The sequence below is a fragment of the Tepidimicrobium xylanilyticum genome, assembly GCF_900106765.1.
Classification (GTDB): domain Bacteria; phylum Bacillota; class Clostridia; order Tissierellales; family Tepidimicrobiaceae; genus Tepidimicrobium; species Tepidimicrobium xylanilyticum.
Genome location: NZ_FNNG01000008.1, coordinates 57,672 through 115,342, shown reverse-complemented (window position 1 = coordinate 115,342; position 57,671 = coordinate 57,672). Strand labels below are relative to the sequence as shown.

The 57,671-nt window shown below is 33.3% G+C and carries 41 protein-coding genes, 1 other RNA gene and 1 pseudogene (2 of these 43 cut by a window edge); 12 read left to right on the top strand and 31 right to left on the bottom strand.

What is annotated here, in order from left to right:
* Positions 1–474, top strand: partial view of a histidinol-phosphatase HisJ family protein gene (locus tag BLV68_RS09750; RefSeq protein ID WP_093753298.1) — the 3' portion only. It extends 327 nt beyond the left edge of the window; 474 of the gene's 801 nt are visible here — the last part of the coding sequence; the start codon falls outside the window, past its left edge; it ends in the stop codon at positions 472–474.
* On the opposite strand, the gene BLV68_RS09745 is transcribed toward BLV68_RS09750, so the two are convergent.
* The 4 genes from BLV68_RS09745 to BLV68_RS09730 form a co-directional block, all read right to left on the bottom strand.
* Positions 471–713 carry a hypothetical protein gene (locus BLV68_RS09745; protein ID WP_093753296.1) on the bottom strand — a complete coding sequence of 81 codons (243 nt, stop codon included), beginning with the start codon at positions 711–713 and terminating at the stop codon, positions 471–473. The genes BLV68_RS09750 and BLV68_RS09745 overlap by 4 nt on opposite strands.
* Before the next feature lie 94 nt (positions 714–807).
* Positions 808–984: non-coding RNA, 6S RNA (gene ssrS / locus BLV68_RS09740), on the bottom strand.
* A gap of 61 nt (positions 985–1,045) precedes the next feature.
* A complete protein-coding gene (locus BLV68_RS09735; RefSeq protein ID WP_093753294.1) occupies positions 1,046–2,800 on the bottom strand; it encodes an ATP-dependent metallopeptidase FtsH/Yme1/Tma family protein in 1,755 nt (584 codons plus the stop codon).
* Between the two features lie 128 nt (positions 2,801–2,928).
* A complete protein-coding gene (locus BLV68_RS09730; protein WP_093753292.1) occupies positions 2,929–3,219 on the bottom strand; it encodes a hypothetical protein in 291 nt (96 codons plus the stop codon).
* Positions 3,220–3,351: 132 nt separating this feature from the next.
* Here BLV68_RS09730 and BLV68_RS09725 point away from each other — a divergent pair, with 132 nt between their 5' ends.
* Positions 3,352–3,957: a hypothetical protein gene (locus BLV68_RS09725; protein ID WP_093753290.1), complete on the top strand. Its 606-nt coding sequence runs from the start codon at positions 3,352–3,354 to the stop codon at positions 3,955–3,957.
* A 28-nt stretch (positions 3,958–3,985) separates the two neighbouring features.
* Here the strand turns inward: BLV68_RS09725 and BLV68_RS09720 are convergent, their stop codons facing one another.
* Entirely contained in the window at positions 3,986–4,888 is a 903-nt protein-coding gene (locus BLV68_RS09720; protein WP_093753288.1) for an RluA family pseudouridine synthase, read from the bottom strand.
* A gap of 103 nt (positions 4,889–4,991) precedes the next feature.
* Between BLV68_RS09720 and BLV68_RS09715 the strand changes: the two genes are divergently transcribed.
* Complete coding sequence (locus tag BLV68_RS09715) at positions 4,992–5,801, top strand: NAD(+)/NADH kinase (protein WP_200773744.1); 810 nt, start codon at positions 4,992–4,994, stop codon at positions 5,799–5,801.
* A 30-nt stretch (positions 5,802–5,831) separates the two neighbouring features.
* Here the strand turns inward: BLV68_RS09715 and BLV68_RS09710 are convergent, their stop codons facing one another.
* From BLV68_RS09710 to BLV68_RS09700, 3 genes are read right to left on the bottom strand one after another with little or no spacing between them, the layout of a single operon-like run.
* A complete protein-coding gene (locus BLV68_RS09710) occupies positions 5,832–7,235 on the bottom strand; it encodes a peptidoglycan D,D-transpeptidase FtsI family protein (protein ID WP_093753284.1) in 1,404 nt (467 codons plus the stop codon).
* Positions 7,228–8,466, bottom strand: a complete 1,239-nt coding sequence (locus BLV68_RS09705; RefSeq protein ID WP_093753282.1) for an FtsW/RodA/SpoVE family cell cycle protein — start codon at positions 8,464–8,466, stop codon at positions 7,228–7,230. The genes BLV68_RS09710 and BLV68_RS09705 overlap by 8 nt, the downstream gene beginning before the upstream one ends.
* A 9-nt stretch (positions 8,467–8,475) precedes the next feature.
* Positions 8,476–8,907, bottom strand: a complete 432-nt coding sequence (locus BLV68_RS09700; protein ID WP_093753280.1) for an FHA domain-containing protein — start codon at positions 8,905–8,907, stop codon at positions 8,476–8,478.
* Positions 8,908–9,057: 150 nt separating this feature from the next.
* Here BLV68_RS09700 and BLV68_RS09695 point away from each other — a divergent pair, with 150 nt between their 5' ends.
* The 6 genes from BLV68_RS09695 (at position 9,058) to BLV68_RS09670 (ending at position 18,226) form a co-directional block, all read left to right on the top strand.
* On the top strand, positions 9,058–9,450 hold the full coding sequence (locus BLV68_RS09695) for a PspC domain-containing protein (RefSeq protein WP_159428672.1): 393 nt from the start codon (positions 9,058–9,060) through the stop codon (positions 9,448–9,450).
* 80 nt (positions 9,451–9,530) lie between these two features.
* A complete protein-coding gene (gene sdaAB, locus BLV68_RS09690) occupies positions 9,531–10,202 on the top strand; it encodes an L-serine ammonia-lyase, iron-sulfur-dependent subunit beta (RefSeq protein WP_093753274.1) in 672 nt (223 codons plus the stop codon).
* Between the two features lie 2 nt (positions 10,203–10,204).
* Positions 10,205–11,071 carry an L-serine ammonia-lyase, iron-sulfur-dependent, subunit alpha gene (sdaAA, locus tag BLV68_RS09685; protein WP_093753272.1) on the top strand — a complete coding sequence of 289 codons (867 nt, stop codon included), beginning with the start codon at positions 10,205–10,207 and terminating at the stop codon, positions 11,069–11,071.
* Positions 11,068–15,906, top strand: a complete 4,839-nt coding sequence (locus tag BLV68_RS09680) for a cytidyltransferase (protein WP_093753270.1) — start codon at positions 11,068–11,070, stop codon at positions 15,904–15,906. Before sdaAA ends, BLV68_RS09680 begins: the two co-directional genes overlap by 4 nt.
* A 23-nt stretch (positions 15,907–15,929) precedes the next feature.
* Positions 15,930–17,180, top strand: coding sequence for a lactate dehydrogenase (locus BLV68_RS09675; protein WP_093753268.1), 1,251 nt, complete (start codon positions 15,930–15,932; stop codon positions 17,178–17,180).
* The gene (locus BLV68_RS09670) at positions 17,177–18,226 is read left to right on the top strand and encodes a flavodoxin family protein (RefSeq protein WP_093753266.1); all 1,050 of its coding nucleotides are present in this window, start codon (positions 17,177–17,179) and stop codon (positions 18,224–18,226) included. Before BLV68_RS09675 ends, BLV68_RS09670 begins: the two co-directional genes overlap by 4 nt.
* Positions 18,227–18,256: 30 nt before the next feature.
* Here BLV68_RS09670 and BLV68_RS09665 read toward each other — a convergent pair whose 3' ends face one another.
* The 9 genes and pseudogenes from BLV68_RS09665 to BLV68_RS09620 all read right to left on the bottom strand — a co-directional run bounded on the left by BLV68_RS09665 (position 18,257) and on the right by BLV68_RS09620 (position 29,908).
* Positions 18,257–19,003 (bottom strand): nucleoside phosphorylase, encoded by a 747-nt coding sequence (locus BLV68_RS09665; RefSeq protein WP_093753342.1) that lies wholly within the window; start codon positions 19,001–19,003, stop codon positions 18,257–18,259.
* A 14-nt stretch (positions 19,004–19,017) separates the two neighbouring features.
* On the bottom strand, positions 19,018–20,310 hold the full coding sequence (locus BLV68_RS09660; RefSeq protein WP_093753264.1) for a dihydrolipoyl dehydrogenase family protein: 1,293 nt from the start codon (positions 20,308–20,310) through the stop codon (positions 19,018–19,020).
* Positions 20,303–21,235 (bottom strand): ABC transporter permease, encoded by a 933-nt coding sequence (locus BLV68_RS09655; protein WP_093753262.1) that lies wholly within the window; start codon positions 21,233–21,235, stop codon positions 20,303–20,305. Before BLV68_RS09655 ends, BLV68_RS09660 begins: the two co-directional genes overlap by 8 nt.
* On the bottom strand, positions 21,228–22,301 hold the full coding sequence (locus tag BLV68_RS09650; RefSeq protein WP_093753260.1) for an ABC transporter permease: 1,074 nt from the start codon (positions 22,299–22,301) through the stop codon (positions 21,228–21,230). The genes BLV68_RS09655 and BLV68_RS09650 overlap by 8 nt, the downstream gene beginning before the upstream one ends.
* A gap of 18 nt (positions 22,302–22,319) precedes the next feature.
* Entirely contained in the window at positions 22,320–23,843 is a 1,524-nt protein-coding gene (locus tag BLV68_RS09645) for an ABC transporter ATP-binding protein (protein WP_093753258.1), read from the bottom strand.
* A gap of 52 nt (positions 23,844–23,895) precedes the next feature.
* Positions 23,896–24,936: a BMP family lipoprotein gene (locus tag BLV68_RS09640; protein WP_093753256.1), complete on the bottom strand. Its 1,041-nt coding sequence runs from the start codon at positions 24,934–24,936 to the stop codon at positions 23,896–23,898.
* A gap of 83 nt (positions 24,937–25,019) precedes the next feature.
* Complete coding sequence (locus BLV68_RS09635; protein ID WP_093753254.1) at positions 25,020–25,703, bottom strand: Crp/Fnr family transcriptional regulator; 684 nt, start codon at positions 25,701–25,703, stop codon at positions 25,020–25,022.
* Positions 25,704–26,026: 323 nt separating this feature from the next.
* Positions 26,027–28,308 (bottom strand): annotated as a pseudogene (locus BLV68_RS16415) (bifunctional dihydroorotate dehydrogenase B NAD binding subunit/NADPH-dependent glutamate synthase).
* A gap of 238 nt (positions 28,309–28,546) precedes the next feature.
* Positions 28,547–29,908, bottom strand: a complete 1,362-nt coding sequence (locus tag BLV68_RS09620) for an MATE family efflux transporter (RefSeq protein WP_093753248.1) — start codon at positions 29,906–29,908, stop codon at positions 28,547–28,549.
* Between the two features lie 226 nt (positions 29,909–30,134).
* On the opposite strand from BLV68_RS09620, the gene BLV68_RS09615 reads away from it, so the two are divergent.
* Together BLV68_RS09615 and BLV68_RS09610 are read left to right on the top strand one after the other, a co-directional pair.
* Positions 30,135–30,635 carry a hemerythrin domain-containing protein gene (locus BLV68_RS09615; RefSeq protein ID WP_159428671.1) on the top strand — a complete coding sequence of 167 codons (501 nt, stop codon included), beginning with the start codon at positions 30,135–30,137 and terminating at the stop codon, positions 30,633–30,635.
* A 158-nt stretch (positions 30,636–30,793) separates the two neighbouring features.
* Complete coding sequence (locus tag BLV68_RS09610; RefSeq protein WP_093753244.1) at positions 30,794–31,402, top strand: superoxide dismutase; 609 nt, start codon at positions 30,794–30,796, stop codon at positions 31,400–31,402.
* Between the two features lie 68 nt (positions 31,403–31,470).
* On the opposite strand, the gene BLV68_RS09605 is transcribed toward BLV68_RS09610, so the two are convergent.
* The 9 genes from BLV68_RS09605 to pepT all read right to left on the bottom strand — a co-directional run bounded on the left by BLV68_RS09605 (position 31,471) and on the right by pepT (position 49,913).
* Entirely contained in the window at positions 31,471–39,471 is an 8,001-nt protein-coding gene (locus BLV68_RS09605) for a GH36-type glycosyl hydrolase domain-containing protein (RefSeq protein ID WP_093753242.1), read from the bottom strand.
* A gap of 34 nt (positions 39,472–39,505) precedes the next feature.
* A complete protein-coding gene (locus tag BLV68_RS09600) occupies positions 39,506–41,938 on the bottom strand; it encodes a sugar phosphate nucleotidyltransferase (protein ID WP_143035270.1) in 2,433 nt (810 codons plus the stop codon).
* A 131-nt stretch (positions 41,939–42,069) separates the two neighbouring features.
* Positions 42,070–43,122, bottom strand: a complete 1,053-nt coding sequence (locus BLV68_RS09595; protein WP_093753238.1) for a M42 family metallopeptidase — start codon at positions 43,120–43,122, stop codon at positions 42,070–42,072.
* Positions 43,123–43,139: 17 nt separating this feature from the next.
* Positions 43,140–44,090, bottom strand: a complete 951-nt coding sequence (locus tag BLV68_RS09590; RefSeq protein WP_093753236.1) for an ABC transporter ATP-binding protein — start codon at positions 44,088–44,090, stop codon at positions 43,140–43,142.
* Positions 44,091–45,071, bottom strand: coding sequence for an ABC transporter ATP-binding protein (locus tag BLV68_RS09585; protein WP_093753234.1), 981 nt, complete (start codon positions 45,069–45,071; stop codon positions 44,091–44,093).
* Positions 45,072–45,086: 15 nt separating this feature from the next.
* A complete protein-coding gene (gene nikC / locus BLV68_RS09580; RefSeq protein ID WP_200773741.1) occupies positions 45,087–45,914 on the bottom strand; it encodes a nickel transporter permease in 828 nt (275 codons plus the stop codon).
* Between the two features lie 85 nt (positions 45,915–45,999).
* Positions 46,000–46,929, bottom strand: a complete 930-nt coding sequence (gene nikB, locus BLV68_RS09575) for a nickel ABC transporter permease (RefSeq protein ID WP_093753230.1) — start codon at positions 46,927–46,929, stop codon at positions 46,000–46,002.
* 68 nt (positions 46,930–46,997) lie between these two features.
* Complete coding sequence (locus BLV68_RS09570; protein WP_093753228.1) at positions 46,998–48,539, bottom strand: ABC transporter substrate-binding protein; 1,542 nt, start codon at positions 48,537–48,539, stop codon at positions 46,998–47,000.
* Positions 48,540–48,683: 144 nt separating this feature from the next.
* Positions 48,684–49,913 (bottom strand): peptidase T, encoded by a 1,230-nt coding sequence (gene pepT / locus BLV68_RS09565; RefSeq protein WP_093753226.1) that lies wholly within the window; start codon positions 49,911–49,913, stop codon positions 48,684–48,686.
* Between the two features lie 323 nt (positions 49,914–50,236).
* Between pepT and BLV68_RS09560 the strand changes: the two genes are divergently transcribed.
* Complete coding sequence (locus BLV68_RS09560; RefSeq protein WP_093753224.1) at positions 50,237–51,529, top strand: helix-turn-helix domain-containing protein; 1,293 nt, start codon at positions 50,237–50,239, stop codon at positions 51,527–51,529.
* Positions 51,530–51,601: 72 nt separating this feature from the next.
* Here BLV68_RS09560 and BLV68_RS09555 read toward each other — a convergent pair whose 3' ends face one another.
* The 5 genes from BLV68_RS09555 to allC all read right to left on the bottom strand — a co-directional run.
* A complete protein-coding gene (locus BLV68_RS09555; protein WP_093753222.1) occupies positions 51,602–53,293 on the bottom strand; it encodes a phospho-sugar mutase in 1,692 nt (563 codons plus the stop codon).
* Positions 53,294–53,304: 11 nt separating this feature from the next.
* On the bottom strand, positions 53,305–54,495 hold the full coding sequence (locus tag BLV68_RS09550; RefSeq protein WP_093753220.1) for a M20 metallopeptidase family protein: 1,191 nt from the start codon (positions 54,493–54,495) through the stop codon (positions 53,305–53,307).
* Positions 54,496–54,590: 95 nt separating this feature from the next.
* The gene (locus tag BLV68_RS09545; RefSeq protein ID WP_093753218.1) at positions 54,591–55,736 is read right to left on the bottom strand and encodes a pyridoxal-phosphate-dependent aminotransferase family protein; all 1,146 of its coding nucleotides are present in this window, start codon (positions 55,734–55,736) and stop codon (positions 54,591–54,593) included.
* Positions 55,737–55,882: 146 nt separating this feature from the next.
* The gene (locus BLV68_RS09540; protein ID WP_093753216.1) at positions 55,883–57,148 is read right to left on the bottom strand and encodes a dicarboxylate/amino acid:cation symporter; all 1,266 of its coding nucleotides are present in this window, start codon (positions 57,146–57,148) and stop codon (positions 55,883–55,885) included.
* Between the two features lie 90 nt (positions 57,149–57,238).
* On the bottom strand, positions 57,239–57,671 hold the 3' portion of the coding sequence (gene allC, locus BLV68_RS09535) for an allantoate deiminase (protein WP_093753214.1). 809 nt of this gene lie beyond the right edge of the window; 433 of the gene's 1,242 nt are visible here — the last part of the coding sequence; its start codon lies off the right edge, out of view; it ends in the stop codon at positions 57,239–57,241.

Below are 57,671 nucleotides of genomic sequence, written 5' to 3'. Positions count from 1 at the left end.
GATAGATTGGATATTCATATGAGTAATTTTACCCATAACAAAGAGCCTATTGAAGCCTTAAAAACCTATTATGATCATCTATATCAATGTGTTAATTATTTCGATAATTACGATGTAGTTGGACACATTGATTACATTGACAGATATTTTGAAGATCCTTCTAAGATACCTGATTTCAAAGAATATTATGATCCTGTGAAAAGAGTTTTAGAATTGATAATATATAAGGGAAAAGGCATTGAAGTAAATACATCTGGAATCAAATATGGCTTAAATCACTATCACCCAAAAGTGGAAATATTGAAACTGTATAAAGAATTGGGAGGTGAAATTATCACCATTGGATCTGATGCCCATTATCCAGAATATATTGGATTTGAATACAAGAAAGCTGAAAAACTATTAAGAAATTTAGATTTTAAATATATCCATATTTTCAAGGAAAGAAAAAAATATCCAATACATATATGCTAAAGTTTTTTTCGCTCAATGGAATAGTTTTCTTCGAATCCACAATCTAAACATTGGTAAGTATGGATGCACCTTTCCCTTTCCACTCCATCAATCCTGTGAGTTATATCGTCTAGTAAATAAGGACTATAATCATCCATAATATTTACTAAAGGTCCTTTATCAACCATTTTTGAATTACACTGGGTACAGCTAAATTCTATATTATATAGTCCATTGCATAGGGGACAAACTAAGTCCACATAAATTCCTCCTAACCATTTGAATTTAATTATATTATTGGCAAAATAGTTTTAAATATACGAAAAGTCCCTTAGGACAATTGTCCTAAGGGACTTTGATTCCGCGGTGCCGTCTTTCCAAGTAATTCACACCCGCCTCTCACAAGGTGGGTGCCCTGCCAACAGCTTCAAGCTTCCTTCTAAAGAAGGCTTGCTCTAGACTGCTGAACCCGAACTCCCTTATCTACTACGTCGGTTGAATTATTTGGACTAACGCACACCGTAGAATTATTATCTTGTATTTATATTATAACTGCTAGACCCATATTCTGCAAGTAACTAACAAAATTAAATTATGGCAAATCAACCAATATTTCATTTAATTCTTCTTCATCTAAGGATTCTTTCATTACTAGTTTGTCTGCTATCATGTTCAAATATACCCTGTTTTTATTTAACAATTCTACCGTTTCTCTATATAAATTTCCCAACATATCTCTGGCTCTTTCAATTAAAGAAATGTCATTATTTAAATTGCTATTTAAAATTACATCATAGCTTAACAAACCCAACTGTTCATCCATTCCATAGGATCCAATCATCGCCAATATCATTTTTGTTGCCTTTTGTAGGTCAGAGGAAGCTCCTGTAGTTACATAATCCTTTCCAAATATAATCTCCTCAGCTGCTCTCCCCCCCAAAGCAATCATTATATTGTCTACAATATCCTTTTTCGTTTGATACATCTTATCCGATGGAATGTTTAGGCTAAATCCCCCCACACCCTTTGTACTTGGTATGATGCTGACCTTTGTAACTCGATGGGAGTCGGAGATTAATTTAGCTACCAAAGCATGTCCAGCTTCATGGTATGCAGTAATCCTCTTATCCTCTACTGAAATGCTAGCTCTATCCTTCTTTTCCTCTCCAACTAATACCTTAAAATATGCCTTATTTATATGGTTCATGGTAATTCGTTTATCTCTATCCTTTGCAGCTATCATGGCCGATTCATTCATTAAATTTTCTAGTTTTGCACCACTAAAATAGACTGTCTCTAAAGCAACTTTTCTTAAATCTACATCTTCTGATAAAGGTTTATTTCTGCTGTGAAGCTCTAAAATTTTTAATCTAGCATTAACATCTGGCAATCCCACTTCTATTTGTCTATCGAATCTACCAGGTCGTAGTAAAGCCTCATCTAGGGTATCAATTCTATTAGTAGCTGCTAACACGATTATACCTTCATTCCCTTTAAATCCTGACATTTCAGTTAACAGAGCATTTAATGTTCTATCTCCTTCCTCACTACTACTTTGGGAATTGACTCCCTTTCTTTTCTTGCCTAGAGCATCTATTTCGTCAATAAAGATAACCGATTTACCCTTTTCCTTCGCTATTTTAAATAATTGTCTAATCCTACTTGCTCCCAAACCAGCATAGACTTGTACAAAGTCAGACCCGGATACTGCATAAAAAGGAACCTTGGCCTCATTAGCTAAAGCTTTTGCTAATAGTGTTTTCCCAGTTCCGGGCGGCCCATATAATAGTACTCCTCTAGGTAGTCTGGCTCCGTAATTAAGGTATTTTTCAGGTTCCCTAATAAAGTCCACCAGTTCCTTTAAAGACTCTTTAGCTTCCTCGTTGCCAGCCACATCATCGAAAGTCACATTATCTTCAGGAGAGGTTTCTGCATCAATATTGGACATGGTAGCCATTTCTTTTTCTGCTTGCTTGGAACTATTTTTTATTAGAAATGCTACTCCTCCTATTGCAGTAACGATTAGGAGAAAGCTAATTCCCTGATTTAGTGGTCCACTCCCCTCTTCTATTACCTTTACATCTCTTAGTAGTAAATATTCCTTAAAATCTTCCCTCCTCGGATTATCGGTAATAAATTTACTTCCGTCTTTCAATATTCCTGTTAATTTATCTGAACTATCAAGTTTTACTTCTTCCACTAAATTAACTTCGACAAGATCGATAAACTGATTATAGGCTATTTTTCTATGTTCGGAACTACTATTTATATAAAAATATATACTTGCAATTAAAATAATGGATATGGCCAAAGCTAATAATAGTTTTATTCTCCCCTTTTCTTTCATTAAATTTCCTCCTCGGTTTACATAATACTATAAAAATTATACCACCATAACCCCCCTTTGTCCATTTCATATATTTGGTAACAAAATAGGACTCCTTCTGAATCAACAGAGGAATCCTACTTACTTATCTATTTATGATCTTTTTTTAAAGCTAACAATATTTTGTCCAATTTTTCCAATTGTTCTTCATTTAATAATTGTCTTATACTATCCAATTTTTCAAATATAGCCTCGTACTCCTCAGGACTCATTTTAGCCTCCATCTCCTCATTAACCCTTATTATTTCAACAAATATATCCTCTTCCGATCTATTGGCATAGGTGTTTGCAAGACTTTCAATTAGCTCTATTTGCTCTTCTGTTGGTTGAAAATCTTTCAAATCATCCAAAGCCTTCTTTATTTTTTCATCTTTTTTCACTCTATTACCTCCTTAATAGTTCTAGTCTAATTTATGAGCTAGCAATTCAATATATTACAATTAAATATGGTAACCTTTTACATGTTTGAACATAAAATATATATAGATTATTAATTTTAGGAGGATTTTTATATGTATAATATGCTTTTATTAATGCTATTACTTAGCTCCTACTCCAAAAAAGAAAAGAAAGGTCAAAATAAAAGAGAGTCCTTTAAAAAAATGGAATTAAACATTCCCTATACATTAGAAAAGATAGAACTTTTCAAAAAAATTGGCCCTTACTTCCCTAGTGAATATGTGCCATTAATAAATAGAGCTTTAATGATTACTGAAAAATTTATTAAATTATATCAGACAATGGAATTCCTCATCCAATCAGAAAGCAATTATATTCTACATTCTATCCCAGTTGAGAACAATCAGCAGAGATTAAGTTACATAGCCGATACAATTAAAAAAGAACTTTCAAATGAGGAAATAAATAGAATAGGGGTTGCAGCCGAAACGATTTTAACATTGGATAAATTCAACAAACTGCTTACAATTTTCAATTCGATCATGTCAAATCCAGAAATTTTAAATACCCCTGCTAATATGATGGATTTTCTAAAACCTTTAATGGAGGGAAGGAATGAGAAGGAAAAGAAACAAATAGAAGATATGACTAAAATGATAGAAATAATGAAAACTTTAAACCTATCTAAAAAAACAAACGAAAAAGAGAAATTGGAATAAGTTACATATAAAACTAAAGAATACTGTATTAACTACTTTTTAAAACATCAATTAGATTTTTAATATCCTGTGGCATAGAGGCTTTTAGTTCAATCTCCTCTTTACTTCTAGGAAGTTTTGCCTTTATATAATATGAATGCAAAGCTTGCCTTTTTATGTATTCACTAGTTTTATAGTATAAGGTATCACCGATAATAGGATGACCTATGTGGTTTAGATGGACTCGTATCTGATGACTTCTACCAGTAAGTATTTGCACATCTAAAAGGCTAGCATCCTTATATCTCTCTATTACTTTATACTTAGTTATGGCCTGCTTACCTTTACTAGTTACTATTCTCTTGATGCTTTTTTCTTCTTCCCTGCCTATGGGTAAATCTATAGTCCCTTCATCCTTTTTTACAAGCCCAGAAACAACTACTAAATACCTCTTCTCTACCTGATTATTCTCAAATTGTAAAGCCATTTGTTGATGGGCAAAAGGTGATTTTGCTATCAATAATATCCCAGACGTGTCCATATCCAATCTATTAATAAACCTAATCTTTCTATTAATGCCCTTAGTCATAAAATAGTGACTTATCCCATTAGAAATCGTATTGGTCTGATGTCCCTTTGTAGGATGTACTACTAAAAAGGGCTGTTTGTTTATGACCAATAAATCTAGATCCTCATATATAATTTCTAAAGGGATAGGTTCTGGTGATATATTGTTTTCTTCCTCTTCCAATCTTATAGATACAATATCTCCTTCTTTTAACAGGTAATCCTTCATTCTAAACTCTCCATTAACACATATATTCTTTCCTTTATATAGCTTTCTAAAATACCTGCCAGAAATTTCTTTATTAAATAAAAATTCTTCTAAGGATATGCCTTCTTTTTCCACATTATATACTATTATATCTTCATTATTTTCAAATAACTTCATATTGCCCTCCAAATATTTCATCTTTTATTGTATAATATATACAGTTTATTATACCAAAAAAATTGCAAATTTAAAGTTATATTGTTTGGAGGGAAATTATTTGATTCTAGATAATAAGAGAATTATAAATGTTATTTACAATTATAATTCTCATTCAAAACAAACCTATAATATATTAGTTGATAAACTGAAAAAAAAAGGATTTGTTATCCCTAAAAAATATGATGATAAAGCTGAACTAAATATCTGCATTGGTGGCGATGGTGCTTTCTTAAGAGCCGTACACAAATATCAGTTTCCAAGTATACCGTTCATAGGAATTAATACAGGTCATTTGGGCTTCTTCCAAGAAATACTGCCTGAAAATATAGATGAATTCATAGAAAAATATATGAATAAGGATTATGTCATAGAAGAAATCTATTTAGTAAAATCCAATATATGCACTCAAAACAATTGTTTTGAACTATATGGAGTCAATGAAATAGTTATTAAAGGAATCCAATCCAAAGTAGTCCATTTGGAAATTTATATAGATGGAAACCATCTGGAAAAATTCTGTGGAGATGGTGTTATTATTTCCACTCCTGTTGGAAGCACAGCTTATAATTTTTCCTCAGGAGGGAGTATAATATATCCTTCTTTAAAGACTTTACAAATTACACCTTTATCTCCCATCAGCTCAAGGGCTTACCGTTCCTTATCTAATAGTACAGTGGTACCAGGGGAAATTCCAATTACAGTAAGGCCCGAATATAGATACGAAAATTCCATTCTAATAGTAGTAGATGGTTTTGAAATCAAATATGATAACATAACTGAAATAACCTTTACCGTTCCCCCTAAAACCATATCTAGATTAAACTTTGATAAAAATATGTATTGGAATAATCTAAAAAGCAAATTTCTATAAAAAAATCCTCTTCCAAAGAAGAGGATTTTTTTATCTAATAGTATTTAGAGCCTCTAATATGATTTTTCTAGCTATAGGTGCCGCAGCTTTTCCTCCTGTACTACCTGCTTCCTCTAAAACTATTGCCACTGTAACTTTAGGATCCTCTGCAGGGGCAAACCCAACAAACCAAGCATGGGTTTTCCCAGAAGGATTTTCAGCAGTACCAGTCTTCCCTGCTACCCTCACATTTTTTATACTAGCATTTGTAGAAGTCCCCCTTTTTACGCTTTCTACCATCATATTCTTTACTTCGTTAGCAGTAAATACATCAGTAGCTTTTGAAATAACTTGAGGCTGATTATCTTTTACTACCTTGCCTTCAGGAGAAATAATTTCCTTGACTAAAATGGGTTTAACAATTTCTCCTTTATTTGCAATGCCTGAAGCTACTAAAGCCATATTGAGAGGAGTCATTAAGATTTTCCCCTGTCCAATGCTTGCAGCTGCAATATCTGTTTTCCCTAAATTATCCTTATAAGGAAAGGTGGATTTAGCTGTAGATAGGTCAAAGTCAATTTTTTTATTTATTAGAAACCTTTCAGCTATCTCCCCTAATCTATCTTTCCCAATTAATATTCCCTTCTCTGCAAAATAAGTATTACATGATTTAACTAAAGCATCCTCTAAACTTAATTTCCCATGAGCTTTTCCATTATAGTCCTTTAAAATATAACCATCTATCTTGGTGCTACCTGAACACTCATATTCTCTATTTAAATCACTTTTTTCAATGGCTGCTACAGCTGTTACTATTTTGAAAGTGGAACCAGGTGTATATAGCCCTGAAGTTGCCCTATTCAATAGGGGACTATTTTCATCTTCTACAATAGCCTTCCAATCCTCTTTGAGGGTAGAAGAATTAAAATCTGGTAAACTTACCATAGCATATATTTCCCCTGTACTTGGATTCATAGCTACTATAGAACCCTTATGTCCCTTTAAAAGATTCCTACTATATTCCTGCAAATGATGGTCTATGGTAAGTTTAAGGGTATTGCCCTCTGAATTGGGAATGACTATGTTCTTAAGCTCATTCAAAGGAGTAGAATCGCTAATATTTAATAGGGCATTATTGTACTCCAATTCTAATCCAGCTTTTCCATATTCCCTATAGCTGTATCCAATTATGTGGCTATACAGATTACCATAATTATAGAATCTTTTATAGGTATCACCAACTTTTTCACTGTAGGCTAAAATCTTTCCATTTCTGTCTATGATGGAACCTCTCAATATCTTTTCTTCATTTATCCATAGCCTTTTATTATAACTATTCATTTTTATGGATTCAGCTTTAAATATTTGAAAAAAACTTAAATATGCCACTAGACTTACAAATAAGGTACAAACACCTGCCAACACAATGATTATCCTTTTAAGTTCTTTATCCATCTTTTGCCTCCTCAAAATCCAATTCTTCCGATGCTACCTGAAGGATTCCCAAAGCAATAAAACTGGATAACATGGAACTTCCTCCATAACTAACAAAGGGAATTGTAATTCCAGTAAGGGGAATCATCTTTAAAGCTCCCCCAAAGATTATAAAGGACTGAATCCCAAACAATATGCTTATTCCCAATGCAATTATTCTATAGAATTTATTTCGCTGGTTCATCCCAATTTTAAACCCCCGATAGACTAATATTAAGAATAGCATTATAATACCTATTCCTGTAAATATCCCCATTTCCTCGCATATAGCTGAAAAAATGAAATCCGTATGAACTTCAGGAATAAAATCTGGGTGACCTAATCCAATTCCAGTACCAAAAAAGCCGCCTTCTGCAATAGCAAATAGAGATTGAGTTATTTGATAACCTTTATTATCTATATATTTCCAAGGATTTAACCAGGTTTCAAATCGGGTTCTTACATGTGGAAACATCATATAGCCTAATATACCACTTACAATTGAAATCAAAAGATTAATTAATATTAATTTTCTATCCTCCTCATAGATAAACTGAAGTGCTATGAAGAGAGAATATAATATCAATACAGTGCCTAAGTCCCTTTGTAAGAATAAAAATAAGATAAATACATATATAATCCCCATTAAATAATAAGAACCATATTTTCTTTCCTTAAAATGCTCGTATCTAGCATAATAGGAGCCAATCAAAAAGATAGTCAACAGTTTAATAATTTCAGAAGGTTGGAAGCTTAAGCCTCCAATTGAAATCCAATTGATAGCTCCTCTAATTCTAGTCCCTAACAGTAGAGTAATTATAAACAATATAATAGAGGCAATTCCGTAAAATAAAGTCCATTCTTCCCAGTCATTAATATTCTTAAAAACTAAATAGGTTACAAAGAATATGAAGATCCCCATGCCTATCCAAAGGATTTGTTTTATGCCAAGTAAGGGATCTATTCTATAAATCATTATAACTCCAATACTTAAAAGCATAGTAACAATTAAAAAGATATAATTATCTCCCGTAGATATTCGCAATAATAAAAAATTGGATACATATACAATAAGTATAAGCCCTAATCCATATATGAATGTAAATCTATTCAAATTATCCTTGTTATAAATAAAAAGAAGAAATAAAGCCATTAATTCAAATAACATTAATAAATTACGTGGATATTTATAACTAACCCTTTTATTAAACATTTTATATCCCTACTCTCTACCTACATATAGGAATTCTATTTGACCAACTCTTATCCTATCACCATTCTTAAGCTTTACTACATCGAGGATCCTATCTCCATTTAAATAGGTCCCATTTGCACTGCCTAAATCCACTAGATAATGCCCCCCTTCATCCTCCACAATTTTTAAATGTTTTTTCGAGATATAAGGGTCCTTTATTACAATATCATTATCCTTCCCCCGCCCTAGAAATACTTCTTGATTCAGTGGATAATACTCCTTTACCTTGAAGGGCAAAGTATCCTTCCTATTTATAAGTTTTAGATAACTTGCATTATCTAGGACCTTTGTATCTATTCCCTTAATGTCCAAATATATAAGCCTTATTATGCTCAGTATAAATAAATATATAATTGCTATGAAAATATATTTAAATATTAAAGAAATTATGGTAAACATTTTCAGCCTCCAATTCAATCCTATTCTTTTAATAATGTTATCACAAAGAACCTTTATTGTGAATAAATTTATCCATTAGCCATATTTAATTTTTACCTATTTTCTGTTAAAATAATACTTAGTACCATGCTTAAAATAAGGAGGAAGCATATGAATAAAAAATTAAAACGCTCCCGCAACGATAGAGTACTGGCTGGAGTCTGTGGTGGAATTGGTGAATATTTCAATGTAGACCCTGTAATAGTACGTATTTTTTGGGTTTTAATTACTTTTATGCCTGGAGGACCTGGCTTTTTAGCCTATATAGTATGTGTCTTAATAATTCCTGAAGACGATGGAGTCATATACCAGGATAATTCTTCAGAGATAAGCGGAAAAAACACTCCCCTCTTTATTGGAATTGCCTTGATAATCGTAGGGAGTTATATGTTAGCAAAACTAATACTACCTAGCCACATATTCAAATTCTTCAACATCTTTAAATACTGGCCTGTTTTACTTATAATCGCTGGTCTTTATATAATATATCAAAACAGAAAATAACATTAGGAGGGTAACCCTCCTTTTTTATTCCTTTTATTATGATATAATGTTAAAATAATATTTAAGAAAGGAGAGTTAAGATGAAAAACTATGGCATATTTGATATATTAGGGCCAATTATGATTGGACCTTCAAGTTCCCATACTGCTGGAGCTGCAAGGCTTGGAAAAATAGGAAGAGAAATTGCAGGAAACAACTTTTATAAGGTTACCTTTTACCTACATGGTTCATTTGCCAAAACCTACAGAGGACATGGTACCGATAGAGCCTTAGTAGCAGGTATTCTTGGTATGGATCCCTCTGATGAAAGAATCAGAGACTCCTTAAATATGTCCAAAGACAAGGGGATTGATATAGAATTTATAGAAGCTGATTTAGGCTATGTTCATCCAAATACGGTAAAAATGGTTTTTTATTTTAAAGATAAAGAAAACTATTATATTACTGGTTCATCCATTGGAGGAGGTAATATACTCATAATAGATATAAACGGAAATAAGGTAGAATTTACTGGAGATTATCCTACTATATTGCTAAAATATCAGGACCAAAAAGGTACAATTAGTAGAATAAGTGCAATACTTGCAAATGAAGATATAAATATCGCTACTATGAAGGTAACTCGAGAAGGCAACATTGCAACTATGGTAATAGAATTAGATGATCCAATAAAAGATCAGGTAATAGATAGAATAAAAAAATTAGGAGAAATTCAATATATTAAGGGTATTAATTCCATTAGGAGGGCTTAAATATGTTCAATACTGGAAAAGAATTGCTCAAATTATGTAAAGAAAAGAATAAAAGAATATCGGAAATAGTTATGGAGAAAGAAATGGATTATAATAAAATGACGTATGATGAACTAATGGATAAAATGAAATTGGTGCTAGACACTATGTTAAAATCTGCTAAAAGTGGACTAGATAAAGAAATTATCTCCGTTTCAAAACTTTCAGGAGGCAATGCTAAAAAACTGGAAGACTATAGAAATAAGGGGAAAACCATCTGTGGGGATTTAATAAGCTCTGCCATGGCAAAAGCCCTATCAACTTCCGAAGTTAATGCTTCAATGGGAAAGATTGTCGCTGCTCCAACTGCAGGCGCCTCAGGTATACTTCCTAGTGCTATCATTACAGTGAAAGAGAAATTTAATTTAACGGAAGAAGATATGATTCGTGGATTGTTTACGGCTGGGGGAATTGGCGAAATAATAGCAAAAAACGCTACCATTTCTGGAGCTGAAGGAGGCTGTCAAGCAGAATGTGGGGCTGCCAGTGCTATGGCTGCTGCGGCAGTAGTGGAAATGTTAGGAGAAGATGTGGAAACTTCTTTAAATGCAGCATCCTTTGCCTTAATTCATATAATGGGATTAGTATGTGATCCAGTAGCTGGTTTAGTAGAGTTTCCCTGTGCCTTTCGGAATGCTTCTGGGGTGATCAATGCTTTAATCTCAGCTGACTTAGCAATAGCAGGAATTAAGTCTTTGGTACCTTTTGATGAAGTAGTTGAAGCCATGTACAAGGTAGGTAAAGCTATGCCCGAATCCTTAAAGGAAACTGCATTAGGAGGAGTAGCTGCAACCCCAACGGGAGAGGAGTATAAAAGGAGGGTTTTATGATTAAAGCCTATAATGAATTTTACAGTTTTATTTTAGAAGAATTAGAAAAGGATTATATAAAATACCACCAAGAGGATTTCCTTATCTTTATTGAAAATAATGAGTTTAAAAGCAGATTAAGCAATACGATTTCAAAAAATAGGTATGATGCCTTATCTTTGATCAAACTTTTGCATGGACTCTATATTAAGCATAAGAAATTCAACGAACTAGAATGGCTTTATTATATTTATGATTATGTATTAAACTTCTCCTTCCCGGAAAAAGTCCGGAGGAATTTTGATGAAAACCTTACTCCTTTAGTCTCTTTTTTCCTAAACCTTTTAAGAAAACTTTGCCATCTGGAAATGAAGTATAGCAGAAATAGCTTTTTATATAGATATCCTATAAGCTTTTTGAATCCTGAAGAAGAAAGGGAAAGCAAATTTCTAGAAGAATATCTTATTTTCAAAGAAGCTTTTTTTAGCAAATGGATATATGAATTGATGAAACTAGACCTTTCCTTAACTAATCATAATACATTAGATCATGTAGTTGGAGTTAATCATCTTAGCCTTAATATAGGTAGACAACTTAAAAACTTAGGCCTACCTATTGATTTAGGCATTATAGTTGGTGCAGGATTAGGCCATGATATAGGTAAATACGGTGTGGAAGATAAAGACAAGGATAGGGTTCCTTATCTTCATTATTACTATACTGAAAAATGGTTTAACAGTTTAAATATAGAAAAAACTGGTCATATTGCCACTAATCATTCTACTTGGGACCTAGAATTAGAAAACCTTCCTCTAGAATCCTTAGTATTAATCTATGCAGATTTCAGAGTAAAGAATAAAAAAGATGAAGATACCTATAAGATGCATATCTATACATTAGACAAAGCCTATAGCGTTATACTTAATAAATTGGACAATTTAGATTCAAAAAAAGAGAGAAGATACGAAAAGGTATATAAAAAATTAAAGGATTTTGAAGATTATATGATAAGTTTAGGGGTTGATACCAGTATAACTAGTAAAATCATAGAAAAAAAAGATGCCATGCCCTATGCCCTGATGAAGGATGAGGAAATAGTTAACAATATAAAATATTTCGCCATAGAACATAATATATTCCTAATGGCTAAGCTGTTAGATGATACTAGTTTCGACAATATACTGGAAATGGCTAGATCCGAATATAGCTGGAGAAAGCTTCGTCAATATCTACAGATATTTAAGGAATATTCAACTTATTTAACTCAAAGACAAAAAATTGTTACATTGCACTTCTTAACAGACCTACTATTCCATAAAGAGGAAGATATTCGCAAGGAGGCTGCTGAATTAATTGGGCTTCTAATCAGTCAATATGATGAGGAATACAGAAAGGAAACTCCCAAATCCATAAATGTTTATAATCAGGAAACTACTAGTTATCAGGTATTATCAGATTTGTTAAATTATATTCTTTATCCAGATCATAAGGTAGAAGAATCCCATATAGATTGGCAATACAATTTAAAGACGATTATAAAATCCCTTTTTAATAATGCAAGGGAGGACAACTACGTTAAATATTCTAAATTATTATTGATTTATTATGATAATTATAAACTGCTGACCTCAACAAGCCAACTATATCTAGCCCAAACTTTGAAATACATTCCCCTCGATTACTTACAAGATGAGCATTTAAAAAGACTTCATAAATATATTATTGCACAATTAAACTCAGGCAGTTTAGAAGTTAGGCTAACTATTTTAGATATAATTGACGAAATTCTCGATGAACTAGTGAAAAAGGATGGTTTTATAGTTCTATTGAATAATTGGTTGAAAAAAAATTTGCTCCTCTCACCTTATCCTTCAGAAAACTATTTAAAATATAAATTAGGTAAAAAACTTAATCTGGAATCCCACATACTGAATATTTTAGAAACCAACTATAAGAGTGTAGAAGAAAATACCTCTGATATATTCTTAAAAAATCTAAAGACTGCAACGGAATGGATGAATAAAAAGGTAAATATAGATATTCTCTATGACCAGGTCAAAAAAACACCAAAAACTTTTGGACTTTATACTGGAATGCATTTTTGCAACTTATTAAAAGTTAGTGCTAAAGAAAAAGTACGTAATTATGCTGGACATACTCTACTTCATATATATAAGTTTTTATCTCAAGAAGAACGAAATGATATTGCAGTTGAACTTTTAAGGGCTTTAGAAATGGAAAATTACCAATTTACCAAATATATACCTAATTATTTGGGTCGTTTGCTGTTATATCTTCAACCAACTGAATTGGATGAGGTGATAGATGATTTAGAGGAAAAAATTAGACAATCTAGTATCCAGATAGTATTCCTATTATTAAAAACTATAGGAGTTTGTATAGAGAACTACCCAGAATATGCTAAAAGATTCAATGAAGAAAGACGCTTAAATAAAAAAAGACTGGATAGATTACTAGGACTATTATTAAATGGAATGGCCTCATTTAACAATGAAATCAAAACTGAAGCCTTTAGAATTATAGGAAGTCATATTTTCAATTCGAATAAATTGCTATTAGAAGAAAAGTGTGAGATTTTTACCATGATTTCTAAAAAGATACTGACACTACTCCCTAAAAGAGAAGATGACGAATTCGTTTTTCTCAGCAATTCATCGTCTTTAAACAGCATATATAGATTTATATTAGACTATGAATTAAACCATGATAGTATTAAGTTGGAAAATCATAAAAGGATTGCCTTTTTCCCTGGCAGCTTCGATCCCTTCTCCCTAAGTCATAAAAAAATCGTTTCAGAAATTAAAAGGGAAGGCTTCGAGGTCTATTTAGCTGTAGACGAATTTTCATGGTCTAAAAGGACCCAGCCTCATAAGTTTAGAAGAGATATTATCAATATAACCATCGCCCATGAAAGGGATGTGTATTTATTCCCTAGTGAAACACCTATCAATATAAGTAATGATAAGGATTTGACTAAGTTGAAATCTCTATTTGAAAATAAGGATCTATATATTGTAGTAGGTACAGATGTTTTAGTTAATGCTTCCGCTTACAAAAAAAATGGATTAATAAACGAATTCAACCATATAGTTTTCGATCGAAAGAGTTTACAATCTACAGAAGATGAAGAGACCATCGTAGAAGAAAGAATTAATGGAATAAAGGGTAAAGTATTAAAGCTTTCCCTTCCTCCCCAATATGAAGATATTAGCTCATCTCAAATTAGACAATTAATAGATTTAAATAGAGATATTTCTAATCTAATAGACCCATTAGCCCAAAGATACATTTATAGGTATGGGCTCTATTTGAACGAACCTCAGTATAAATATCTAGTTCAAACTAAGACTATGGAAACTGAAATAATAGAAACAATAGATGATAAATTAATTGAATATATAGGTGGTGAGGTTGCTCAGGTAATAAATATTGAAAGCATCTATGAATTAAAGAATAAATTGAGTCCAACTATAGTATTAGTTAAAGAAACTAAAGATGGGTCTATATTAGGATTTTCAACCCTCTACTGGGTTAAAAATAGCATGTTGTATGATGAATTTAAAAACACCAATATTACAGAGTATCTTAGGCAGCATGCTAAGGGTAGGATGGTATTAATATCTGGTATTTATACTAAGGACAATAGCTATAAAAGTGCTGAAATAATTATTAATGAAACATTAAGCTATTGTATCAATTCAGACTATAATTATGCCATTTTTAAGAACTGTTTAACTCAATATAATTTGAAATTCATACTCGAAAACCTTAAGGATCAAGGGTTTATTGAAACTCCCTTTAAATACAATAACTGTCAGATTTTTATGGTGGATATGAATAATCCTATAACTCTAAACCAGGATTTAGAAAATTTATTAAAACCACCCTTTGAAGGCAATCAAGAAATATGCAAGGTTATCGAGAAGACTAGGAAAAAATTAAAGAAAGCTGTTTCCAACTTATATCCAGGAGAGTTGTTGATTTCCTACAATAGGGATATGATTTATAGCAAATTAATCGAAAAAATTTGCAAAACTAATGAAGTACCCATTGTCCAAAAAAGAAATAAAGTTTTAGGTCCAAATATCTGTGTGCCCTTTGGTTCCATACTAAACGGAACAGTACTACCTAATACCATTACTAAAACCATGCATACTGAAAAGATATTTAATACAGGTATAACTGATTTTACCATTCAATCTTACCCTAATTATTTAAGCCTAAGAGAACAGACAAAAGTGATAAAATCCTTCGATAGACCAGTGATTTTAGTAGATGACTTACTCCATAAAGGCTATAGGTTAAATGTAATTGTGCCTTTGTTGAAGGAAGCTAATATTAGCATAAAGAAGATAATAGTTGGAATTCTAACGGGTAGAGGCCAAGAGGTAGGAAAGGTAAAAGATATACCTGTAGACTGTGCCTATTTCGTTCCCAATTTAAAACTTTGGTTTAATGAAAGCGATTTATATCCTTTTATAGGTGGAGATATGGTAGAAAAAGAAGGATTTCAGGATTATCTAATACCTAGCGTTAATTTAATACTTCCTTACGTTTCACCCAGTTTCATTAAAAATACTCCAACTATAAATATCTATAATTTATCTGAAACTTGTCTAAAAAACGCAACAGAAATTTTTAAAACTATTGAAAGAGTATATCAGGATATTCACGAAAAAAATTTAATAGTAAAAAATTTAGGAGAAATACTAGTCTCTCCTAGAAAGCCAGATATATACCCCAGTACTGAACATATTCGTACTTTAAAACCTTCCGCTTGTTTAGAAGCGGATTTAGAACATCTTAAAAGGATAGAAAATTTAGTTTACAAATAAGCATTATAAGGGGGTAAATGGATATGATCAATTATTACAAACATAATGGCAAATACTTATTCTCCTTTTTAGAATACGATGAGTTTGAGAGGATTTCGGAAAAAGAGATTATAACATATGAAGGAAGTCTCTATTTTCTAAATAGATTAAACCCATTTGAATCCAGAAGAAGTTTCTTAATAAGTCATCCATCCTTGTTATTCTTAAAAAAAGAGGGGGTTGATTTACTCCTTTTGGATAATAAGGACTATTCCAATTCAATTCCCTCTTGGTTAATAGATAAGATAAATAAAGGATTAGTTATTTCAATTAATACCCAGTATCCTAATTGGAAAATGGAGTTAGAGAAAGGAAACAAATCGAAGTGGAAGATAAACTTATTAGCTTTAGGGGATGTAGGTAGCACTCTTTTGATCGGTTTAAGGTTATTGGGTAAGGATTGTATTAAAGAAATAGGAATCTATGATAGAAATTTCAACAGGCTAAAACGATGGGAATACGAAATTAACCAAATAGTAAAAGCCTTCGATGAAGAATCCTTCCCGGCAGTTTTTCCATTGAATAAAGATCAGCTGTTCGACTGCGATATGTTCGTTTTCTGTGCCTCTAAAGGGGTACCTCCTGTAGGCAGCCAAGTGGAGGATGTAAGAATGGTTCAATTTGAATCTAATTCTGAAATAATAAAGGAATATGCAACATTAGCAAGAAATGAAGGATTTAAAGGAATATTTGCTGTTGTGTCAGACCCAGTAGACCTATTATGTAAAGTAGCTTTTTTAGAGAGCAATAAGGATGAAGAAGGTAAATATGATTTTAAAGGGTTAGCTTCAGATCAAATCATAGGCTATGGGCTTGGAGTTATGAATAGCAGAGCAAGTTTTTATGCCAAAAAATCTAAAAAAACAATCCATTTTTTAAAAGAAGGTAGAGTATTCGGTCCCCATGGAAAAGGATTAATCGTAGCAGATAGTATAGAAAACTATGATGAAGATATTTCTGAATACTTAACCAATAAAACTATAAATGCCAATAAGGAGATTAGAAAGTTGGGATTTAAACCCTATGTCGCTCCCAGTCTTTCTTCAGGTGCTCTATCCATAATTTCTACTATTAAAGGAGATTGGTTTTATGGGGCTACCTATATGGGTAGAGCATATATGGGTACCAAGTGTAGGCTTAGAAATAACAAGATAGAAATTGAACAGCTTAATCTTCCTTCCAAATTATTCGAAAAGATAGAAAAGACCTATGAAAGGTTAGTGAGTATAATATGAAGAAATATTATTTGATATTACCTGAAAAGCCTTCTTCCCTTTTAGAAAAGATGATTGAAAAAACTACCAAAGATATCGATTATAGTATTTTGACAGATTATGAGACCTTACCAGACTTAAAAAATGCAAGGCTTATATTTGCTATAGAATTACCTATAACCGGAGTCAGTAATAACCTAAATATTTTTTTCCAAAAATTGTTCCAAAGGGGATACGATTCTTTGCTTGGTTCCGAAGGAATTGTATTAATACACAGCAGATACCAGCACTTTACAAAGACTGAAGCCCAATCCATAATATTTAAATCCAATTTATTAGGTTGCAGATTCCCCGGTAGACCTATGGTAGAAGCTACAGGAAATTTGGACAATTTCATCCCATTAATAAAAGTGTATAATCTATCTTTAGAAGAAGTCTGTTTATTCTTATGTGAAGAATTGGGGAAAAGGTTTATTCAAGATGAAATAAAGAGAATAGAAAATCCTAAAATTCTTGTACTCCATTCTAGTAATAGAAAATATTCTAACACATTAACCCTATGGGATATAGTGAAAGAAAATTTAAATGGAATGGACATAACAGAAGTCAACATTCAAAATGGTACAATTGTAGACTGCATAGGTTGTCCTTATAAAACCTGTAAGCACTATGGAGAACAGGCTAAGTGTTTCTATGGAGGAGTTGTGGTAACAGAAGTTTACCCTGCCATATTGGAAACCGATTGCCTCGTATTCATTTGTCCTAATTATAATGATATGATTACTGCCAATCTTGTGGCAGTGATAAACCGATTAACAGCACTATTTAGAAAGGTTAAATTTTATGATAAAACCCTTTTTTCTATAATCGTTTCTGGTCATTCTGGCGGAGATGCTCTAGCTAAACAATTGATAAGCAGTTTAAATATAAATAAAACCTTTAGATTACCACCCTATTTTGCCTTAATGGCAGTGGCTAATGACAAAGGAGCAATTAATAAAGTCCCAAATATAGAGGAAATAGCGAAAAAATTCGCACTCAATATTAAACATGAAATAAAAAGATAAAAATTCCTTGAAGACTCAACTTAGAAAAAATTAGCCTTTAAGGCTAATTTTTTCTAATCTAAATATTGACTCTAATGCTAGCATTATTTCACGTTTCTCTCCTTCTATAGTGCTAGCTTCTTTATTTACATAACCTTCAATTCCACTTTTTACATCATCATCAAACTCTACTACAGTATTCAATATGCTTGCTGCCTTAACTGCCCTTAACTGAGCTAAGGTAAAAACTATAGCTGTTTCCATATCTGAAGATAGTATATTTTTCTTATTCCAATAATCCACTATCTCCTTTTCATTGTCAATATAAAAAGAATCATGGCTTCTTGTAAGTCCACTATGATATGGAAAACTTAACTCCTTACAAGTATCTATAATCACTTTTGTCAACTCTAAATCTGCAACAGCAGGATAGCTTGCCTCAACATACATTCTTGAAGTTCCATCTTCTCTAACAGCTGCAGTCGATATGACTAAATCCCCAAGTTTAATATAAGGCTGTACAGCACCTCCACTGCCTATTCTAATGAAGTATTTTCCACCGCAAGCTATTAGCTCCTCCATACATATAGCAGCAGAAGGAGCTCCTATACCCGTTGATGTAGCAGTTATATCTACTCCCTTATAGCTTCCTCTAATAGTTCTAAACTCTCTATTATAAGCTAACTCCTCATAAGAATCTAAAAAATTAGCAAGTCTCAAAATCCTACCAGGATCTCCTGCAAGTATAATATATTTAGATACATCTCCTGGTCTTAATAATATATGTGGTTGTTGCATGCTATCACCTTCCATCATTGAATATTCAGTACTGCTTCCAGAATTCCTTCCATCAAGGTAGGATGGATAATTAAATTCCTTTTTATATCATCTATTGTAAGGTTTCTATTAAATAAAGGGCTGAGCAGACCTATGTATTCTGACACCAAGTTCCCTACCATCCATATTCCCAATATATTCTTCCTTTCGTCTACGATTACCTTGATAAAACCTTCTTCTATACCCCTTGCCCAGCCTCTCCAGGTTTCCTTTAAATTACAGTATCCAACTTTATACTTAACTCCCTTTAATTCCTCTTCTTGTTTGCCTATACCTGCTATTTCAGGCAAGGTAAATACCGCTCTAGGAAGGTATTCGTACTTTATACTTATATCTCTTTTACTCAGTATATATTCTGCTACCTGTAGCCCTTGATTTATGGCTACATTTCCTAATCCTATAATTCCATTTATGTCTCCAATTGCAAAAATATTATCTTCTTTAGTATTAAAATTCTTATCTACAAGAACCTTGTCTTTATCTAAACCTATATTTAGCTTTTCAATACCTTTTGGAAAATTAGGTTTCCTAAAAAAGGTAACCAATGTCTTCTCACCATTTATTACAGAACCATCTTCCAAAACCACTTTCACTTTCCCCTCTTCAATATAGGCCTTATTTGCTGCTCTTCCCTTTATTATCTTAACTCCTTTTTCTAATAGTTTTTTTTCTATAGGTTCTACTAAATCATCATCATAACCCAACAAAAGTTTATCTTCTTTTTCAACAAGTACTACCTCTATCCCTAGTTCTCTATAAAGAAATGCAAATTCTATTCCTTCCACATTTCCACCAAGTATAATTATACTCTTAGGAATGTTCTTTAAAGTTATGGCTTCCTTATGAGTAATTATCATCTCTCCATCAATGGTTATACCGTCAATACTAGCTGGTTCCGTTCCCGTAGCAATTATTATATATTCGCCTTTCAAGACCTTTTCCCCTACTATTACATTATGAGAATCTATAAATTCACCTTCACCATAATAGACATCCGCACCTAAAAATGAAATATTCTTTTCAATCATTCTACTCAGTTCAACCAAATCATCTTCCCAACCATCAAGTAGTTTATCAACATCTCCTGAATTCTCTTTAAAATAATCAAGTACTCTTTTAACAGGCAAAGCTCCCCATCTAAGTGCCACACCACCTAAACAATCCCTTTCTATTAGTGCTATAGTCTTACCACCTTTAATTAGAGCCTTAGCAGCATAAATACCTGCTACTCCTCCACCTAGTATAATTACATCATATTCCCTATTCATTGTATGACTCTCCTTCTAAAACCTTTTTCTTTTTCCTAAGATGGTTTTTAGCTACTATAAATAGTACTATTATGGTTCCTAAATAAGGTATCATCTGTGTAAACTGAGATGGTATACCTACTACCTGTAGTCTTATACCTAAAGCATCAAAGAATCCAAACATAAACGCTGCAATTAAAGTTTTTACAGGATGTGCTCTTCCAAATATAATAGCTGCCATAGCTATAAACCCTCTATTGGCACTCATATTCTCTGTAAATAAAGTCAAATATCCTAGGGATAAGTGAACTCCTGCAAATCCACAGAAAATTCCACAAAGTATAGAACTTAAGTACTTCATCTTTCTTGGATTAATCCCCGCAGTTTCTAAAGCTTCAGGAAATTCTCCTGATGCCCTTAACCATATTCCGTGAGGCGTTTTATATAAATACATATATACCAATACAACTAGTATCCAACTTACGTACACAAAGACAGTATGGTTGTTAAATATGGTATCTAAAATTGGAATACCTCCTAGAAAACTTAAATTGGATCTAGGAAGTGGTACTATATCTGGTGAAGAAAATGCTCCTTTAACTCCAAATATACTTCTAAGTAAAAATACTGTTAAACCTCCTGCAAGCATATTTATAGCAATGCCTATTATGAATTCATCAGATTTCAAATCTATTACAAAATAGGCAAATAAAAGGCCTATAAGCACTCCAACACCTACTGCTAAAAGAACTCCAGCTAAAGATGAGCCAAAAAAGTAGCTACCGACAACTCCAAAAAAGGCTCCAAGTAAAATCATACCCTCCATACCAATATTCAATATCCCCGCATGTTGGGTCAACAAACCTCCTAATGACGCCAATATTAAGGGAGTAGCTGTCCTTATCGTATGTTGGAGCAATGTAAGATTTATTATTTCCTTAAACATTCTCCTCACCTGCCTTTTTTCTTTTTCCTCTATTTGCAAAATAACTTTGAATCTTAGCTTTAAATCCAGCTTCTCCTGCTATAAATAGTATGATTATAGATTGTATAACAGAAATTAGTTCTGATGGAATTCCCGTTGCATTTTCCATAGAAATAGAACCAGTTTTCAAAGCTCCAAAGAATATGGACATCAAAACTACTCCAATAGGATTGTTCTTAATTATCAGAGCAATTAACATACCATCCCAAGCATACCCTGGTGATATATGCTGTAAGAATCTATAGTGAACACCTAATACTTCAAAGGCTCCTGCTATTCCACATAGGGCGCCAGATACTACCATGGCAAATATCATTCTTTTCTTTACATTGATTCCACCATATTTGGAAAAATTCACATTCTGCCCTACCATTTTAATTTCATATCCTATGGATGTTCTCTCTAAAAGATAGTACATTATGATTCCAATTACAATAACATGAAAGATACTAGTATTCAATGTTGATAGTCTAACTAATCGAGATAATTGATAAGTGTCTGCTATAACCTCAGTAGCACCTAGCTTACCTACTTCTGAAGCAAAGGGATAGTTTACTAAATACCCAGTTAATAGAACCGCAACCGTATTTAGCATTATGGTTACAATCACTTCATCTATATTATATTTAACCTTCAATATGGCAGGAAGTAACGCATAAATTCCTCCAGTTATAGCACTAATTAAAATAGCAAAAGGTATGCCTATTATACTTGGTAAATTCACAAAGGTAATACCTACAAGGGCTGCACCAAAAGCTCCCAAATATAGCTGTCCTTCTCCTCCAATGTTAAAAATACCACTTCTAAAAGATATACTTGTAGCAAAACCTGTCAGAATTAAAGGCACCGTTTTAGCTAAAGTCGTTGCTATATTATACTTTGAACCAAAAGCACCATTGATCAGTGATATATAGCCTACTATAGGATGTCTGCCATTAGCCATCATTATAAATGCTCCAATTACGAGAGAAGCTAATATTGATAGAAATAATGAAATTAGATACTCTGTATTTTTCTTATTCTTCATATCATATACCTCCTTACCCTAGAGCCTTCTTTTCCCAGTCATATATAAGCCTATTTCATTCTTCGTTATTTCATCCCTTAAAAATTCCCCTGTAATCTCACCCTCATAAAGGGTAATTATCCTGTCAGATAATCTGAAAATCTCATCTAAATCTGCAGAAACTAACAGTATTGCAGCACCTTCATTTCTCTTATTAATAATTTCCTTATGAATGAACTCGATAGCACCTATATCCACTCCTCTGGTAGGTTGAGCTATTATAAGTATTTCAGAATCAAAAGAGAATTCCCTTGCAATAACCATCTTTTGCATATTCCCACCAGAAAGATTATCTGCTATCACATCTTGGGATGGAGTCCTTATGTCGTATTCTTTGATTAACCTATCTGCCCTCTCCCTGATTTTTTTCCTATTTAAGTGGATTCCCTTTATAGCATAGGGTTCCTTCCTGTGAAAACCTAAAATCATATTTTCAGTTAGAGTAGCTTCCCTTGAAAGACCTGTTGATAATCTATCTTCAGGTATATGGGATATACCAAGTTCTCTTATTTCCAGCGGCTGCTTATTTATAGCTTCAACTCCGTTTACCAAAATTGAACCTTCTTCAGCCAACCTTAAACCCGTCAATACTTCTAATAACTCTGATTGGCCATTGCCCTCTACTCCAGCTATACCTAAAATCTCTCCAGAATGAAGATTAAAGCTTACACCTTTTAAGGCTATAAGTCCTCTGTTGTCCCTAGCTTTAATATTTTTAACCTTTAGTACTTCCTTCTTAGATATGTTTTTTCTCATTAGGTCTTCAAACAAAACTTCCCTACCTACCATCATTTCTGCTAATATCTGCTCATTAGCATTTTTGGTTTCTAAAGTTCCTACCATCCTTCCTTGTCTCATGACACTTACCCTATTAGAGAGATCTAATACCTCTTGAAGCTTATGAGTTATTATGATTACAGTTTTACCTAGTTTGTCTACCAAACTTCTAATAACTTTAAACAACTCCTCTGTCTCCTGGGGAGTCAAAACTGCTGTTGGCTCATCTAATATGATTATATCTGCACCCTTGTTCAATACCTTTAAAATCTCAATACGCTGTTGAATCCCAACAGAAAGGGATTCTACCTTTGCATGGGGATCAACTTTGAGTCCATATTCCTCTGATAGTTTTTCAGCTATTTTAACTGCTTTATGATAATCTGTAAAAACCTTATTTTTTCTAGGCTCAACTCCTAATACTATATTTTCTGCCACCGTAAAGGAAGGCACCAACATGAAATGCTGATGAACCATGCCTATACCTAGATTTATAGCATCCAATGGAGTTTTTATTTTTACAGGTTCTCCATTAATATATATTTCACCATAAGTTGGCTGATATAGTCCATACAATATCTTCATCAATGTTGATTTTCCAGCTCCGTTTTCTCCAACAATTGCATGAATCTCGCCCTTTTCTATATCAAGGCTTACATTGTCATTTGCTAGTACTCCTGGAAACTGTTTAGAAATATTTCTCAACTCTATTAGCTTTTCAGCCACTTCTATCACCTCTTTCAAACCGAAAATTATGGAAAAATAGAGAAGTAGAAATCTACTTCTCTTCTTCCTTTGCAGTTGGTACTTCTATTTCTCCTTTTATAATCTTTGCTTTTATTTCCTCTATTTTTGCCTTCATCTCTTCTGTTGCAAATTGAGGCATATCCTCAGTGCCAAATCCTAGCCCTACACCATCCTTGTCTAGTCCATAGAATATGACTTTACCTTTTTCTATTTGGTCATTTTGGATAGCAATTATAGTATCGTATATGGATTGTCCTACTTTTTTAATCATGCTTGCAACTATGTGGTCAGGATTTATATAGCGTTGATCGGCATCTACACCTATAGCATATTTCCCTAATTCTTCAGCAGCTTCAAATACTCCCTCACCGGTTTTACCAGCTGCATGGAATACTATATCTGCTCCACCTGCATAAAGAGCTGTTGCAGCTTCCTTACCCTTAGCTGGGTCTTCAAAGTCTCCTGCATATATTACCCTTACATCTATTTCTGGATCTATATACTTAGCTCCTGCTTCATATCCAACATAGAAATTCCTTATAACTGGTATATCGAGCCCGCCAACCATACCTATTATTTTTTCTTCATCAATACCTTCTATAGATGTCTCAGTAGTTAGCATTGCAGCCAAAGCACCAGCTAAGAATGAGCCTTCATTTTCCATATAGCTGATAGTTATTAGATTATCAATTCCTTCAATTGCATTGTCTACATAGATATAATGTACATCTGGAAACTCAGATGGTATTTTTTGTGACAAGTCAAAGAATTCATGCCCTACTATCGCTACTATATCCGCATATTCTGATGCTTGTACTAATTGATCGCTATAAAGTGATGGGTCATTTCTACATTCATATACCTTATACTCTATACCTAACTCTTCTTTAGCCATTTCTACCCCTTCATAAGCTGAATCATAGAAGGAACGATCTCCTAGCCCACCAGCTAACACTAAGCCAACCTTTAGATTTGACCCTTCATCAACTGGTGTTTCTTCACTGGTACATCCAGTTAAAAGTACTGCAAAGACAAAAACTAAAGCCAAAATCAGCGCAATTCCTCTTTTCATATTTGTTTCCCCCTTACATTTTATTATTTAATATTCTGCATAAAACAGATTTTTATATAAAGTTTAAAACATTATAAACTAAGCTATTCTTCTCTACTCATCCTCTCCTCTTCTTTTAATCCTTCAATATCTGTAATTAATATAGAGTTATTTGAAACTTCTATAAGCTCTTTTTCTTTTAAATACTGCAAAACCCTATTAATACTTCTTGAAGTTACAGCAAACTGCTCACTTAACTGCTCTTTATTTATTTTCACTTCTAAAGAATAACCTTTATCATTGGAATCTACTTCATATAATAGATAATTACAGATTCTATATTTTAGAGAATACAAGGTATTTTCCCCTGCTAATTTTGACAATTTATAAAAGCTATCACATAAGGTTTTTGTAATATATAAGGAGAAATGTAGGTCGGAACTTATCCATTGTAAAAAATAATCTCGCTTTATCCTTATTGTTTTAGTATCAGTTAAAGCTTCTACGCAGCATATATAAGGCTTCCTATCAAATATTTCTAGTTCTCCAAAATAATTGCCCTTTTTATATATGGATTGTGAGTACTTTCTACCATTTTCTGCAGTTCTACATATATTCACATAACCATCAATTATTATATAAAAATAATCATAGATTACATCCTGATGACAGATTACCTCTCCCTTTTTATAATCCTTTCTTTCCCATCTCTTCAGGATATCATAAGGACAATTCATTAACATATCCTTTATAGAAGCATCGGACTCAATAATCTCTATAATATCCATTAGTTGTCCTCCTCTTTATTATACTCGAATAAAACGATTTCATTAAGGACATTCGTCTTAATAATAAATTATTTTACCAGATAATATGCAATTTAAATTCAAAATTTAAGAAATATGTCCCACTGCTCACTATGATTATTATATACATTTCAATTTCTATAATTATATCACATAATAAACAACTTTCACTATCCTAATACCACAAATCCATCAGAAAGGGACTTTCGAATAATAATGATATTTAATTATTTTGCAAAAAAACAGCATGGTCATTCAACCATGCTGTTTTTGCTGACTATATGCCAACAGTTAAAACTGTTTCTTTAAGCCTCAGCTTTTTCACCATACTTTTCTTTTATATATTTATCGATGCCTTTAGCTGCTTTTTTACCTGCTCCCATTGCAAGTATTACAGTTGCAGAGCCAGTTACAACATCACCACCAGCGAAAACTCCCTCTCTTGAGGTTTGTCCATTTTCATCAACTACAATACATTTTTTATTATTTATATCTAATCCAGATGTAGTTGCAGGAATAAGTGGATTTGGTGATGTACCTAAAGCCATTATGACAGTATCGACTTCAATTTCGAATTCGGATCCTATAATAGGTACTGGTCTTCTTCTACCCGATTCATCAGGTTCGCCTAGTTCCATCCTTTGACATCTGATGCTTTTTACCCATCCATCTTCATTTCCAATAATTTCAATAGGATTAGTTAAGAACTCAAATTTAATTCCTTCTTCTTTAGCATGGTGAACTTCTTCTACCCTAGCTGGTAATTCTTTTTCTGTTCTTCTATAAACTATCCAAACTTCTGCACCAAGTCTAAGTGCAGTTCTTGCAGCATCCATAGCAACATTTCCACCACCAATAACCGCTACTCTGCTGCCAACCTTAATTGGAGTATCATAATCTTCTCTAAAAGCTTTCATTAGATTATTTCTAGTTAGGAATTCATTAGCAGAAAATACTCCATTTAGATTTTCTCCAGCTATTCCCATAAACTTAGGGAGTCCTGCTCCTGAACCTATAAAGACAGCATGGAATCCCTCTTCGTTTAAAAGGGAATCAATGGTAACAGTTCTACCCACTATTACATTAGTCTCGATTTTTACTCCTAATTTCTTTAAATTCTCAATTTCTGGTTTTACTACCGTTTCTTTTGGAAGTCTAAATTCTGGAATCCCATATACTAATACTCCACCTGGCTCATGTAAAGCCTCAAATATGGTTACATCGTAGCCTTCCTTTGCCAAATCTCCAGCACATGTAATTCCTGCAGGCCCTGAACCTACAACTGCTACTTTAAATCCATTCTTTTCCTTAGTCTTTGCTAGATTGATGTTATGCTGCCTTGCCCAATCAGCGGCAAATCTTTCAAGTTTTCCTATGGAGACTGGTTCTCCCTTGATTCCTAGAACACATACTTTCTCACATTGTTCTTCCTGAGGACAAACCCTTCCACAAACTGCAGGCAAAGCTGTTTGTTCTGCAAGTACATGAGCAGCCTCTTCAAATTCACCTTCTGCAATATGTTTAATAAATCTGGGTATATGGATATTTACTGGACAATTGCCTACACAAGGATGATGTTTGCAATTCAAACATCTTTTTGCTTCAGCCATCGCTTCTTCTTCCGTATATCCTAAACAAACTTCATCAAAGTTTGTAATTCTTTCCTTCGGATCTTGTACTGAAATAGGAACTCTTTTAAATCTATCCATTAATTAGCACCTCCATGTTGGCATGTGCAGGTTTTTTCTTCACCGCGTTTTGCCAATTCTAATTCTTCTTCCCTATATTGGGCTAATCTCTTTAATGCTTCATCGAAATCTACAAGGTGTCCATCAAATTCTGGTCCATCTACACATGCAAATTTAGTTTCATTGCCAACGGTTACTCTACAAGCACCGCACATTCCCGTTCCATCTACCATAATTGGATTTAAACTAACGATAGTCTTAATTCCTAGTTTTTTTGTTAACAAACATACAAATTTCATCATTATCATCGGCCCAATGGCCACTACCAAATCGTATTCTTTACCTTGATTAACAATAAGCTCTTCCATAAGCCCTGTTACCATGCCATTGAATCCATAACTACCATCATCTGTGGCAATGTATACGTTTGCCGCTACCTCTCTCATTTCATCTTCAAGAATAATCAATTCTTTGGTCTTGGCACCAATTATAACATCTACGCCAATTCCATGCTCATGGAACCATCTAGCTTGAGGATATACAGGAGCTGCTCCAACTCCACCAGCTACAAATAAAACCCTTTGTTTTTTTACTTCTTCAATGTCTGCATTAACATAATCTGAGGGTCTTCCAAGGGGACCTACAAAATCTTTTAGGTAATCACCTTCATTAAGAGCTGCAATTTTCTTTGTAGAACTACCCATAGCTTGAATTACTATGTTTACAGTTCCTTTCTCTTTATCATAGTTACAGATAGTTAAAGGTATTCTTTCTCCAGCTTCATCAACTATAACTATGACGAATTGACCTGGTTGAGCAGAATTTGCAACCCTTGGAGCTAAAATGTCCATTGAAACAATGTTAGGGGCAAGATCTTTTTTCTCAACAATTTTATACAATAGAAACTCCTCCCTCACTATATTTTATCATAATTAATTATACATCATTTAGGGTAAATGTAAAAGTTTAGTTAATTATATGACTACCACATAATACATACCTATGAAATATTGAAATCATCTATCTGAAGTTAGAAAAGAGTCAATAGATTGAATTGTCATATAATTAACGATTTCTCCACAATTACTATAACACAAAGGAATTAGGAATTCAACTCATTGTGGAAATTTATATTTACTACATGTCTTTAATAACGTTGGTTACCCATTTCTTCGATATTAGCCTTGGCAAAGCAAACAGTGCTTTAACTATTTCTTCCGAATAGACTAATGGGGTCACAAGATATACTGGTAATTTAAATACGATGGCCCCCAAGAAAGCTAAAGGTACTCCTACTAACCAAACGGAGCCCATCTCCAATAACATGGAGAATTTGGTATCTCCTCCACCTCTGAGAACACCTACAATCACAGTTCCATTAAAAACTTTGATTGTGAAAAATAGTGCTAAAATATTTAGTAACTTTTTTGAAGTAGTATATAGCTGAGGAGTTAAATTTCTAAATAGACTTAAAATTATATCAGAGGTTAAATATAGGCCCGTTGCCAAAACTAGTCCAAGTGCCACCGATATTTTTAAAAATCGATTAGCATATTCAATAGCCATTTCCTCTTCATTAGCACCAATCTTATTGCCTACCATTACTGTGCATGCATTTCCCACCCCTCTAGTTATAACCATAAATATATTTTGAACAGTATTGAGAATCTGAACTGCAGCAGCTGCTTCCGTACCTATTTTTGCATAAGCTATAGAATACAATACTGTACCTAAAGACCACAATGCTTCGTTTACTATTACTGGATATGCAGTCTTTGCATATTTTTGAATGAAATTTTTGTTCCAATTGGTCAACTCTTTAATATTGGCAGCTAATGGACTGGAGCTGGAGTAAATAGTGTATAAAATAAGGCCTAATTCAACTACTCTGGCTATTAAAGTCCCATAAGCAGCCCCTTTTACCCCCAGCCGTGGAAAACCAAACTTACCAAATATAAGTAGGTAATTGAATATCCCATTGATTATGAAAGAAACTATGCTTACAACCATAGGCATTTTAGCATCTCCAATGCTCCTTGAAGCAACAGCATAGGAAAAACTGATTCCCGTTATAATATAACTAAAGGCAACTATTATTAAATAGTCGACCCCTAACTTGATGACTTCTGGATCCTCGCTAAATATGGTCATAATCCCTTCAGGTGTTATTAATGCTGCTAAAGTAAAAAATAAACCAATCACACTTGTAATGGTTAGGCATAAACCTAGTATTTTCTTGATATTCTTATAATCTTGCCTACCCCAAAACTGGGCTACAAATACTGCTGAACCAGTTGCAACTCCAAAAATAGTAACACTATAAAAGAAGAAAACTTGATTGGCAAGACCCACAGCTGCAAGACTTGCTTGCCCTAAGCTAGTAATCATAAGGGTGTCTAACATGTTCACTGATGAAGCTATCAAATTCTGCAAGGTAATAGGTAATGCTATATTAATCATTGATTTGATAAAATTCTTATCCTTCCAAATCTTACTCATATTACACCTCCGTTTTTGCTACAATCCTTTTATCCATTTTATAAGTTCATCCTTTTCTAAGTACCAACACACTATTAAGTTTTAAATCTTATTTAACAAGTATCAAGACTCTTAGCTTATTTTAAAGAGAATAATAGTTAATGTCAACTATATTTTGATTTAGGTCAAAGATTTTAATATTTATTTATGTTAAAATGTAAATACTAAAACATATGGAGGCATGGCTATGGAAAATAAAATAAATGGATGGAAAAATCAATCGACAACTAAAATAATAAATAGCTTAACTGATAATTACCATGAGTATTTTAGAAATATAATGAAGGAATTAACAACATTAACTACTACAATACTAAGAGTTCATGGCAGAACTCATAGAGAGTTATCCAAAGTCCACAGATTTTTTAGTATTATACAAATAAACTTAATCCAAAGGATGATTAAAGAAAAGGGTAATATATTCCCATTAATTAAGATATACGATAAAAGACCAAGACAAGATTTATTAGAAGAAATCTTAAAAGAAAAAGAATTACTGGAATCAGAAGAAGATAATATTAAAGAGCTATTTAATAAATTAAGTAAAGTAACTAACGGTTATTGTCCCCCAGAAGATGGATGTGCTACTTATAACAGGACTTATGAGAATCTAAAAGAATTAGAATCTAAAGTATTAGAGTATTTGAAAATAGAAAATGAAATATTATATCCAAGATTGGAAAAATAGCTAAAAAAGCGTAAAATTATACAATCCCTTCCCTATGGAAAGGGATTTTTTCCATATAATTGATAATATTTTTTATTTGATAATGTTTATCATTTGCTGAAATGGGAATAAATAATATAAAAATAACAACTAATAATATAGATAAAGGAGAGAAAAATATGGTTTTCAAATTACCAGAATTAAAATATTCTTATAATGCTTTAGAACCTCATATCGACGCATTAACAATGGAAACACATCATTCAAAACATCACAAAGCATATGTGGATAATTTAAACAAAGCTTTAGAAGGTCATGCTAAATCCCAAGAAATGGATATAGAAGAAATATTAAAATCCTTAACTGAACTACCAGAGGAAATAAGAACTGCTGTAAGGAATAATGGTGGTGGACATTATAATCACACATTATTCTGGGAGTTTATGTCCCCTGATGGTGGCGGAAAGCCCGAAGGAGAATTAGCAAATAAAATCGATGAAGACTTAGGTGGATTTGACAAGTTTAAAGAAGATTTCAAAAAAGCAGCCTTAGATCAATTTGGCAGTGGTTGGGCCTGGCTAGTTCTAAATAATGGTAGGATAGAAATAGTTTCCACCCCAAATCAAGACAATCCAATTTCACAAGGAAAAATTCCAATACTGGGCATCGACGTATGGGAACATGCTTATTATCTAAAATATAAGAATTTAAGGGGAGACTATGTTGACGCTTGGTGGAATGTGGTTAACTGGAAAAAGGTAGAAGAAATATTTAATAAAGTAAAATAATCAAATAGCTCTGCATTTGCAGAGCTATTAATTTCATCAATCGTATATAGATGGTAATTATTGAAATCCTAGCTATTGCCCATCTCCACTATAATATTATGGTGTAAACCATCATCTATTAATTTTACCCACTTATCTTTTATAGAAACCCCGTCTATCAACAACCTCCTAACACCTCTATTAACTTTATCTGGATTTTTTACTTCTATACTGTATTTAGTACTCTTATATCTATATTCAATGGTAAAGCCTTCCCAATCCTTTGGTATACATGGATTAATGAATAACTTATCCCTTTCTATGGAAAATCCTAGAATGTCCTCTAATCCAACCATGTACAACCAACCAGAGGAACCAGTATACCAAGTCCACCCCCCTCTACCCAAGTGTTGAGGATTGGTATAAACATCTGCAGCCACTACATAGGGCTCTACTTTATATTTAGCTACTTCTATAGGAGTTCTAGAATGGTTTATTGGATTAATTAGTTTAAAAAGATTATAAGCCTTGTCTCCCTCCCCTAGCAAAGCAAAAGCCTTTATTACCCAAGTAGCTGCATGGGTATATTGTCCACCATTCTCCCTAATTCCAGGTACATAGGACTTTATATATCCAGGTTCTATATCGGATATTTCAAAAGGAGGAGTTAATAATGCTATTAACCCTTCCTCTTCATTAATTAAATAATCTTCAACTGCTTTTAAAGCCATTTCTGACCTTTGCCTATCACCAGTACCAGAAATTACTGCCCAAGATTGAGATATGGAATCGATAGTACATTCACTATTTTCCTTAGAACCCAAAGGAGTGCCATCATCAAAGTAAGCTCTCCTATACCAACCTCCATCCCAACAATTCCTTTCTATAGCTTCTTTTATTTGCTCAATTATTATTTCGTACTTTCTTGCCCTATCTAAATCCTCCATCATATTGCAAATAGGTATGAAATCCTTTAGCACCTTTATTATAAACCAGCCTAGCCATACCGATTCCCCTTTCCCTTTATAGCCTACTTTATTCATGCCATCATTCCAGTCTCCTCCTCCCATCAGTGGCAGACCTCTTTCTCCAAATTTTAAAGATCTGTCGATGGCTCTAATACAGTGTTCGTATACTGTACCCATATCACCAGAAATACTTGGCACTTCATACCTTTCCTCTTCTGTTTCCTCAAGAATAGGACTTTCTATAAAGGGAACCTCCTCTTTTAATATACTCTCATCTCCTGTCACTTTAATGTATTTTGCTACTCCAAAAGGCAGCCATAATAAATCATCGGAATATTTGCTCCTAATCCCTTTATGAACCTCACTATCTGGTATTGGATGCCACCAATGCTGTATATCCCCTTCCTTATATTGGTGTTGACAGTTTCTTATAATCTGTTTTCTTGTCTTTTCGGGCATATGGTAGATGGCATTTATTGTATCCTGCATCTGGTCTCTAGCACCAAAAGCACCGCCTACCTGATAAAATCCAGCCCTTCCCCAGATTCTACAGGCAATTGTTTGGTACATTAACCAATTGTTGATCATATAATTCATTGTCTTATCAGGTGTATTTACTTGGATGGTAGATAATATTTGATTCCAGAATTGCTCTACCTCTTTTAAGGATTTCTTTGCATATTGAACATCCTTATATTTATTTATCAGTTCTAATCCTTTCTCTAATTTTTCCTCCACTCCCATCAAAAATGTAAATTCCTTAGTTTCGTTGGGCAGTAGGTTTATGTCTATCCTTATGGCAGCACATGTATTGTATCCAAATCCTACCCTATTAGATAAACTTACCCTCTGAATTCCATCTGGGCTTTCATAATTAGGAAAGCTGCCAATAAACTCCTTCCTATCTCCCGTATAGGAATGTATCTTTTCAGAACTGGATATGAATAAGGTGCTATTTTTAAATTCACTGTTAGCAGAATTCTTAACTATAAATACACTATCCTCTACATCCGTTTCCAATAACCTATCAGTTTCTTCATCTGAAACTCCCAACACAGGTCTAATATAATAAAATAAGCTGATTTTTCTGTCCTCTTTTGAGTTATTCTTTAACCTTACCAAACTGATTTTTATATTATCATTTATAGGCACGAATATGGTAAGCTCCTGATCTATCCCCTGGCTATGGTGGTGAAATCTAGTATATCCCATACCATGGGTTACTAGATAATCCCCATCATCTCTAACAGGTTTAGAGGTAATATTCCAGATTGATCCCGTTATTTGGTCCACTAAATAGATTATTTCGCCTGGTATATCTATTATGGAATCATTATGCCAAGGAGTTAATTTGTTTTCCCTACTATTTTTCGACCAAGTAAAGCCTCCTCCCAGTTCTGTAACTATTGTTCCAAAATCCCTATTAGCTATTACATTTACCCAAGGCATAGGGGTATATATATCTTTAGATAGTTTTATAGTGTACTCTTTACCATCTTTTGAAAATCCTCCATAACCATTATAAAAATCTAAATCTACATCAAGATATTTTACAGGAAACTCCATCAATTTGCCATCATATCTCCTCATAGGTGGGAGCTCATTTTTAATACTCTTAATCTTAACTCCTTCTTCAGCTTTAATTACAATCCTTGCCCAATGGTGTAAGAGGGCAATATCCTCTTCTGGCATATTGCTCTTGTTTCTGATGAATATTCCTCCAGAAACATTTAGGATATTACCTCTCCTTTCGTTAACAATTTCCTGTATATTTTCAAATATGGGCTGAAAATACATACTTTCTTCTTCGTTTAAAATGACTAAATCTACTTTCAATCCCTTGTAAGACCAATATTCATGAGCATCTAATAGTTGAACTAAAGTACTAATGCCCTCCATTGATTTGATTTTAACTAAAACTATGGGATTATCTCCTGAAATCCCATAAGCCCACAGCCCCTCTTTCCCCTTTATATTTTGCTTCAGTATGAGCATATAAGGTTGTTTTATATTCTCATTTAAATAGAATAAACAAGGTAGCAATTCTTCATATAGTCTTGAATTTAGTTTATTTAAACTTAAATAACCCATTTCCGCTTGAGACTTGGTCTTAAACAAGTCTAATGCAATTTTAAAGCTGGTCTTATTATTAAATTTCCTTAAAATATCTATAGCTTCATCCTTACTATTGGTTAAGGCAGAAATGAAAAATATTTCGATTTTTTCTTTAGGTTCCAACTTTATTTTTTTCCCAATGCTCATAATAGGGTCTAATACTATTCCAGAAGAATTAGTAAGCCCTTTAATAATTCCCATTGGAACCTTAAGGAAACCTCCCCTACCTATGAAATTCCCCCTATTTGTCTCGTAATAAAACCTATCCTCACCTTTTATGAAAGTTCTTACTCCATGAAGAATCCACCTATCTTCTCCTTTATCTCTATTCCTTCTGTGGGCTAAAATGCATTTTTCCTCCTCAAGGATTTCCGTTTCAACAAACAGATTATTGAAAGCTGGGTGAGCTAAATCGGCTTCTAACCTTTCTCCTACTATTTCAAAATAGCTTATAACTTCAAGTAATGCCTCTTCTTCCCTATTATTATATAGCCTTATTCTCCTAACTTCTCCCGCTTCCTCAGGCAGTAAAAACACGTCCATTTCCGTTTCAATTTCCCTGTCCTTTCGCCTAAAACTTGCCTTATAAGGTGAAAACTCCACGCTATAATAGTCTGGTTCTTTATAAGTAGGAGCGTAAGCTGCTGACCACAGATAGTTATCCTTTAAATCCCTTATATATATAAACTGACCGTAGGGAATAGACAAAAAATCTCTCCTCCACCTGTTTATAAAGATATCCCCATTCTTTGAAAATCCTTCACCCCTATTGTTTATCATTAACGTATAATCATTTGAAGCCAATAGGTGGCATTTTATATCCTTTAAAAACTCTTTACCATAGATTCTCCTTTCCCATTTTTCCTCTCTCTTTCTTTTAATAGGGATTTCTTCAATCCTGTCACTTTCCTTAGTTATTAATGGATTTAATGGAATCTTTTCCTGCATTAATATTTCTCCGCATTTCATATGAGGATCTCGGTGGAATCTATTTATTAATATTCCATTATTTATATAATTGTTTATAGCTGCAAATATCATCCCTTGATGGTGACTCATATAGGATTTGACGAGGCCTTTATCTAAATGGGAAGGTAGTCTATTAATGCTATAGTCTACCGCTTCGTAAAATCCATATTCCCCATACAAACCTTCATCTTTTAACCTCTTAATATTTGCTATAGCTTCTTTTCGCATAAAATTTAAGGCTAAAAAGGTAGAGTAAGGTGATACCACTAATTCATCCTTTAAACCTCTTTGAAAACCTAAAGTGGGAACTCCAAAGGCCTTATATTGATAGTTAAACAGATTATCAAAGGCAAAATAACCCGATTCAGATATTCCCCAAGGTATATTATTTTTATCTCCATAGTCTATCTGAATACTAATAGATGTTCTATAAGTTTCGTCTAACAATGTATTTTTATAATTTTTTAACACTAAAGATGGCATTAAATACTCAAACATTGTGCCAGACCAGGAAGCAAGGCACATATACTTCTTATCCACTATTATAGGCCTACCTAATCTCTCCCAGTGTTTCAACGGTACCTCTCCCCTAGATATGGCAATATAACTTGTAATACGGGATTCAGAGGCCAATAGATCATAATGTGAGTTTAATACCTTATCCTCTTTAACATTATAGCCAATATAAAAAAGATCTTTTACTTCATCGTATAGAGGGGCAAATTTAGTGCTGTCAATTAAACTCTCTATCCTATGGATTAAATCTAATATTTTACCCTTTTCTTCGTAGCCTTCCATATACTCCTTTAGTCCTTCCTTCAATACTATTAAATAGGATATGAAATTACCGCTATCCACTGTGGATACAAAAATAGGCATTAAGGGTTCCAAGGTTTCCGTATCATACCAATTATAGAGATGCCCTTCCCATTTTTCCATTTTTTCAATCGTATTTAATGTTAAACCGATTAATTCAACCATCTTATTAGTAGTAATAAAACCTAAGTCCCTGCTAGACAGTATGGAAAGCAAGTAAAAGCCTATATTAGTGGGAGAGGTCCTATTGGCAACTCCATTATAAGGATATTCCTGAAAGTTATCTGGTGGAAGATAATTGTTTTTGTCATCTGTAAAGGTTTCGTAAAATTTCCAGGTTCTTTCTCCAATTTCCTTTAATAATTTAAAATCCTCCTCATTTCTTTCAATTGTTTCAATTTCTTCCCTGCTGCTTTCATATGCTAATACTGGGCCAAAAGACCAAAGTATACTTATAATTAAACTAATCATCATATTAGACGGATTAAATATTAGAGTCAATAACAATAAGGCAAGTGATATAATAATATTTGCCCTCATCAATTTAAAATATCCGATCAGATCATTAGCTGATTTTCTTTCCATATCAAAGGCAGTAGTCCACTCTAATAGATTCTTCTTAGAGATAAATACTCTATAAAGGGTTCTTGTTATAGCATCTATCATCATTATGCATTCATGAGGTAAGAATAGGAAGTTCAGTGCTCCTTGATATAAATGGGATTTATAGCCATATATTATATTCCCATTTAATTTTATTTTTCCTATCTTAAATCTTCTATGAAACAACACTTCAATTGTCATAGTTATTAAAGGCAAATGTAGAACTAATATGGATAACCCTAACCAAATATAAATATTTCCTGGGAAAAAGGTTAATCCTAACAATATAATTAACAATAGCGACACAGATAAAAGGCTTCTTCTCATATTGTCTAATATTTTCCACTTTGATAAAAGGGATATCCTCTCTCCAAAAGTGCCACTAAGCCATCTAATTAACTGCCAATCGCCCCTTACCCATCTATGTTGCCTCATTATATAAGAACTATATTTTTCTGGATAACCATCAATCAATTCTATATCCTTAGCCAATCCGACTCTAATCAAGCTACCTTCTAAAAGGTCGTGGCTTAATATGGAATTTTCAGGTATAACATGATTTATACAATTTCTGAATACTTCCACATCGTAAATCCCTTTTCCTGTAAAAATTGCCTCACCAAATAGATCCTGATAAATATCCCATGAAGCCTTACTATAAGGATCAATGCCACCAGCACCAGCAAATATCCTTGTAAATAAGGATTTATTGCTGTACTCAATATTCACCAATATTCTAGGTTGGATTATCCCATAACCTTCCGTAACCACGTTCTTTTCTTTGTCCACAAAACCTTTATTCAAGGGATGAGAAATAGTGCCTATTAACTTCCTGGCCCCGTCTATAGGCAGTATAGTATCTGAATCCAAGGTAATAACATATTTTATTTTACCTTGAAGTTTTGAGATATCTCCAGAAATAGTATTAAAACTAGTATCTTTATCACCTAATAGCAGATTATTGAATTCAACTAAAGCTCCCCTTTTTCTCTCCCATCCAATCCACTTATCCTGGGTTTCCGAATAGACCCTTTCCCTATGGAGAAAATAAAATATATCTTCCTTGTAAGCATATTTTTCATTTAATCTTTTTATGGCTTCAAGTCCTTTATGGATTATCTTTTCATCTTCTATAGCCATCTTTGAATCATCATCTTTAAAATCTCCTAATATGGCAAAATACAAGTTGCTTAATCTATTAGATAGATAGAAGGTTTCTAAATTATTAACCAATTCCTCCAACCTATACTCATCTGGAATTAAGCTTGGAACTACAACAAAAGTAGCCAGATCTTCTGGTATTCCATCTTTGTAGTCAATCTTAGGTAATATTTTAGATTTTACCTTCTTGGAATAATAGTGGTTAATTAGATGAATGGAAAGGGTCATAGCTGGGATAAAAGTTACAATAAATATCAGAATTGCCCAGAATATATTTCCTACAATATATCCATATCTGGCAAATAAGAATGCTAATATTAGGGAAATAAAGGCTATTGGTAGTATATACCTAATAGGGTTTAAATACATATTGGCCTTTTTAACATCCTCTCCGAAAAAGTCAAATAACTTTTCCCTTCCTCTATCCAGAAGATAATACCCTATATGGGCTCTTTTATCAGTAATGCCACTTTTCCATTCTTCTTTAGCAAATTCCAATACCCTTTTAGATAATGAAATTTCTTGAACATTAAATCTTTCCGCTAACTTCTGTATTTCATGCCTATAATACGCTTTAGATGTAGAATCCATATTTTCATATACTTTTAACGGGTCTTCCATTAAAACTTTCTCCACCATGCTAATGGAATTAAAAATTTTCTCCCAATTTAATGAGGAAAGTTTCCTCAATGAAGTTATACAGTAGCTTAAGGATACCCTATATTTTGATTGATTAATATATTCATTTTCTAGGATCTTCTCTACGCTTCTTCCCACATAGTCCAGTTTTTTATTCATCCTATTTAATATCAATTGGAAATCTTCTTTTTCTTCTCTTATCCTTTTGGCAAGCCTCTCTATTTCCCTAAATTCCATACTTGGCAAATTTTCGATAATCCTTTCAATTTTTTCATCTTCGCTTAAATCCCAGCTATCTACCATTTTCCATGAATGCCTAATTTTAATTAGATTTAATGAGATATTCCCAATCCACTCCATTAAACCTAAAACAATATATCTAGAAAACTGGTGTATCTCGTCCAAGGACAAAATATCCCCTCTTTGAAAATCGTTAATGAATTCTATCAGATTTTCTTCGGTAATACTTCCTGCCCCTTTTGATATTAGTTCCAAAGCTAAAATATATATTCTGGGATAACCTTTATACTTCCCAGAATCGATTATGTTTAATAAAATCTTTCTTTCACTTTTAATATTCTTCTTTAGCTCCTTGTAGTTTAATTCAATTAAGTAGAAATTATCTAACAGCCAGTCTGTCCCTTTAGGTAAGGAGTTACCCTCAGATACATCCCTATTAAACTCTAAATATGCCTTTTCTATCTCTTTAAAGCATCTATCCAATCTATTTAGAAAAAAATATTTTGTATTCCCCTTTCTCACACTTCTATATAGAATATGGTTATCTTCATTCATCATTGGTCCATACTCCATCCGCATATTTGTCCTTCCTTTCACCTACTATATTGTCCAGTTATCCTTTTAAAAGCTTAGTAATTCGATCATGGTATTTTGACCACAGCTCTTCTGCATACTCTTCATCATGTCCTTCTATAAATAGATTAAGCTTTGGCTTTTCTTCATCGGGAACAACTAGTACCCAACCTTTGTTATCCATAAATCTAATTCCCTCTTTTAGCTCTATTCCTGCTTTTCCATCACCTGTCAATCTTCTAATTATGTTGCCTTTTTCATCCCATTTACAGGGAATTTCCTTCATTAAATAGAAATATTCCGGTAGCTCCTGTAGCAATTGGTTTAACACCATATTATTTCCTATCAGGTAATCTATTATCTTCCCTGAGGCCCAAATACCATCAAAGTTTAGTATGTATTGAAATTCCAAATCCTTTTTCCACATAGTACCTATTAAATCTGAAATATTAGATTTAGCATAAGTAATACTGCCATCATATTTGCTTCCTATTTTTTCAACGATTCGGGGGAAATTATATGGCACAATGGCTTCTTTGATTTCTCCAGTTTTAAATCCTATGAGTAGAGATAACATATAATATCTTTCACCCTTAATTATATTAAATCCATCGGTTAAAGCTATGCTTTCCCCATCATCACTATAAAGTATTCCTAGGTCTAAATCTTCATCTAATACCATATTTTTTAAACCATCTATTCCGAAAACCTTGATGTCATCTACTACACTCACCAAACAGCCCATTTTTTTCAAAAATTTTTCTGCTAGAGCAGCTATATTTCGAGATTTAGATCCAATAGCTATTTTGGGCCTTTCTTGCCTTATCTTATAAATGTTTTTCAGCCTATTAATTCCTTCTTTTATATAAATAGAAGAAAAGTTATTAATATGGACTATATCCTCTATTTCTTCCCCATTGCATCTTTTATAGTCTTCTATGGCCATAGTGTTTTCGATCTTTCTTTCCATTCCTTTATCTATATTAATGCCTTTATCACCAATTATCTCAATATATACTAATCCCCGATCAACATCACCTGTTCTAATATGAACTCCACCATGAGCTTTAACATGTCGTACACTAAATCTGCACATTGGTAAAGAACTTTCTTCCATATCTACTACTAAGGAACCTGTTGAAAGGATTCCTGATATAATGGAATTTTTTATGGACTTAGATAGATTGTAGTCGTCACTATTTACTACATAAATCCCTTCAAAATTTATAACCGTTGCTAAACTAGCCCCTAATTTAATTGCTAATTCCGGGGTTATAGTGCTATTATAAATTCCCGATATATTTCTTGATCCAAAGAGCCTTCTGGCAGCTTTTTCTTCCCATACCAAATTTCCATTTAAAACCGTACCTTCTTCTATAGTTTTATGGGGCCATACCTTTACTTTAGGCTTTATGGTGGAGTTTCTGAATATTTTAGAATTAACACCTATTACCGCCTCTTCAAAAACTCTACTTCCTTCCTCAATTCTCCCATTATTACATACTACAGCTTTTCTGATTTCACAGTTATTTGAAATTATTACATTATCCCATACAATACTCCTTTTTATTGAACTGCCCTCCCCCACAAAACAGTTACTGCCAATTACTGAATAGGATTCTAAAACTACTCCTGACTTTATTATTGAATTTTTGCCTATGTAAACGGGTGGATATATTTTAGCTCCTTTTTCGATTATAGTCCCTTCTCCTACCCATATTCCTTCCCTTTGACTTTTGCCTAATAGATATTGTCTTTCCTTCTGGGTAAATATATCCTCATGAGTATTTATATAGGATTTTAAATCTCCTACATCACACCAATAACCTTCTCCTACATATCCATACATGGGCACATTATCTTCAAGCAATTTTGGAAACAGATCCTTGCTAAAATCGAAATTCTCACCTTTCCTATAGTACTGGAAAACTTCAGGTTCTAAAATATATATGCCTGTATTTATATTATCGCTAAACACTTCTCCCCAACTGGGTTTTTCCAAGAAACGTAAAATCTTTCCTCCGTCATCGGTTATAACTAGTCCATATTCTAATGGGTTAGGCTCCCTCTTTAAAACTAATGTGGCTTTTGAACCCTTTTTTTTATGAAATTCATAAGCTTTCTGTAAATCTATATCGGTAAAAGCATCTCCACTGAGAACGATTAAGGTGGTGTCTAAAAACTCCTCTGCATTCTTTACACTGCCACCTGTCCCTAAAGGCTTTTCCTCTATGTAATACTTGATATTCACATCAAATTTGGAACCATCTCCAAAATAATCCATAATCATATTAGGTAGATAATATAATGTAACTGCTATATCTTTTATTCCATGTTTTTTAAACAGTTCCACTCCATATTCCATTACGGGCTTATTAAAAATTGGTACCATAGGTTTAGGTAAATCACAAGTTAAAGGTCTAAGCCTAGTACCAATTCCTCCAGACATGATAATCCCTTTGATTATAATCACTCCTTCCCTTTAATGCTATTAAACAATATTTTGTGGATTATTTGTATTTTTTATTCATAATGAAATATGGAGGAAATAAAAAAACTCTTTTCATGCTTAAATAAGCTTGAAAAGAGTTTTCATTTATATAATTATTTAATATTATTTTCATCTGCCATCAAATACTCAATTAACAATTTAATATTATTCTCTATCCCATCTATATGGGTTCTTTCATAATGGTGAGTAGCATCTACCCCTAATCCTATGCAAGCAAAGTTAGCGTCTACACCTTGTAACATGGCTAGACTTGCATCTGATCCATATCTATAATGAACATCCACATTATATTTAATATTGTTTTCTTCTGCTAATTGAACCAACCTATTTCTAAATCCAAAATCGTAAGATGTACGGCTATCCTTAGCCAGTATAGTAACGCTTTTTTCATCGGAAGTATGGTTTCCGCCAACAGTTCCAATATCTAAAGCCAATATTTCAGTAGTTCCTTCTGGAATTCCATATAAACCATGCCCCATTTCTTCATAATTGCTGATAAAGAAATGAGTTGTTCGTTTTGGAGTAAGGTTATTATCTACTAAATATTTTATTGCTGCAAACATAACGGCTACACAAGCCTTATCGTCAAGATGTCTAGACTTAATATATCCATTTTCAGTTATAATTGGTCTTGGTTCAAAGGAAACGAAGTCTCCTACTGCTATTCCTAATTTTTTTACATCATCAACTGAACGAACATCTTCATCAATTCTAACCTCTATAGTCTCCTCAGTTCTTTCTACTTGAGATACTACATCAGAATATATATGAATTGAAGCTTTCTCAGGTAATATGGTGCCAGTATAAACTTTTCCTTTTCTAGTTTTTATATATACATTTTCTCCTTCAACGGAGTTCCAAGAAAACCCACCAATATTGGAAAGTTTTAACCTTCCATTAGATTTTATTTCTTTTACTATAGCACCCAATGTATCGATATGTGCAGATATCAGCCTTTCATTCCCTTCTTCTTGTCCTTTAATGGTTCCGTAGATGGCCCCTTTATTGGTTTTACTTACTGTAATACCTAAAGATTCAAATTCTTTTTCTAACCTATCCATAGCCTCAGAAGTATCTCCACCTGGACTATTAATCTTTAATATTTCAAGCATTAAATCTAAGGCATATTTCATATCAATATTCATATCGATCTCCTCCGTTCTCATTCTACTATATGACATGCTACAAAATGACCTGGTTTTTTCTCTTCAAATTGAGGTTTTACCTCTTTACAAATATCCTTTCTATTTCTGCATCTTCCATAGAAAACACAACCAGGACCTGGGTTAATAGGGCTAGGGACATCTCCCTCTAACATGATACGCTCTCTCTTAATTCCAACCTTTGGAATAGGAATAGCAGACAATAATGCTTGAGTATAAGGGTGTAGTGGGTCTTCGAATATTTTATTGTATTCAGTTAGTTCAACAATATTTCCAAGATACATTACTGCAATCCTATCACTTATGTGTTTAACTACACTTAAGTTATGGGCTACAAATATATAAGTTAGACCTAATTTTTCCTGCAACTCATCTAATAAATTCAATATCTGAGACTGGATACTTACATCAAGGGCTGAAACTGGTTCATCTAATACTATAAACTCTGGGTTTAAAACTAATGCCCTAGCAATTCCAACCCTTTGTCTTCTTCCACCGTCTAACTCGTGAGGATAGGAATTTATTAGTCTTTTTTCCAAGCCTACAAGTTCCATAGTATGTTTTACTCTTTCTTCAATTTGATTTTTAGGAACTACACCCTTATTTACATATAGAGGGTCAGCTATTAATTCAAAAACGCTAAGCCTTGGATTTAAGGAGGAATAAGGGTCTTGGAAAACTATTTGCATTTTTTTTCGCATTTCCTTCATCTGCTTATTATTGTATTTTACAATATCTTCGCCTTTATAAATCACTTGCCCAGATGTTGGCTCGTGGAGTCTAAGGATGGCTCTTCCAGTTGTAGATTTCCCACAACCCGATTCTCCCACTAAGCCTAACGTTTCTCCCTTCTTTACCTGAAAGCTTATATCGTCTACAGCATGCAGTGTGCCTCCTTTAGTATTAAAATACTTTTTTAGATTCTTAACATCTATTAATACGTTTTCCATTTATTTGCCCTCCTTTATTCCCTTATCATATAAAAGGCAGGAAACGAAATGGCCTTCTTCCACTTCTATTGGTTCAGGAACTCTTTTTTTGCATATTTCCATACAATTTATACATCTAGGATGGAATTTACATCCAGTTGGTAAATTTGAAGGGTCAGGTGGAGAACCAGGTATTACATCTAGTTTATCCTTATCTTCATCTAAACTAGGTATCGAATTAAATAATCCTATTGTGTATGGATGAAGGGGGTTATTATAGATTCTTTCAACATTACCGTATTCCACTACGCTTCCAGCATACATTATAGCAACATAGTCACAAGTTTCAGCAACTACTCCTAGATCGTGAGTAATAAGAAGCATTGAAGTGTTAAATTTAATCTTTAATTCTTTCATAAGCTCTAATACTTGAGCTTGAATAGTAACATCCAAAGCAGTAGTAGGCTCATCAGCTATAATCAACTTAGGATTACATGCTAATCCCATTGCAATAACGACCCTTTGTTTCATACCACCGCTAAATTCGTGAGGATAATTGTCAAATCTTTCTTTTCTGATGCCTACTGTTTCCAGCATAGCTTCAGCTCTTTTTCTCAATTCATCCTTTGGTAAATCTTCATGTAGCTTTATTACCTCTTCAATTTGTTCCCCTACAGTCATAATCGGGTTTAACGAGGTCATAGGATCTTGGAATATCATTGATATCTTATTTCCTCTAATCTCTCTCATTTCCTTTTCAGTTTTTTCTAATAGGTTTTCACCTTCAAAATATATTTCACCACTTACGATTCTTCCTGGGGGATTTGGAACTAATCTCATAATTCCTAAAGCTGTTGTAGTTTTACCAGCTCCAGTTTCACCAACAAACCCTAAGGTTTCTCCTTCTCTAATCTTTAAATTCAAATTATTTACAGCCTTATTAGTTCTTTCATCTGTAACATATTCTATGCTCAAGTTTTTGATTTCCAATAAGTTTCCCATATATAGAACACCTCTCTATTGCTTTAATTTTGGATCTAGCGCATCTCTTAAGCCATCCCCTAGTACGTTAAAAGCAAAAATAGTGATTACTATCGCAATACCTGGAAATAGGGTTAAGTGAGGATAATTCCTTATATACATTCTGCCTCCCGATAACATAGCTCCCCATTCAGGAGTAGGCGGTTTAATTCCTAAACCTATAAAGCTTAAACCTGCTGCTGTCAATATTGCTAGTCCAATTCCTAGAGTTGCTTGTACTATTACAGGTGCTAAACAGTTTGGTATTACGTGTTTAAATATTATCCTTAAATCGCTTGAACCGGTAGCTTTAGCAGATTCAACAAATTCCTGATTTTTTATAGAAATTACTGATGCTCTAACTATCCTTGCATATTGGGGAATAGAAGATACTCCAACAGCAATCATAAGATTTATCAGACTGTTCCCTAACGCTGCAACAATTGAAATAGCCAGTAACATTTGTGGAATAGATAAAAGTATATCCATAATTCTCATGATAACATTATCTACTTTCCCAGAAAAATAACCAGCTACAGCACCTAAAAAACCACCAACTACTACTGCAATGCCAACTGCTATTACTCCTACCTGTAACGAAATTCTAGAACCATAAATAATACGGCTAAATATATCTCTACCAAATTCATCAGTGCCAAATAGATGCTTTAAGCTAGGTGTTTGAAATGTATTTTGAAGATCTTGTTCATCATACCCATAAGGTGCTATAATATTAGCAAAAATTGCTACTAATATTAGTATAACAAGTATTACTAAACCGATTATGGCTAATCTATTCTTCTTCAATCTCATCCATACGCCCATTAATTGACTATTGCTTTTATTCTTATTTTTTTTCCCATTGGCTACAGCTTTTGTTTCTGCCATTTATTTTTCCCTCCCTTGCTAATTATTTATATTGAGTCTTAACTCTTGGATCGATATATGCATAATATAAATCAACCATCAAGTTAACAATACAGAAAGTAATAGATATTACTAAAACACTTCCTTGTACCATTGGGAAATCTCGCATTTTAATTGAATCAACCATTAATCTTCCAATGCCTGGTATTGAAAAGATAGTTTCTGTAAGAACAGCACCACCTAATAATCCTCCAAATTGAAGCCCAATACTAGTTGAAATTGGTATTAAGGCATTTCTAAAAGCATGCTTTAACACTACTACTCTTTCCTTTTGACCCTTTGCCCGTGCAGTTCTTATATAATCCTGTCCAGATACTTCTAACATGCTAGAACGAGTCATACGAGCTATAATCGCTACAGATTGGGCTCCTAAAGAAACTGCTGGTAAAATCATATGTTTAAATGACGCATAACCTGACGATGGAAGTACCTTTAACTGAACGGAGAAAAACAGTATAAGAAGAAGTCCTAGCCAGAATACTGGCATTGAAATCCCTATTAAAGCAAATGCCATAGTAACATTATCAAAAAATGAATATTTCTTTACAGCAGAAATTATACCTATAGGTATTCCTAATATAATAGCAAATAGCACAGAACTTGCAGCAAGTTTTATAGTTGATGGAAATGCAGCAATTATCTCCTTCATTACAGGCTGTCTGGTAACATAGGAATTACCTAAATCCTGATGAAGGATTAACTTCTTCATATAATTAAAATATTGAATTAAAAAGGGTTTATTTAACCCCATCTCTTCCCTTAACTGTTCTACAGCTTCCTCAGGTGCAGATTCCCCTAATACTAATCTAGCAGGATCTCCTGGGGTGATGTACATCAATGTAAAAACGATAAACGTTACTCCTAAAAGAACTGGTATTAACATCAAGAGCCTTCGTAAAATATATTTAATCATCTCTTCACTCCTCTCATGGTGTTATTATTATAACAAGGGTGCATTTCTACACCCTTGTTATAATTTCATTATTCGCCAAATGTTATTCTATATAGTGGGTGGAACCCAAATGGAGTAAGTTTTAGATTCTTAACATATTTTTGTGAACCTATTATAGCTTCACCATGACATAATGGAATCCATGGAGTTTCCTCAGCATGTATTTCTTGAATTTCATAATAAATTGCCTCTCTTTCAGGAGAATCCTTCATCCTTCTACCTTGTAGAAGTAGTTCATTTACTCTATCATTTTCAAAGAATGAGAAGTTTGCTCCTGCTCCCAATGTCTCTTTACTTAATGGTCCATAAAGAGCTAAATCAGGGTCTGAAGATTGGCCTGTCCATCCTATAATAAACATTTCTTGTTCTCCATTAGCTAATTTCTCTAAATAGCTTCCCCATTCAAGTATCTCAACTTCTACTTCAATTCCAACCTCTTTAAGTTGGCTTTGAATAATAGTTGCCATATCTATTCTTTCTTGTTTTTCATTGGTCCAAAGTTTTGTTTTAAATCCATTTCCATATCCTGCTTCTGCAAGAAGTTCCTTAGCTTTTTCCACATTATATTCGTATTGTTTAATATTAGAATTATAGTAATTTATATTTGGTGACATAGGACCTATAGCTACACTGCCCACGCCTTTCCAAGCAGTTTCTACAATAGATGGAATATCTAATGCGTAACGAATTGCTTGTCTAACTCTAACATCATTAAATGGTTCTTTTTTGTTGTTAAATCCTAAATATTGAGTTTGGTTATCAACCAATCTTGTTAGTTGAAGATCTTCATTTTCTTCTATTCTTTCTATATCATTTGCTGAAATTTCATAAGCAACATCCACTCCGCCACTTTCAAGCTCTATAGTTCTATTAGTAGCTTCAGGAATTGCTCTTATTACCATTTTCTTGAAGGCTGGTTTTTCACCCCAATAATCTTCAAATCTTTCAAGTTCTATTCTATCTCCTTTTTTCCAATCTACAAATTTAAAAGGACCAGTTCCTACTGGATTCATTGCATAATTATCTCCAGCTTCTTCTACAGCTTTTTGACATAATACACTTGCACCAGGATGCATTAAATTATATAAGAAACCAGTATTTGGATTCTTTAATTTAAAAGAAAATGTAGCATCATCAATAATTTCAAAACTATCTACATCAATATCGCCAAATAGATTTGCTACAGCTGGAGAAGTTGCAGCCCTTTGAAGACTAAATACAACATCATCTATTGTCATTTCCTCTCCATTATGGAATTTAACACCTTTCTTAATTGTGAACTTATAAGTTACATCATCTACTTGTTCATAACTTTCTGCTAATGATGGAACCAATTCACCATTGTCATCTAAAGCAAGTAGGCTGTTGTAAATTTGAACCATTACATTTGAAGCTGCTACTTCATTTACTGCGTGGGGATCTAATGATTTTGCATCATAAGCAGTTGCTACTATCAATTCATCTTTTTGTGTAACATCTGTCTCATTACCTCCACCACAACCAACTAAACTAGTTAGCATTAGTGCTACAGTTAATACTAATACTATTTTTTTAGTAATTTGTTTTGACATTAAGTTCCCTCCTTATTTTTTTTAAATTATTTAATTAAATAATTATTTAAAAAAAAAATTTTTGCCAAGTTATAACTTATTGATAATCTAATAACCTTTTAATAAAATTGATATTTTTCTAACAATTTTAGCCATTTTTGTAGTTTATATATTTTCTTTTACATTTAATTCAATTATCTTTAATATTACTTGTACAGCTTTTTCCATAGCAACTACGGGAATATACTCATATTTCCCATGGTAGTTGTGTCCACCTGTAAAAATATTAGGACAAAGTAATCCTTTATAGGAAAGCATTGCTCCATCTGTTCCTCCTCTTATAGGAACAATTATAGGTTTGATGCCTAAATCTTCCATTGCTTTCTTTGCCAGCTCAATAATTCTGATGTTTGGTTCGATCTTTTCCTTCATGTTGTAATAGGTATCCTCAATTTTTAGTGTGATTATATCTCCATACCTTCTATTTAAAAACTTAACTATTTCTTCCAAGTCCTCTTTTTTCTTATTAAACTTGTTCTTATCGTGGTCTCTTATTATATACTCAATTTCTGTTATTTCTACAGTCCCTTTAAATCTAGTTATATGATAGAATCCCTCATATCCTTCAGTAAATTCTGGTCTTTCATTTACAGGAAGCATACTATTTAATTCCATACCAACAAGTATAGAATTAATCATCATATTTTTGGCTGTCCCCGGATGGATATTGGTACCTCTTATAGTGATCTTTGCTGCAGCCGCATTAAAGTTTTCATAATTTATCTCACCAATAGGACCGCCGTCTACAGTATAAGCAAAATCTGCATTAAACCTTGCAACGTCAAAATGATCTGCTCCTCTACCTATTTCCTCATCTGGGGTAAACGCTATCTTAATGGTTCCATGAGGTATGTCTGGATTTTTTATTAAATATTCTACTGCAGCTATTATTTCAGCTATCCCAGCTTTGTTATCAGCTCCAAGTAAGGTAGTACCATCAGTGGTAATTATGGTTTCACCTATATAATTTTTTATATGTGGAAAATCTTCCACTGATAACACTATATTTTTCTCCTCATTGAGTACAATGTCTTTACCATCGTAATTTTCTACTACTTTTGGTTTTACATCTTTGCCGGGCATATCAGGTATAGTATCCATATGGGCAATAAAACCAATGGTCGGTACCTCTTTATCAATATTAGAGGGTAAGGTTGCCATAACATAACCATTTTCATCAACGATTACATCTGATAGACCTAGTTCTTCCAATTCTTTGCCAAGCATTTTAGCAAATTCCAACTGAGTTTTGGTACTTGGCACAGTTTTGGACCTGTCATCTGATGCTGTGTCAATTTTTACATATCTTAAAAACCTTTCCACAACAGCCGACACAATATAACCTCCTTTTTACTGAACTTCCACTACACATGTAATCTATGTAATAAGAAATCAGCAATATGTAATATGTAAACAGAATAAAAATAGTTTCGGGCATGTTTTGGTCATGTCCTTTATTCTCTGAATAAGAATATCATAATTTTTTTGAGATGTCAAACAATATTTAATTCGGACTATTATAGCAATTTTAGCCATAATTATTTATAATTTAATGATTTACATCGTTAAACACAATATTTTAATTTTTCTAGCATATTTTTGTTAGAAAAATTTTAATTATGTGATAAAATTAAAATATAAATAAGGAGGGATAACCGTTGAAGATCGGGATAGTAGGCACCATTGAACCAATAGATAAGATTCTGAAAGTCATTGATATGTATTACTCTAATGTTGATCCAATTATCTATACTATAAATCGGGTTAGTGAAGTACATGATATTATACATGAATGCATGGACTTAAGTAATGGTATCCTGTTTACAGGGGCAGGAGTGACATCAGAAGTTGAAAAATCAATAAACTTAACTGTTCCCTATGAAACCATACAAAGGGACGGCAGCAGCATAATGAAAGTCTTTTGGAGCATAAGCCAGGATGGCAAAATTATTGACAATATGAGTATAGATTTTTTAGAATGGGAATTGATATACGAGATTGTAGATGAGTTTGGTTTACATGTGAAAAATATTTATAATAAGCCTTTTAATCCTGAAACTCCTGAAGTAGAGTATGAAGACTGGCATCTATCTTTGTATAATAAGGGTAAAATTGATATAATTATTACAGCTTTTGGCTCCATTTATAGTAATTTATTATCTCTTAATCTGCCTGTTTATAGACTAGATTTAACTGTACCTCTTATTAAAAAATCAATGGACAACCTCATACATAAAATAAAGAACAAAGAAATGGAAGCCAATCAAATAGGCATTCAAGTAATCAAATTTAAAAATGTTATGGAATCCAATATAACAGAATATCAAGCTATGGTGATGGCTAATGCTGTAGAGAAAGAGTTGATTGTCTATGCAAAAGAGGTACAGGGAAGCATTCTGAAACTGGACAATCACCATTTTATGATCTGCAGCACAAAAAGAACTCTCGAAAATAGTCAGAATTTAAATTTTTATCATAATATAGTAAATAGATTGAAAAAGAATAATATTGAGATTTTTTCTGGTATGGGATTTGGGTTGACTGGTTGGCATGCGGAGCGAAATTCTAAATATGCATTGAGTATGGCAGAAAAGGAAAACAATGGAACCCTATACATAGTTGACCATGATATGAAAGTAAGAGGTCCCGTAAAGCAGGATTATGAAAGATCTTATAAATTGATAATAACAGATGACAAATTAAACAAAATTTCCAAAGAGATAGGCATTAGTCCCACCTATTTATCAAAATTACTTTCAGTAACAAAAGATTCCAATAATAAGTATTTTTGCTCTGAAACCTTGGCAAATTATTTAAATATCTCCGTAAGAAGTGCAAGGCGTTTAATATCTAAATTGGAAGAGTCAGGATATGGAGAAATTGTTACTACTGCCATTACCAAGGGCACAGGAAGGCCTAAGAAAATAATCAAATTAAAAAATATTATCTGATAAAATACCAAATTCATTATTTATACCAAAAGATTATAAGGCTCTTAGGTTAATTAAACCTAGAGCCTTTTATCATTTAATCGATTCTATTCTTTCTATTGTTGCTTTCTCAATACACTTTATTTTGTGTTCAGCCAATTCCCTATTTTTTCCCTTTGAGTAAATATATATCTTTATTTTAGGTTCTGTTCCAGAAGGCCTAATGGCATACCAGGAGCCATCATCAAATAAATATTTCAATACATCGGATTTAGGATTGCCAGTTTGATCCTTCAAATAGTCTATAGTTTTTATCAATTTCATATCTTCAATAGTAGTAATAGGAAAACTTCTAAAGGAATTCATAATCCTCTTAATCCTCTCTTGCCCTTCAACTCCCTCTAACACTAGGGAAATTAATTTATCCAAATAGTATCCGTATTTTTCATATAGTTCTTCCACCCTCTCCAATAGGGTAATGCCCTTTTTCTTATAATAAGCAGCCATCTCAGCTATTAACATAGAAGATATGACTCCATCCTTATCTCTAACAATAGTGCTATACACATAACCTATACTTTCTTCATATCCAAATATAAAAGTATGCTCCTTCGTCCTATCAAATTCATTGGCCTTTCCGCAAATATGTTTAAAACCAGTAAGGGTTTCTATGGTAGTTATGTTATAATCTTCAGCAATAGTTTTGCTTAGATCTCCCGTTACTATGCTTTTTACTATTGCCCCGTTTCCTGGGACATCCCCTTTTTCTGCTCTATTAGATAATATATAATCTACCAATAACGCTCCAGTTTGATTCCCATTTAAAAAGACATATTCTCCTTCATGGTTCTTAACCATACAAGCTACCCTATCACAGTCTGGATCCGTTGCAATTAAAATATCTGCGTCCTTTTCCTTCCCATAATTTTTAGCGTATTCAAAGGCTTTAACGTCTTCAGGATTTGGATATCCTACAGTAGTAAAATCTGGATCTGGCTTTTCTTGTTCCTTTACCACATATACTTGAGTGAAACCCCTTTCCCTTAGAACTCTTCTAACCAATTCATTGCCAGTACCATTTAATGGAGTATAAACTATTCTAATCCCTCTATCTATATCATCACTGATTCTCAATCCTTTAATTTCTTCCACATACTTATCATCTATTTCCTTTCCAATGTATTGAATAAGCCCTCTACCTATACCTTCTTCAAAATCTATTATGTTAATATTGGAAAAATCCCCTATATCATTGATATTGTTCAATATCTCTACAGCTACATCATCTAGTATCTGAGAACCTTCTTCCCAATAAACCTTATAACCGTTATAATCCTTAGGATTATGGCTGGCAGTAATTACAATTCCCGAGATGGTATTTAATTCTCTAATAGTATACGATAATAAAGGAGTAGGTCTTATATCATCAAATAAATATACTTTTATACCGTTAGCTGCTAGCACTCTAGCAGCTATTTTTGAAAACTCCTTTGAAAAATGCCTTACATCATAGGCTATAGCCACTCCTCTTTCCATGGCTTCTTTCCCTCTTTTTTTTATGGTATTAGCCAACCCTTGAGTGGCTAAAGATACGGTATATCGGTTCATTCTATTAGTACCTGCCCCAATTTTCCCTCTTAATCCAGCCGTTCCAAAGGTTAAATCCTTATGAAACCTATCCTCTATCTCTCCTTTATCATCCTTAATGGATTCCAGCTCCTTTTTAGTTTCTTCATCAAAATATTCACTGTTTATCCAATAATTGTATTTCTCTAAAAAATCCATTTAATCCCCTCCTATTCCATTGTATTCAAAAATTCTAAAGCATTTTTTACTTGCAATAAAACACCAATAATCAAGCATTCTTCATCTATATCAAAATAAGGTGTATGTCCCCCATAAATTATACCTTTTTCTCTATTTCCAGAGCCTAATTGGAAAAAAGCGGAAGGTCTATTAGCTGCAAAATAAGAGAAATCTTCTACTCCAAAGCTTGGGTAAGGTATTTCATATACACTATCTTCCTCTAATAACTCCAATCCATTACTCTTTATAATATCTACCATATAATCATCATTTATCAAAGGTGGATAGCTTTCTTGCCTAATCATTTCTCCTCTTCCTCCTAAGGATTTGGGAATTTGTTCAACTATATCCCTTATTTTATCTATTACTAACGTCCTTGATTCTGCCTTTAAAGTTCTTACTATGCCTTCCATTTCCACCTTATCTGCTATTATATTTCCTGCACAGCCTCCTTTAATAGTACCTATTGTGAGTACTGCAGAAGTTCTAGGGTCTACATTTCTACTTACTACCATCTGCAAAGCGTTTAATACTTGACCAGCTACTGCGATAGCATCTACTCCATCTTGAGGATAGGCTCCATGACTATTTTTCCCATATATGTTTACCTTAATCTCATCAGAAGCAGCTTTCATTTGACCATACCTAATGCCAATCTGTCCCGCTTCAATGCTATTATCTACGTGAAGACCAAATACTCCATCTACATAGGGGTCTTCCAATACGCCTTCTTCTATCATGGGTAAGGCACCTCCGATGGTTTCCTCTGCTGGTTGAAAAAACAGTTTTATGTTTCCTTTTATTTCATCCTCCAGATCCTTCAATATCCTGCTAGCCCCTAATAGAATAGCAGTATGAGCGTCGTGACCACATGCATGCATCTTGCCCTTTACCTTAGATTTATAGGGAACCTCCTTTTTATCCTCCATGGGTAGTGCATCTATATCAGCCCTTAAGGCTACAGTTTTCCCTTTCCTTTTACCCCTAATTATCCCCATTACTCCCGTTTTTGCCACTATCTTATTTTCAATGCTCATCTCATTCAAGTATTCAATTACTTTGTCCCTAGTCCTGTATTCTTCAAAACCTAGTTCTGGATGCTGATGAAAATCCCTCCTTATTTCTATCACCCAATTTTTTATTTCTATTGCTTTCGACTTTATATAATCTGTTTTTACCATATATTCACCTCTTAGATAGGTTTTCTAATATTATAACATATAATGGAAAGAAAAATAAGATAGCTTCCTATTGGAAACTATCTTATTTTGAGTTACTACTTCAATAATTCTTCTGCTAGTTTGCCTACGCCTTTGCCAAGGACATCCTTAATCCCTAATCTATAAAGTGTTCTTTCAATAGCTGAAATAGTAGATACTAAATCATGAAAATCAATGTTACCCATATGCCCTAGCCTAAACATCTTTCCAGCATATGCACCTAGTCCACCTGCTACTACAACACCTTCCTCTGCTAATACCTTTCTAAACTCTCCATCTTCTATACCATCCATATACAATACATTAGAAAGAGTTACCGCCCTATGTTCTCTTTCAGCTAATAGGGTAAATCCTAATTCTTCCAATGCTGCTTGCATAGCTCTTGCTACTCTAATATGCCTTTTGTATCTATTTTCAATTCCCTCTTCTTTCATAATCCTTAGAGACTCTTTTAATGCCCATATTAAGTTTACTGGTGGTGTACCAAAGTATTTGGCTGGGTCCCTCATTATTGGAATCCATTTTTCAAAATCAATATAATAATCTCTAATGGTGCCTAAAGATTTTCTCCTCTCTAACGCTTTAGGGCCAGCTAGTACTATGGCCAAACCTGGGGCTACTCCAAAGGCTTTTTGGGAACCGGTAATTAAAACATCTATACCCATTTCATCTAGATATTCCGGCTCTGCTGCTGTGGCACATACTCCATCTACAACTAACAGAGTGTCTTCAAACTTTTTAACTACTTCTCCTATTTCAGCCAGCGGTGCACATATTCCTGTTGAGGTATCTACGTGAGTAACGGTTATAGCTTTATAATTCTTTTCCTTTAATTTTTTCTCTATTTCCTCAACAGGTACAATAGTTCCCCATTCAGATTTTAGCACATCTACCTTTAATCCCTTTCTTTGGCATAGTTCTACATAGCGATCACCAAAAAATCCATGAGATACTACTAATACATCATAGCTTTCTTTAGTTATATTGGCTATTCCCATTTCCATAGCTAAGGTTCCAGTTCCAGCTACAACGAAGGCTTCTCCTTCCGTTTTAAATATATCCTTTAAATCCCCTATTACTTCCTTAAAATCTTTTACAAAATCTGGATCTCCAAAAGCTACTGTTTCTCTTCCCATTTGGTCTTGTATAGACCTGACAACAGGTGTTGGCCCTGGAATCATAACCAGTTTCCTATTTTTCATCTCCACTAACCTCCCAAATATTAGTAAACAATCTACAAATGCGAATTAAATCCATTCTACAGTTCAAGATATTTACCTATAGTGAAACTATTTTTATTCTGTTAAAATTATTATATTACTTAATACTGGAAAAGTCAAACGTCATTCTATGCTTCAACATATTGGACATACTTCACTTCTTTCTTATCGTTATAAACATCTGCATCAAACTCACCTAAATCCTTAGATACTAGCATGCCTACCAACACATCAACATCTACATTCATTAAAGTACGTAGAGCTCCTGCAAACCAGTCAATTCCAATAAGAATTGCAACACTCTCTAGTGGTAATCCTAGGGCAGTTGCAAAGAAAGTATATACTACAACTGATCCACCTGGAACTACAATTGTTCCCATACACATCATACATGCCAACAAAACACCTGTAAGAATTTCAACATTTGTAAGGGCAATGCCAGAAGCCTGAGCCATAAACATAATAGCTAAAACATAACATTGAACCGCACCACAGCTATTCATTGTCATAGTAATAGGTCCAGTAAAATCAGCTACTCTACGGCTTACTCCAAATTTTGTAACTGAATCTTCCATCTTAGTTGGTAAACATACTGCACTAGAAGTAGTAGTAAGTGCCATAATAGACATTTTAGCATATTTCTTAGGCATCTTTAAAGGATTTACCCCACATCTAAAGGCTGTTAAAGGACAGTATATTAAGAACTGGATAATGTCGCCTACCAAAAGTGCAAGAAGGAATTTAAGCATAGGGAAAATAACATCAAAGCCAGTTGTTCCTACAACAGGGGCAAGCAAGCAAAATATTCCTATAGGTGCTAATTTCATAACCATCTCTATAATTCTCATAATAATCCCATTAATATCCTTAATAAGCAATAGAACATTATTCCTTCCGGTAGCTCTAGCATATCCTCCTGCTGCAATACCAAATATTAGAGAAAATATAATGCATTGTATGGTAGAGCCACTACTCATAGCACTAAATATGTTGGTTGGCACAAAATTGACTAAAGTATCAATCACTGAAACATCAGATAATTGATTCGTAGTAGCTTCAACTGCTGCATCAAGTGTAATTCCTACCCCAGGTTTAAATAAATAGGATAAGCCTAGTCCTAAAAAGGCTGAACAAAGGGTAAAAAGTATAATATATTTAAATGTATGAAAACTCATTTTACCTGCACTAGCACTCTCAATATTTCCTATTGCACTAGCAACAGAAGTCATCACCAAAGCTACGATTGACATCTGAATAAGCCTGATCCAAATGGTGCCAATAAATTGAATCTTTTCCATCCAAGGGCCTACGATTGCTCCAATTATTAACCCCAAAACACTTGCCATTATTATTTTAGTAGTTAAGGAAACTTTCTTTTTTCCTTTCGGTGACATAATTCCATCTCCCTTCATAATTTTTTGTTGTATTAGATATGAGGTAACTTAGATACCAGATTATATAATGGAAAATCAATCCACAAACTATTAATATGCTAAATCCTTAAGAATTTCTATTAAGGCTTTTACTCCTTCTACCAAGTCCTTTGGTGCAGTAAATTCCTCTGGGCTATGACTAATTCCTTTATGACTTGGTACAAATATCATTGCTGTGGGGATAACCTTAGCAAAAATCTGAGAATCGTGTCCAGCTCCACTATGCATTAATTTATAATTTAGTCCCTCTTTTTCACATTTATTTTTTATGGAATTTACCAATTCCTCATCCATAGCAATAGGATCACAGTCCATCCATTTTTCAATCTCTATTTCTAAACCCATTTTTGAACTAATATAATTTATTATTTTTTCGACTTCATTAGTAAACTCAATTATTGTCTCTTTGCATATATGTCTTATATCCAATGAAAATACTACTTCCCCCGGGACTACGTTGACAGTATTAGGTTTTACTTCCAAA

Coding starts and splice junctions, on each gene's coding strand:
- BLV68_RS09735 (WP_093753294.1), bottom strand. CDS start 2,800: ATGAAAGAAAAGGGGAGAATAAAACTATTATTAGCTTTGGCCATATCC.
- BLV68_RS09725 (WP_093753290.1), top strand. CDS start 3,352: ATGTATAATATGCTTTTATTAATGCTATTACTTAGCTCCTACTCCAAA.
- BLV68_RS09720 (WP_093753288.1), bottom strand. CDS start 4,888: ATGAAGTTATTTGAAAATAATGAAGATATAATAGTATATAATGTGGAA.
- BLV68_RS09710 (WP_093753284.1), bottom strand. CDS start 7,235: ATGGATAAAGAACTTAAAAGGATAATCATTGTGTTGGCAGGTGTTTGT.
- BLV68_RS09705 (WP_093753282.1), bottom strand. CDS start 8,466: ATGTTTAATAAAAGGGTTAGTTATAAATATCCACGTAATTTATTAATG.
- BLV68_RS09700 (WP_093753280.1), bottom strand. CDS start 8,907: ATGTTTACCATAATTTCTTTAATATTTAAATATATTTTCATAGCAATT.
- BLV68_RS09695 (WP_159428672.1), top strand. CDS start 9,058: ATGAATAAAAAATTAAAACGCTCCCGCAACGATAGAGTACTGGCTGGA.
- sdaAB (WP_093753274.1), top strand. CDS start 9,531: ATGAAAAACTATGGCATATTTGATATATTAGGGCCAATTATGATTGGA.
- sdaAA (WP_093753272.1), top strand. CDS start 10,205: ATGTTCAATACTGGAAAAGAATTGCTCAAATTATGTAAAGAAAAGAAT.
- BLV68_RS09680 (WP_093753270.1), top strand. CDS start 11,068: ATGATTAAAGCCTATAATGAATTTTACAGTTTTATTTTAGAAGAATTA.
- BLV68_RS09675 (WP_093753268.1), top strand. CDS start 15,930: ATGATCAATTATTACAAACATAATGGCAAATACTTATTCTCCTTTTTA.
- BLV68_RS09670 (WP_093753266.1), top strand. CDS start 17,177: ATGAAGAAATATTATTTGATATTACCTGAAAAGCCTTCTTCCCTTTTA.
- BLV68_RS09665 (WP_093753342.1), bottom strand. CDS start 19,003: ATGCAACAACCACATATATTATTAAGACCAGGAGATGTATCTAAATAT.
- BLV68_RS09660 (WP_093753264.1), bottom strand. CDS start 20,310: ATGAATAGGGAATATGATGTAATTATACTAGGTGGAGGAGTAGCAGGT.
- BLV68_RS09655 (WP_093753262.1), bottom strand. CDS start 21,235: ATGTTTAAGGAAATAATAAATCTTACATTGCTCCAACATACGATAAGG.
- BLV68_RS09650 (WP_093753260.1), bottom strand. CDS start 22,301: ATGAAGAATAAGAAAAATACAGAGTATCTAATTTCATTATTTCTATCA.
- BLV68_RS09640 (WP_093753256.1), bottom strand. CDS start 24,936: ATGAAAAGAGGAATTGCGCTGATTTTGGCTTTAGTTTTTGTCTTTGCA.
- BLV68_RS09635 (WP_093753254.1), bottom strand. CDS start 25,703: ATGGATATTATAGAGATTATTGAGTCCGATGCTTCTATAAAGGATATG.
- BLV68_RS09620 (WP_093753248.1), bottom strand. CDS start 29,908: ATGAGTAAGATTTGGAAGGATAAGAATTTTATCAAATCAATGATTAAT.
- BLV68_RS09615 (WP_159428671.1), top strand. CDS start 30,135: ATGGAAAATAAAATAAATGGATGGAAAAATCAATCGACAACTAAAATA.
- BLV68_RS09610 (WP_093753244.1), top strand. CDS start 30,794: ATGGTTTTCAAATTACCAGAATTAAAATATTCTTATAATGCTTTAGAA.
- BLV68_RS09605 (WP_093753242.1), bottom strand. CDS start 39,471: ATGCGGATGGAGTATGGACCAATGATGAATGAAGATAACCATATTCTA.
- BLV68_RS09595 (WP_093753238.1), bottom strand. CDS start 43,122: ATGAATATTGATATGAAATATGCCTTAGATTTAATGCTTGAAATATTA.
- BLV68_RS09590 (WP_093753236.1), bottom strand. CDS start 44,090: ATGGAAAACGTATTAATAGATGTTAAGAATCTAAAAAAGTATTTTAAT.
- BLV68_RS09585 (WP_093753234.1), bottom strand. CDS start 45,071: ATGGGAAACTTATTGGAAATCAAAAACTTGAGCATAGAATATGTTACA.
- nikC (WP_200773741.1), bottom strand. CDS start 45,914: ATGGGCGTATGGATGAGATTGAAGAAGAATAGATTAGCCATAATCGGT.
- nikB (WP_093753230.1), bottom strand. CDS start 46,929: ATGATTAAATATATTTTACGAAGGCTCTTGATGTTAATACCAGTTCTT.
- BLV68_RS09570 (WP_093753228.1), bottom strand. CDS start 48,539: ATGTCAAAACAAATTACTAAAAAAATAGTATTAGTATTAACTGTAGCA.
- BLV68_RS09555 (WP_093753222.1), bottom strand. CDS start 53,293: ATGGATTTTTTAGAGAAATACAATTATTGGATAAACAGTGAATATTTT.
- BLV68_RS09550 (WP_093753220.1), bottom strand. CDS start 54,495: ATGGTAAAAACAGATTATATAAAGTCGAAAGCAATAGAAATAAAAAAT.
- BLV68_RS09545 (WP_093753218.1), bottom strand. CDS start 55,736: ATGAAAAATAGGAAACTGGTTATGATTCCAGGGCCAACACCTGTTGTC.
- BLV68_RS09540 (WP_093753216.1), bottom strand. CDS start 57,148: ATGTCACCGAAAGGAAAAAAGAAAGTTTCCTTAACTACTAAAATAATA.